Annotated in this window: 49 protein-coding genes and 1 pseudogene (2 of these 50 cut by a window edge); 30 read left to right on the top strand and 20 right to left on the bottom strand. The window is 73.2% G+C overall.

The genetic code is table 11. The features are described 5' to 3' along the window. Window positions 1-431: the beginning of a hydrolase gene (locus ACFZAX_RS03230; RefSeq protein WP_390958592.1), read on the bottom strand. The gene continues 1,000 nt to the left of window position 1, outside the view; the window shows 431 of its 1,431 coding nt (coding positions 1-431); the start codon lies at window positions 429-431; its stop codon lies beyond the left edge, outside the window. A gap of 289 nt (window positions 432-720) precedes the next feature. Continuing rightward, window positions 721-2,280 (bottom strand): LamG-like jellyroll fold domain-containing protein, encoded by a 1,560-nt coding sequence (locus ACFZAX_RS03225; RefSeq protein ID WP_390958591.1) that lies wholly within the window; start codon window positions 2,278-2,280, stop codon window positions 721-723. A gap of 450 nt (window positions 2,281-2,730) precedes the next feature. Between ACFZAX_RS03225 and ACFZAX_RS03220 the strand changes: the two genes are divergently transcribed. The 4 genes from ACFZAX_RS03220 to ACFZAX_RS03205 all read left to right on the top strand — a co-directional run bounded on the left by ACFZAX_RS03220 (window position 2,731) and on the right by ACFZAX_RS03205 (window position 5,603). Then, the gene (locus ACFZAX_RS03220) at window positions 2,731-4,332 is read left to right on the top strand and encodes a phage tail sheath subtilisin-like domain-containing protein (protein ID WP_390958589.1); all 1,602 of its coding nucleotides are present in this window, start codon (window positions 2,731-2,733) and stop codon (window positions 4,330-4,332) included. Window positions 4,333-4,471: 139 nt separating this feature from the next. Then, on the top strand, window positions 4,472-4,915 hold the full coding sequence (locus ACFZAX_RS03215; protein ID WP_327177127.1) for a phage tail protein: 444 nt from the start codon (window positions 4,472-4,474) through the stop codon (window positions 4,913-4,915). Beyond that, window positions 4,915-5,448, top strand: coding sequence for a hypothetical protein (locus ACFZAX_RS03210; protein WP_390958587.1), 534 nt, complete (start codon window positions 4,915-4,917; stop codon window positions 5,446-5,448). The genes ACFZAX_RS03215 and ACFZAX_RS03210 overlap by 1 nt, the downstream gene beginning before the upstream one ends. Further along, window positions 5,445-5,603, top strand: a complete 159-nt coding sequence (locus tag ACFZAX_RS03205; protein WP_266707268.1) for a DUF6760 family protein — start codon at window positions 5,445-5,447, stop codon at window positions 5,601-5,603. Before ACFZAX_RS03210 ends, ACFZAX_RS03205 begins: the two co-directional genes overlap by 4 nt. A gap of 2,306 nt (window positions 5,604-7,909) precedes the next feature. Here the strand turns inward: ACFZAX_RS03205 and ACFZAX_RS03200 are convergent. Continuing rightward, complete coding sequence (locus ACFZAX_RS03200) at window positions 7,910-8,308, bottom strand: hypothetical protein (protein ID WP_390958585.1); 399 nt, start codon at window positions 8,306-8,308, stop codon at window positions 7,910-7,912. Window positions 8,309-8,855: 547 nt separating this feature from the next. Between ACFZAX_RS03200 and ACFZAX_RS03195 the strand changes: the two genes are divergently transcribed. From ACFZAX_RS03195 to ACFZAX_RS03160, 8 genes are all read left to right on the top strand, one after another. After that, on the top strand, window positions 8,856-9,422 hold the full coding sequence (locus tag ACFZAX_RS03195; RefSeq protein WP_390958583.1) for a hypothetical protein: 567 nt from the start codon (window positions 8,856-8,858) through the stop codon (window positions 9,420-9,422). Between the two features lie 92 nt (window positions 9,423-9,514). Continuing rightward, window positions 9,515-9,940 (top strand): phage tail protein, encoded by a 426-nt coding sequence (locus tag ACFZAX_RS03190; protein WP_390958581.1) that lies wholly within the window; start codon window positions 9,515-9,517, stop codon window positions 9,938-9,940. 15 nt (window positions 9,941-9,955) lie between these two features. Continuing rightward, a complete protein-coding gene (locus tag ACFZAX_RS03185; RefSeq protein WP_390958579.1) occupies window positions 9,956-10,678 on the top strand; it encodes a LysM peptidoglycan-binding domain-containing protein in 723 nt (240 codons plus the stop codon). Then, window positions 10,678-12,573: a VgrG-related protein gene (locus ACFZAX_RS03180; RefSeq protein WP_390958577.1), complete on the top strand. Its 1,896-nt coding sequence runs from the start codon at window positions 10,678-10,680 to the stop codon at window positions 12,571-12,573. Before ACFZAX_RS03185 ends, ACFZAX_RS03180 begins: the two co-directional genes overlap by 1 nt. Before the next feature lie 34 nt (window positions 12,574-12,607). After that, window positions 12,608-13,051: a GPW/gp25 family protein gene (locus tag ACFZAX_RS03175; RefSeq protein ID WP_390958576.1), complete on the top strand. Its 444-nt coding sequence runs from the start codon at window positions 12,608-12,610 to the stop codon at window positions 13,049-13,051. Further along, window positions 13,051-15,042: a putative baseplate assembly protein gene (locus tag ACFZAX_RS03170; protein ID WP_390958574.1), complete on the top strand. Its 1,992-nt coding sequence runs from the start codon at window positions 13,051-13,053 to the stop codon at window positions 15,040-15,042. The genes ACFZAX_RS03175 and ACFZAX_RS03170 overlap by 1 nt, the downstream gene beginning before the upstream one ends. Then, complete coding sequence (locus tag ACFZAX_RS03165; protein WP_390958572.1) at window positions 15,039-15,605, top strand: phage tail protein; 567 nt, start codon at window positions 15,039-15,041, stop codon at window positions 15,603-15,605. Before ACFZAX_RS03170 ends, ACFZAX_RS03165 begins: the two co-directional genes overlap by 4 nt. Next, window positions 15,602-17,176 (top strand): NADase-type glycan-binding domain-containing protein, encoded by a 1,575-nt coding sequence (locus ACFZAX_RS03160; RefSeq protein WP_390958570.1) that lies wholly within the window; start codon window positions 15,602-15,604, stop codon window positions 17,174-17,176. Before ACFZAX_RS03165 ends, ACFZAX_RS03160 begins: the two co-directional genes overlap by 4 nt. A 231-nt stretch (window positions 17,177-17,407) precedes the next feature. Here the strand turns inward: ACFZAX_RS03160 and menC are convergent, their stop codons facing one another. Both menC and ACFZAX_RS03150 read right to left on the bottom strand, forming a co-directional pair. Then, window positions 17,408-18,529, bottom strand: coding sequence for an o-succinylbenzoate synthase (gene menC, locus ACFZAX_RS03155; RefSeq protein ID WP_390958568.1), 1,122 nt, complete (start codon window positions 18,527-18,529; stop codon window positions 17,408-17,410). After that, a complete protein-coding gene (locus ACFZAX_RS03150) occupies window positions 18,526-19,389 on the bottom strand; it encodes a chorismate synthase (RefSeq protein WP_390958566.1) in 864 nt (287 codons plus the stop codon). The genes menC and ACFZAX_RS03150 overlap by 4 nt, the downstream gene beginning before the upstream one ends. A 183-nt stretch (window positions 19,390-19,572) precedes the next feature. On the opposite strand from ACFZAX_RS03150, the gene ACFZAX_RS03145 reads away from it, so the two are divergent. Continuing rightward, window positions 19,573-21,120 (top strand): helix-turn-helix domain-containing protein, encoded by a 1,548-nt coding sequence (locus ACFZAX_RS03145; protein ID WP_390958564.1) that lies wholly within the window; start codon window positions 19,573-19,575, stop codon window positions 21,118-21,120. Here ACFZAX_RS03145 and dapE read toward each other — a convergent pair. The 4 genes from dapE to ACFZAX_RS03125 form a co-directional block, all read right to left on the bottom strand. After that, window positions 21,117-22,217 carry a succinyl-diaminopimelate desuccinylase gene (gene dapE / locus ACFZAX_RS03140; protein WP_390958562.1) on the bottom strand — a complete coding sequence of 367 codons (1,101 nt, stop codon included), beginning with the start codon at window positions 22,215-22,217 and terminating at the stop codon, window positions 21,117-21,119. The two genes, ACFZAX_RS03145 and dapE, sit on opposite strands and share 4 nt — an antisense overlap. Further along, window positions 22,214-23,680: an amino acid permease gene (locus ACFZAX_RS03135; RefSeq protein ID WP_390958560.1), complete on the bottom strand. Its 1,467-nt coding sequence runs from the start codon at window positions 23,678-23,680 to the stop codon at window positions 22,214-22,216. The genes dapE and ACFZAX_RS03135 overlap by 4 nt, the downstream gene beginning before the upstream one ends. A 463-nt stretch (window positions 23,681-24,143) precedes the next feature. Continuing rightward, window positions 24,144-24,908 carry an alpha/beta fold hydrolase gene (locus ACFZAX_RS03130; protein WP_390958558.1) on the bottom strand — a complete coding sequence of 255 codons (765 nt, stop codon included), beginning with the start codon at window positions 24,906-24,908 and terminating at the stop codon, window positions 24,144-24,146. Window positions 24,909-25,033: 125 nt separating this feature from the next. After that, entirely contained in the window at window positions 25,034-26,029 is a 996-nt protein-coding gene (locus tag ACFZAX_RS03125; protein WP_390958557.1) for an AsnC family transcriptional regulator, read from the bottom strand. 146 nt (window positions 26,030-26,175) lie between these two features. On the opposite strand from ACFZAX_RS03125, the gene ACFZAX_RS03120 reads away from it, so the two are divergent. Further along, a complete protein-coding gene (locus ACFZAX_RS03120; RefSeq protein ID WP_390958555.1) occupies window positions 26,176-27,684 on the top strand; it encodes an MFS transporter in 1,509 nt (502 codons plus the stop codon). Here the strand turns inward: ACFZAX_RS03120 and ACFZAX_RS03115 are convergent. Further along, window positions 27,669-27,914: pseudogene (locus tag ACFZAX_RS03115) on the bottom strand (helix-turn-helix transcriptional regulator); the annotation flags it as partial. The gene ACFZAX_RS03120 and the pseudogene ACFZAX_RS03115 sit on opposite strands and share 16 nt — an antisense overlap. Window positions 27,915-27,936: 22 nt before the next feature. After that, window positions 27,937-28,617, bottom strand: coding sequence for a phosphotransferase (locus ACFZAX_RS03110; RefSeq protein WP_390958553.1), 681 nt, complete (start codon window positions 28,615-28,617; stop codon window positions 27,937-27,939). Between the two features lie 188 nt (window positions 28,618-28,805). On the opposite strand from ACFZAX_RS03110, the gene ACFZAX_RS03105 reads away from it, so the two are divergent. After that, on the top strand, window positions 28,806-29,318 hold the full coding sequence (locus tag ACFZAX_RS03105; RefSeq protein ID WP_390958551.1) for a SigE family RNA polymerase sigma factor: 513 nt from the start codon (window positions 28,806-28,808) through the stop codon (window positions 29,316-29,318). Window positions 29,319-29,456: 138 nt separating this feature from the next. Next, window positions 29,457-30,857: a hypothetical protein gene (locus ACFZAX_RS03100; protein WP_390958549.1), complete on the top strand. Its 1,401-nt coding sequence runs from the start codon at window positions 29,457-29,459 to the stop codon at window positions 30,855-30,857. Window positions 30,858-30,937: 80 nt separating this feature from the next. Here ACFZAX_RS03100 and ACFZAX_RS03095 read toward each other — a convergent pair whose 3' ends face one another. Beyond that, window positions 30,938-32,653, bottom strand: coding sequence for a bifunctional 3'-5' exonuclease/DNA polymerase (locus ACFZAX_RS03095; RefSeq protein ID WP_390958547.1), 1,716 nt, complete (start codon window positions 32,651-32,653; stop codon window positions 30,938-30,940). A 159-nt stretch (window positions 32,654-32,812) separates the two neighbouring features. On the opposite strand from ACFZAX_RS03095, the gene ACFZAX_RS03090 reads away from it, so the two are divergent. Both ACFZAX_RS03090 and ACFZAX_RS03085 read left to right on the top strand, forming a co-directional pair. Then, a complete protein-coding gene (locus tag ACFZAX_RS03090; RefSeq protein ID WP_390958546.1) occupies window positions 32,813-33,739 on the top strand; it encodes an alcohol dehydrogenase catalytic domain-containing protein in 927 nt (308 codons plus the stop codon). A 63-nt stretch (window positions 33,740-33,802) separates the two neighbouring features. Next, window positions 33,803-35,002 (top strand): DUF2786 domain-containing protein, encoded by a 1,200-nt coding sequence (locus tag ACFZAX_RS03085; RefSeq protein WP_390958545.1) that lies wholly within the window; start codon window positions 33,803-33,805, stop codon window positions 35,000-35,002. A gap of 53 nt (window positions 35,003-35,055) precedes the next feature. On the opposite strand, the gene ACFZAX_RS03080 is transcribed toward ACFZAX_RS03085, so the two are convergent. Then, entirely contained in the window at window positions 35,056-35,481 is a 426-nt protein-coding gene (locus tag ACFZAX_RS03080; RefSeq protein WP_390958543.1) for a MarR family transcriptional regulator, read from the bottom strand. Window positions 35,482-35,576: 95 nt separating this feature from the next. Between ACFZAX_RS03080 and ACFZAX_RS03075 the strand changes: the two genes are divergently transcribed. From ACFZAX_RS03075 to ACFZAX_RS03065, 3 genes are all read left to right on the top strand, one after another. Continuing rightward, a complete protein-coding gene (locus ACFZAX_RS03075) occupies window positions 35,577-36,221 on the top strand; it encodes an MBL fold metallo-hydrolase (RefSeq protein WP_390958541.1) in 645 nt (214 codons plus the stop codon). A 177-nt stretch (window positions 36,222-36,398) separates the two neighbouring features. Then, the gene (locus ACFZAX_RS03070; protein WP_390958539.1) at window positions 36,399-38,612 is read left to right on the top strand and encodes an FUSC family protein; all 2,214 of its coding nucleotides are present in this window, start codon (window positions 36,399-36,401) and stop codon (window positions 38,610-38,612) included. A gap of 334 nt (window positions 38,613-38,946) precedes the next feature. Further along, the gene (locus tag ACFZAX_RS03065; protein WP_266707328.1) at window positions 38,947-39,189 is read left to right on the top strand and encodes a DUF397 domain-containing protein; all 243 of its coding nucleotides are present in this window, start codon (window positions 38,947-38,949) and stop codon (window positions 39,187-39,189) included. 257 nt (window positions 39,190-39,446) lie between these two features. On the opposite strand, the gene ACFZAX_RS03060 is transcribed toward ACFZAX_RS03065, so the two are convergent. After that, window positions 39,447-39,983 carry an ATP-binding protein gene (locus ACFZAX_RS03060; protein WP_390958537.1) on the bottom strand — a complete coding sequence of 179 codons (537 nt, stop codon included), beginning with the start codon at window positions 39,981-39,983 and terminating at the stop codon, window positions 39,447-39,449. Between the two features lie 337 nt (window positions 39,984-40,320). Between ACFZAX_RS03060 and ACFZAX_RS03055 the strand changes: the two genes are divergently transcribed. The 3 genes from ACFZAX_RS03055 (at window position 40,321) to ACFZAX_RS03045 (ending at window position 43,348) form a co-directional block, all read left to right on the top strand. After that, entirely contained in the window at window positions 40,321-41,184 is an 864-nt protein-coding gene (locus ACFZAX_RS03055; RefSeq protein WP_390958536.1) for a Scr1 family TA system antitoxin-like transcriptional regulator, read from the top strand. A 59-nt stretch (window positions 41,185-41,243) separates the two neighbouring features. Further along, complete coding sequence (locus ACFZAX_RS03050; protein WP_390958534.1) at window positions 41,244-42,701, top strand: aldehyde dehydrogenase family protein; 1,458 nt, start codon at window positions 41,244-41,246, stop codon at window positions 42,699-42,701. Window positions 42,702-42,814: 113 nt separating this feature from the next. Beyond that, window positions 42,815-43,348: a DinB family protein gene (locus ACFZAX_RS03045; protein WP_390958532.1), complete on the top strand. Its 534-nt coding sequence runs from the start codon at window positions 42,815-42,817 to the stop codon at window positions 43,346-43,348. A gap of 18 nt (window positions 43,349-43,366) precedes the next feature. On the opposite strand, the gene ACFZAX_RS03040 is transcribed toward ACFZAX_RS03045, so the two are convergent. From ACFZAX_RS03040 to ACFZAX_RS03025, 4 genes are all read right to left on the bottom strand, one after another. Beyond that, on the bottom strand, window positions 43,367-44,788 hold the full coding sequence (locus tag ACFZAX_RS03040; RefSeq protein ID WP_390958530.1) for a glutamate decarboxylase: 1,422 nt from the start codon (window positions 44,786-44,788) through the stop codon (window positions 43,367-43,369). Window positions 44,789-44,910: 122 nt separating this feature from the next. Then, complete coding sequence (wrbA, locus tag ACFZAX_RS03035; RefSeq protein WP_390958528.1) at window positions 44,911-45,531, bottom strand: NAD(P)H:quinone oxidoreductase; 621 nt, start codon at window positions 45,529-45,531, stop codon at window positions 44,911-44,913. A 156-nt stretch (window positions 45,532-45,687) separates the two neighbouring features. After that, on the bottom strand, window positions 45,688-46,902 hold the full coding sequence (locus tag ACFZAX_RS03030) for an ion channel protein (protein WP_390959218.1): 1,215 nt from the start codon (window positions 46,900-46,902) through the stop codon (window positions 45,688-45,690). 249 nt (window positions 46,903-47,151) lie between these two features. Beyond that, window positions 47,152-47,517, bottom strand: a complete 366-nt coding sequence (locus tag ACFZAX_RS03025; RefSeq protein WP_390958527.1) for a heavy metal-binding domain-containing protein — start codon at window positions 47,515-47,517, stop codon at window positions 47,152-47,154. Window positions 47,518-47,663: 146 nt separating this feature from the next. Here ACFZAX_RS03025 and ACFZAX_RS03020 point away from each other — a divergent pair, with 146 nt between their 5' ends. Further along, window positions 47,664-48,392 carry a VTT domain-containing protein gene (locus tag ACFZAX_RS03020; protein ID WP_390958525.1) on the top strand — a complete coding sequence of 243 codons (729 nt, stop codon included), beginning with the start codon at window positions 47,664-47,666 and terminating at the stop codon, window positions 48,390-48,392. A gap of 71 nt (window positions 48,393-48,463) precedes the next feature. On the opposite strand, the gene ACFZAX_RS03015 is transcribed toward ACFZAX_RS03020, so the two are convergent. Further along, complete coding sequence (locus ACFZAX_RS03015) at window positions 48,464-50,167, bottom strand: threonine/serine exporter family protein (protein ID WP_390958523.1); 1,704 nt, start codon at window positions 50,165-50,167, stop codon at window positions 48,464-48,466. A gap of 232 nt (window positions 50,168-50,399) precedes the next feature. Next, complete coding sequence (locus tag ACFZAX_RS03010; RefSeq protein WP_328723710.1) at window positions 50,400-50,894, bottom strand: inorganic diphosphatase; 495 nt, start codon at window positions 50,892-50,894, stop codon at window positions 50,400-50,402. A gap of 86 nt (window positions 50,895-50,980) precedes the next feature. Between ACFZAX_RS03010 and dacB the strand changes: the two genes are divergently transcribed. From dacB to ftsH, 5 genes are all read left to right on the top strand, one after another. Further along, window positions 50,981-52,459 (top strand): D-alanyl-D-alanine carboxypeptidase/D-alanyl-D-alanine-endopeptidase, encoded by a 1,479-nt coding sequence (gene dacB, locus ACFZAX_RS03005; RefSeq protein ID WP_390958521.1) that lies wholly within the window; start codon window positions 50,981-50,983, stop codon window positions 52,457-52,459. Window positions 52,460-52,542: 83 nt separating this feature from the next. After that, complete coding sequence (locus ACFZAX_RS03000) at window positions 52,543-53,685, top strand: zinc-dependent metalloprotease (RefSeq protein WP_390958520.1); 1,143 nt, start codon at window positions 52,543-52,545, stop codon at window positions 53,683-53,685. 196 nt (window positions 53,686-53,881) lie between these two features. After that, the gene (gene tilS / locus ACFZAX_RS02995) at window positions 53,882-54,979 is read left to right on the top strand and encodes a tRNA lysidine(34) synthetase TilS (RefSeq protein ID WP_390958518.1); all 1,098 of its coding nucleotides are present in this window, start codon (window positions 53,882-53,884) and stop codon (window positions 54,977-54,979) included. Between the two features lie 101 nt (window positions 54,980-55,080). Next, window positions 55,081-55,620: a hypoxanthine phosphoribosyltransferase gene (hpt, locus tag ACFZAX_RS02990; protein WP_275496049.1), complete on the top strand. Its 540-nt coding sequence runs from the start codon at window positions 55,081-55,083 to the stop codon at window positions 55,618-55,620. Between the two features lie 233 nt (window positions 55,621-55,853). Beyond that, window positions 55,854-57,003: the 5' portion of an ATP-dependent zinc metalloprotease FtsH gene (gene ftsH, locus ACFZAX_RS02985; protein ID WP_390958516.1), read on the top strand. 920 nt of this gene lie beyond the right edge of the window; the window shows 1,150 of its 2,070 coding nt (coding positions 1-1,150); the start codon lies at window positions 55,854-55,856; the stop codon falls past the right edge of the window.

Raw genomic sequence — 57,003 nt, 5'->3', positions numbered from 1 at the left:
GAGGCGGTGAGTTTGGTGTTGCCGAGGTTGTCGATGGCGAGTTTGGGGCGTCCGCGGAATCGGCCTTTGACGGTGGGGGGGACGAGTTCGGCGCGGAGTTCGGTGAAGGGGGTGATGGTGAGGTTGCCCTCGGGCGCGGTGGTTGCTTCGGGGTGTTCGGTGGGGGTGATGCGGATGGCGTAGGGGTTGGGGCCCGCGGTGGCGTCGGGTGTGCGTGGGGGTGCGAACCTCAGCTCGACCGTGCCGGTGGTTCCGGGGTAGAGGCGCAGGGTGGGTGGTTCGACGGTGGTCCAGGGGGCGATGTCGCCGACCGCGTCGAAGCGGTATTCGTCCACTACGTCACCGGTGTTGCGCAGACGGAGTCGTACGGTGGTGCTGCTGCCGGGATCGACCGTGGCCGACGCGGGTTCGAGAGAAGTCCATAGGCTCACCCGTTCACGTTAGATCAGCGAGTGGCCGCTCCCATGTGCCCTGCGGATCAACGGAGTTGTCACCGCCACCGAACGTGCCCGTCCAGGCGTCCCCGTGGTCACCCCGGGCACCCCGGCTGCCCCCGGGTGATGCCCCGCAGGGCATCCCGGGGGCATCACCCGGGCGTATCACCCGGGCGTATCACCCGGGCGTATCACCCGGGCGTATCAACCGGGCGTATCAACCGGGGGCGTCACCCGGGGGCGTCACCCGGGCGTATCCCGGGGCACCTCCACAGGCGGGCCGGGCTCAGGGAATCTCGTTGATCTGCTCGCGGGTGAGTGCCTGGTCCCACGCCGCGACCTCGTTGATCCGCCCGTCGAACTTGTCGGCGTCGGCGTCCGCGTACCTCGCCCGGCCGATGATGAAGGCGCCGGTGGTCGTGAACGGGTAGGCGTCCTGCACGGAGCCCTGGGGGGCGCCGTCGACGTAGAGCGTCTGGGTGCCGGTCGCTCCGTCGAAGACACCGACCAGGTGGGTCCAGGTGTGCAGGGCCGCCGGGGCCAGGGAGAGCGCGCGGTAGCCGATCGCGGCGTTGTCGCCGCCGTCCGAGCGTGTCCGGGAGAACGCCCAGCGCTTCTCGCCCGGGGAGAACTGGAGGTAGAAGGCGCTGTTGTGCGTCCCGCTCTGGCTGACCGCGGTGGAGAAGTGAGCGGTGGTGTCGAGGTACACCCATGCCGAGATCGTGAAACTGCTGCCCGGTCCGGTGGGCACCACCGGGCCGTTCGAGATCATCTGGCTGCTCGAACCGTTGAACGCGCCGGCGCCACCGTGCCCGTCGGCACCGGCCACGTCGGTCACGGTGAGCGGGTGGGTGCCGGTTTCGTCCTTGCCCAGGGCGCCGGGCCTGACCAGCCACTGCCCGATCGGCTCCGGTACCTCGGGGGGCTTCGGGTCCGAGGAATCTCCCCCGCCGCCTCCGCCCGATGCGGGCTGTGTGTCGTGGGTGGGTTGGGCGGGTTCGGTGGTGGGTGCGGTGGTTGGGGGTGGTGGGGCGAGGGTGGCTTGGGGGGTGGGGCTGGGTGCGAGGGTGGCGCCGGCTTCGACGAGTTTTTCGGTGGTGCCGCTGGCGATGGTGGGTTTGTGGCCGAACCAGAGGGCGAGGAAGGTGATGGTGAGGGCGATGAGGATGCCGAGGATGGTGGCGAGCCAGCGGGGGAGGAAGCCGCGTTGGACGAAGGTGCCGTCGACGGGGAGGGGTGTGGTTCCGGAGCGTTGGACGGTGAGGGTGTAGGGGCGTTGTTCTTTGGGGCCGAACCAGATGAGGGTGCGGGGTTTGAGGGTGGTGGTGATGAAGGCGGCGCGGCCGGGTTCTATCTGGATGTTGCTGGGGCGGAGTTCGTAGGTGAGTTGGTCGCCGTTGTCGGTGCCGCCGAGGGAGGCGGTGAGTTTGGTGTTGCCGAGGTTGTCGATGGCGAGTTTGGGGCGTCCGCGGAATCGGCCTTTGACGGTGGGGGGGACGAGTTCGGCGCGGAGTTCGGTGAAGGGGGTGATGGTGAGGTTGCCCTCGGGCGCGGTGGTTGCTTCGGGGTGTTCGGTGGGGGTGATGCGGATGGCGTAGGGGTTGGGGCCCGCGGTGGCGTCGGGTGTGCGTGGGGGTGCGAACCTCAGCTCGACCGTGCCGGTGGTTCCGGGGTAGAGGCGCAGGGTGGGTGGTTCGACGGTGGTCCAGGGGGCGATGTCGCCGACCGCGTCGAAGCGGTATTCGTCCACTACGTCACCGGTGTTGCGCAGACGGAGTCGTACGGTGGTGCTGCTGCCGGGATCGACCGTGGCCGACGCGGGTTCGAGAGAAGTCCATAGGCTCACCCGTTCACGCTAGGCCAGCGTCCGGACGCCGGTCAGGTGATCGCGGGCAGAGGCGGTCGGCCGCAGGGGCCGACGGGCTGCCTCATCGGCCGTACGGCCTTCCCCGAAGAGCGACCGGCTGCCCCCCGGTGTGCCCGGGAGGCCCTTACGGGGGACGGGCGGGCCGTGGTAGGCAGAGAACCGGAGCTGTGGGAGCTTCCATCCGGCCCGCTCCGGCCGAAGACCTGCCACTCCCCGGCCGGTACGGAGGGAGTCCTCCGCCCGGAACGGAGGAGGCGGAAACCGGGGCGCGGCTGACGCGTCATCACTCCCGCGCCGGGCGGGGACCAGTAACTGCCCACAAGGGCAGCATCCGTGCCCCCGAACAGGTCCCGGAGGACGTTTCGGCGGCTCTCCCGCACGGGGGAGAGTGACAGTGGTTCCTGTCTCGTACCCCGAGGAGAGCAGAACATGCCGTCCTATCTGTCGCCCGGCGTCTACGTCGAGGAGGTGGCCAGCGGCTCGCGTCCCATCGAGGGAGTGGGCACATCGGTCGCCGCCTTCGTGGGGCTCGCGCCGAGCGGTCCGCTGAACGAGCCGACCCTGGTCACCAACTGGAGCCAGTACGTGGCGTCGTTCGGTGAATTCACCGACGGGTACTACCTCGCGCACTCCGTCTACGGCTTCTTCAACAACGGCGGCTCCGCGGCCTACGTGGTCCGCGTGGGCGGCTCCACCGAGGGGGCGTCCTCCGACGGCCCGGCCGGCTCCGGCCGCGCCGCCGTGAAGGCTTCCACCGCCCCGGCGGCGCTGGAGGCCGGAGAGTTCCGGCCGCTCGGCGGGTTCTCGGTCGCGGCCATCGCGCCCGGCGCGAGCGGCGCGCTCAGCGTCGAGGTGACGCTCCCGGAGGACGACAGCCCGGCCGACCGGTTCAAGCTGACGGTCAAGGACGGGGACAAGGCCGTCGAGACCTTCGACGTGTCCGCCAAGAAGGGCGGCCGTACCTACGTCGTCACGCAGGTGAAGGAGCGCTCCAAGCTCATCACCGTGGCCGAGGCCGCGCCCGCCGGGCAGCTGGTCCGGCCGGACGCGCAGACGGTGGCCCTCGTGGCCCCGCCGGCCGCCGCCCCCGCCGTGCCCGCCGCCTCGGCCACCGAGTCGTACCCCGGAGCGGCCCGCTACCTGGGCGACTCCGCGGACCGCACGGGCTTCGGCGGCCTGGAGGCCATCGACGAGATCTCCATGGTCGCGGTGCCCGACCTGATGGCCGCCTACCAGCGCGGCGCGATCGACCTGGAGGCCGTCAAGGCGGTCCAGTTGGGGCTGATCGCGCACTGCGAGCTCATGGGCGACCGGGTCGCGGTCATCGACCCGCCGCCCAGCCTGAACGCGCGTCAGATCCGGGTGTGGCGCCAGGAGACGGCCGGTTACGACTCCAAGTACGCGGCTCTGTACTACCCGTGGATCAAGTCCTTCGACCCGTCCGCCGGGCAGTCGGTACTGATCCCGCCGAGCGGCCACGTCGCCGGCATCTGGGCCCGCAACGACTCCGAGCGCGGTGTGCACAAGGCTCCCGCCAACGAGGTCGTGCGCGGCGCGGTGGACCTGGAGACCCAGATCACCCGCGGTGAGCAGGACCTGCTCAACCCGATCGGCGTCAACTGCATCCGGGCCTTCCCCGGCCGCGGTATCCGCATCTGGGGTGCCCGTACCGTCTCCTCGGACCCGGCCTGGCGCTACCTGAACATCCGCCGCTACTTCAACTACCTGGAGGAGTCGATCCTCCTCGGTACCCAGTGGGTGGTGTTCGAGCCGAACGACCACGCCCTGTGGGCGCGTATCCGGCGCAACATCTCGGCGTTCCTGACCAACGAGTGGCGCAGCGGCGCCCTCTTCGGCCAGCGCCCCGAGGAGGCCTTCTACGTCAAGTGCGACGAGGAGACCAACCCGCCGGAGTCGGTCGACGTCGGCCGCGTGGTGTGCGAGATCGGCATCGCGCCGGTCAAGCCCGCCGAGTTCGTGATCTTCCGACTGGCCCAGTTCTCCAGCGGCAACGGAGAGCTGGAGGAATAGCAGCCGATCCTGGTGGTGACCGGCCGCTCCCGGCAGGTCACCACCCGGGCCTCGGGCTTCGACCCGGTCGCGGTCCCGGGCCCGGTCGGCTTCACCGCCGTAGCGCCATCCCACAGACCTTCACAAGGACAGCGAACACATGAGTCTCCAGCCGGGTGACGCCCTCACCTCGCACAATTTCGGCCTGCAGATCGACGGTGTCATGGTCGAGTACCTCGCCGAGGTCAGTGGCATGAGCATCGAGCAGGACGTCATCACCTACCAGCAGAACACCCCCAACGGCCAGAACGTGGTCAAGAACATGCCGGGTGTGAAGAAGAACGGCACCTGCACGGTCATCCGCGGTATGACGCAGTCGGCTTCGTTCACCCAGTGGATCAACCAGTCGATCTCCGGCCAGATGACCACGGCCCGCAAGAACGCCTCCATCATCATGATGGACTTCCAGAACAACCCGGTGAAGCGCTACCACCTGCGCAACGCCTGGTGCAGCAAGATCGACGCGAGCACGGTGAAGGCCGGCGAGGCGTCCGCGCTCACCGAGACGGTCACCATCGTGTTCGAAGAACTGGTCATCGAGTAATGCGCCGTTCGGCCGCCAGGGCCGGCGGGTTCGCCCCGGAGCCCGGTGCGGAGGAGGCGCTGCCCGCGCCCACCGCCGTACCCGACGCGCAGCCCGCCGCGCGGCTCCCGCAACCGCCGCAGCAGGAGCAGGTGCCGCAGCCGCAGCAGCAGCAACGCTACGAGCTGCGCACCGAGTTCGCGTTCCAGCTGCCGCGTGGTTACGTGGACGAGTCGGGCACCGTCCACCGGGACGGGGTCATGCGGCTCTCGACGGCGCGCGACGAACTCGTCCCGCTGCGCGACGTGCGCGTCCAGGAGAACCCGGCGTTCCTGTCGGTGGTGCTGCTGGGCCGGGTGATCACCCGGCTCGGCACGTTGCCGATGATCCACGACGGCATCGTGGAGAACATGTTCGCCTCCGACCTGGCCTTCCTGCAGGACTTCTACCGTCAGATCAACGCGGAGGGCCACACCCGCGCGTCGGTGGAATGCCCGCACTGCTCCGAACCCTTCGAGGTCGAACTCGGCGGGAGCCGCCTGGGGGAATCGTGACGTACGCGAACGACCGGCTGCACGAGGAGATCGCGTACGTCGCCTACCACTTCCACTGGAGCCTGGAGCAGATCCTGGACCTCGAACACCAGGACCGCCGCCGCTACACCGACCAGATCGCGTCCTTCGTGACGCGCGCAGGCGCGGAGGGCTGAGCCGTGGGGTTCCTGGACCGGTTCACGTCCGGGCGGGCGGGCGGTGCGCGTACGGGCGCGGATGCCGCGTCGAGTACGGGCACGGGCATGGCGGCCGTGCCGTCCGAAGGCGCGGCGGAGTCCGCGCACGGCGGCGCCGACGCGGGCCGGACGGCCGCGGCCGGGCCGGCGGGCGGCCGTGCACCGGTCGCCGCGTCCTGGACCGGCCTGCCGCCGATCCGGCGTGCCGTGGCCACCGGCCCGGCAGGAGTCGCGGACCCCGGGTTCGGCGGCCGGCTGCCGACCTGGCAGAACCCGTCGTTCATGGGTACCGCGTCCCACGCGGTCCTGGACGGCCGGTCGGCCTCGGTGCTCGGCGGCGGTACGGTCCCGGCGTCGGCCCGGCCCGTACCCGGTCTCGAACGCCGTGCGGGCACACTGCCGTTGGCGGGCAACGACGCCATGGTGCAGCGCGCCCCGGCGGTCCCGCTGCGGGCCCTCCCCGCGAGCCTCCCGGGTGCGCCCGGACAGCCCGCGCCCGCCCTTGGCCCCGCCGGCTCCGGCCCCGCCGTCCCGGGCCCTGCCGTCCAGCGGACGGGCACCGGGCGCCCGGTGACGGCCCCGGTCCCGGCCGTGCAGCGGAGCGCCCCGCCGGTCCCCGGCCCGGGTGCGGAGGCGGTACGGGCGGGACGCGGCAGCGCCGCGACGACCGGTCCGGGCCCCGTGGCCGGACCCGCCCAGGCCCCGGGGGCCGCCGTCCAACGCGCTTCCGCCCCGGTGCCGGTGCCGGTGCCGGTGCCGGTACGTCATGCCGGTGCGCCTCACCCCGGGGCCCCGGCTCCGTCCGTCCCGCCGCACGCGGGTCTGCGGGTGACACCGGTCCCGGCGAGCGCCTCGCCCCGGCCGGCGCCCCTGACGCGGGCGCAGCCCGGGGCGGCGGTACAGCGGCGGTCCCTGCCGGTCGCCCGCCGGAGCGTGGCTCCCACGGGTGCGGTCGCCGCGGGCGGCGCCCCGGCGAGCGGCGCCGCGCGGACGTCCGGCGGGGCTCCCGGGCCCCAGGCCCACCCCGCCGGTGCGGCCTCCGGCACCGAACCGCCCGCCGTCCCGGCGCGGCGAGAGGCCGCACCGCGTGAAGGCGGTACGGCGGGGGCGTCCTCGGGCGGAGGTTCCGGCCCGGCGGGCCCTGGTCCGGCGGGTGCCAGTCCCGGTCCGGCGGGGCCCGGTCCGGCGAGCGCGGGGCCCGGTCCGGCGCTTTCCAGCCGCGCGGGTTCCGGTCCGGCCGTGCAGCGGTCAGCCGCGCAGCCGCCGACGGTGCGGCCTTCGGTGACGCAGCCTTCGGTGGTGCGGGCTTCGGCCGTGCAGCCTTCGGTGGCGCAGCGTTCGGCCGTGCAGCCGACCCGGCATCCGACGGGCCCGGTGCCCGCGGCGCCGGCCGTCTCCGCAGCACCCGCAGTGCCGGTCGGGGACCCCGCGCCGGGGGCCGTCGGGCCTGTCGGCAGCCCCTCCCCGGACGGCGGCTCGGGGCGGCGTGGCCGTGGCGATGACGCCGGGGCCCCGGCCGGTACGGCCTCCGGTCCCGCCCGGCCTCCGGTCGCGCCGGGCCCTTCCGCCGGTGGCGACGCGGGGGCGGCGCGTCAGGGTGCTGCGGGCCGTCGTGCGGTGGCCGACGACGTTCCGGTGCAGCGTGCGGCGACGGCCGACGTTCCGGTGCGGCACGCGACGACCGGCGATGTCCCGGTGCGGCACACCGTCGCCGGTGACGTTCCCGGCGGGCGTGCTGCCGCCGTGCGGAGCGACGCCGGGGGCGAGCAGCCCCCGCACGGCACGCCTTCACCGAGGTCGGACGGGGCCGCTTCCGGTGCGGCCCTGCCCTCGGCAGCCCCGGTCGCGCCCGTCGCGCGTACGGCAGGGCCGCTGCCCGTCGTCCAGCGAGCGCCCGACAGCGCGCGGCCGCGGTCCGCGTCGTCCGGCCGCACCCCCCAGCAGCCCCCGTCGGCCACGCCCGGCGGGCTGCCGGGAGGCCCCGCGACGTCGGCGCGGCGGCCCGGCGGCGATCCGACGGCCCCATCCCGTACCGCTGCTGCGGCGTCAGGCTCCATGCCGACGGCACCGGGCGGCCCCCGCTCCACGTCCGGGACGCCGTCCGGCACCCCCGCCGGGACGCCGTCCGGCCCGGTACCGGTGGCTCCGCCGGTCCCGGGGGCCGCCGTCCAACGCGCCTCCGCCCACCCGGGCACCCCGGCACCCGGCCCCGCCGCGCCCGCCCGGTCCGGTCGGCCCGCGCAGTCCGCTCAGTCCGGTCAGTCCGGTCAGTCCGGTCAGTCGGGTCAGTCCGCCCAGTCCGGTCGGCCGACGGGGCCCGCCCCGACGACCGGGCCCGCCCCGGCGGCCGGACCGGGGCCGGTGCGTGAGCCCACCGCCCCGGCGACGTCCCCCGCGCCCGCGTCCGGGGCGACAGCCCCGGCCGGTATCCCCGTGCGACCCGGCACCCCCGTCGTCCAGCGGGCGGCGGCCCCCTCCGGCGTTCCGGGCCGGGCCGCCGCCCCCGTACCGGGGAGCGCCGCCCGTCCGCCGTCGCGCGCGGGCCTGGGGGCTCCGATCACCTCGGCACCGGCGGCGCGCGCGTCCTTGCCTGGCCCGGCGGGTGCCGCGCCCTCCGTCCGGCCTGCCGCCGCGCCCGTCGCCCCGGACGCGACGGCGGAGCCGGTCGCTCCTCCGGTACGCACTTCCGCTCCGGCCTCCGTCGTGCAGCGGGCCGTTGCCGCCCCGGCCCCGTCCGCGAGCGGCACCCCGGCCCCGGCCCCGGTCCCGTCTCCGGTGACCGTGCGGCGCTCGCCCCTCGGCGCCCCGATGCGGGCCGTGCCCACGGATGCCGCGCCGATGTCCGCCCGGCTCCCGCGTACGGCTCCGCGTACGGCCGGGGCACCTGTCGCCCACGCCCTTCCGCCGGTCCCGCCGCTTCCCTTCGTGCAGCGGTCCCCGGCGGAGTCGCGGCCCCCGCTGCCCTCACTGCCCCCGCTGCCGCAGGCAGGGACACCGCGGTCTCCGGCGGCGCGGCCCCCGGTCCAGCAGGCCCAACTCCCCGTACTCCAGGAGCCGTCGGCTCCACCGGCCCCGGCTTCACCGGCCCCGGCTTCACCGGCCCCGGCTTCACCGGCCCCGGCTTCACCGGCCCCGGCTTCACCGGCCCCGGCTTCACCGTCCTCGCCGCCTCTGCCCGCAGCCGCGCCCGGCTCCGTACGGTCGCCGCTGCCGGCCGGGCCGCTCCCGGCCGTGCTCCAGCGCGCTGTCGCGGCGGCTCCCGCGAAGGTGGTGCCGCTGCGTCGTCCGGCGGCCCAGGCCCGGTCCGCGGCCGGCCACTCCGCCGCCGTCGTGGCGCCGCTCCCGGCCCCTGCGGCGCACCCGTCTCCGGCGGCCCCGATGCCGGTCGTCCAGCGGCTCTTCGGCAAACACTCCAAGGGGGGAACCCGAACGACCCCGCCCCGGTCCGGCTCGTCCGCGATCGGCAGCCTCGCCGCCGCCGCGGCGGCCACGGTCGCCGGGCCCTTCATGCACACCGCGCCGCCCGTGCGCCCGCCCTCGCCGCCGCCGTACACGCCGGCCGGACCGCCGCCCCCCTACGCCCCCGCCGCCGCCTCGGGGTCGTACGCGCCGCCTCCGTACGACCCGCCGCCGGAGTACAGGACGGTCCCCGACAACACGTTCGATCCCAAGGAGCTCACCGAGTTCCAGCTCGACGCGCTCGCGCACCAGCTCATCGGCCGGATCACCAGGCTGATCCGCACCGAACTCCGGCTGGACCGCGAGCGGATCGGAAAGCTCCGCGACCCGCGCCGCTGACCCCGCCGGCCACGGCCGGACACCGCCGGCACAGCCGCCCCGAACCGCCCCGAACCGCCCCGCACGCACGACAGAGAGAAAGGTCCGCCGCGATGCCCTCCAGCCTGGATCCGGGCTCCACCATCTGGTTCTCCCTCAGCATCGACGGCGAGAGCCTCGGCTACTTCAACGGGTGCGAGGGACTGTCCTCCGAGGTGGAGATCGAGCACCACCAGGAGGGCGGCAACAACGGTTTCGTGTGGGCGCTGCCGACCCGGGTCACCTTCTCCACGATCCGGCTGACCCGTCCCCTCACCCCGGACACGGCGAAGGTCGCCAAGTGGATCTCGTCCGTGCAGACCGGGATCACCCGGCCCACCGCGCAGATCGCGGCGCTGCGGGCGGACGGGTCGGAGGTGGCCAGCTGGGGGCTGATCGACGTGCTTCCGGTGCGGTGGACCGGGCCGACCCTCGACCCCGGGAGCCCGGCCGTGGCGACCGAGGTCCTGGAGATCGTCCACCACGGATTCACGAACTGAGAGGCGGCCGACACCATGGCCAAGGGCAGCAAGGGCGCCGGCAAGAGCCTCGTACGCGCCAACCTGGCGATCCACGAACCTCCGGTGGGCGACAGCATGACGCCCGGCGGGATCATCGAGACCTTCGCCTTCGACTTCAACCCGGCGCAACTCTCGCTGAGTCGGCGGGCGTTGTGGACGGCCACTCCGGCGCAGATCGAACGGACGGGTGCGAAGCCGGAGTTCATGGGTGTCGAGGCGATGCAGATGGGTCTGGAGATCTTCCTCGACTCCTCCGACAAGCCGACCGGCAACACCGTGCTGAAGAAGGTGGAGTCGCTGCTCGACTGCTGCGAGGTGACCCTGCGCAGCATCGGCGCCAAGAAGCCCTCGCCGCCGTGGGTCGTCTTCCAGTGGGGGGCGTTCTCGACGGTCCGGTTCACCGCCTACATCAGCTCCGTCGACGTCTCGTACACGGTCTTCGGCACGACGGGCGTCCCCATCCGGGCCACCGCCCGGTTGCAGCTGACCGAGATCCCCAGCAAGACCAGGGGCCAGAACCCGACGTCCGGCGCGCTCACCGCGCAGCGCGTCCACCGGGTCGTGGCCGGCGACTCGCTGCAGTCGCTGGCCTGGCGGGAGTACGGGAGCGCCGCCGCCTGGCGGTCGATCGCGCGGGCCAACGGGATCGACGATCCCCGGGTCCTGCCCCCCGGTACCGAATTGATCATGCCGTCCGCAGAGGAGGTGCGTGGCTGATGGTGCGCGCCGCGTACTCGAGTGTCGTCGACGTCCTGATCGGCGGCGCCAAGGTGCCGCCCGATCTCACCGACTCCCTGGTCGAGAGCCATGTGGACCAGGGGATGGGTGTTCCCGCCGCCTTCCGGCTCACCTTCCGGGACCCGTACCGGACGATCCTCGGCAAGCTCGGGGTCACCTTCGGTACCCCAGTGGTCATCACACCGATCGCCGACGGGCACGGAGCCGGCGATCCCCTGCTGACCGGTGAGGTCACCGGCCTGGAGGTCGACTACGACGGCACCGGCACCTTCGCCGTGGTCCGGGGGTACGACCTCGGGCACCGCCTGCTGCGCCGGCGCCGGGTGACCGCTTTCCGCAACCAGACCGCGTCCGACATCGCCCGGAAGCTGGCCGCCCAGGACGGGGTGCCCATCGGGCGGATCCAGTCGACGAAGACGGTGTACGAGTTCATCAGCCAGTCCAACGTCACCGACTGGGACTTCCTCGCGCGGCTCGCCGACGAGAACGAGATGGTGATGTCCGTCGACGCGAAGGGCAAGTTCCAGTTCGTGTCGCCCGAGCCGTCCTCCGGCGCGCCCTCGCCGAGCACCGACGGCGACAAGAGCCCCTTCGTGCTCCAGGCCGGTCACGACATCCTGCGGCTGCGGGCCGCCGTGACCGCCGCCGACCAGGTCGGCAAGGTCGAGGCGCGCGGCTGGGACGTCACGACGAAGAAGGAGCTCACCGCGGTCTCGCCCGCGCTCTCCAACCCGGCCATCGGGATCGGGACCACCCCGGGTGCCGCCGCCGGGAAGTTCGGTACGGCCCCGCTGGTCGACACGGGGACCCCGTACGACAAGCAGGCCGAGGTGAAGTTCGCCGCCGACGCGCTCGCCGACGACATCACCTCCTCCTTCGCCGAGGTGGAGGTCGTCACGCGCGGCAACCCCAGGCTGCGGCCGGGCATTCCGGTGGCCCTGGCCGACGTGGGCAAGCCCTTCGAAGGCAAGTACACCGCCACCTCGGTGCGCCATCTGTTCGGCGACGGCAAGCACTACGAGACCTGGGTGACGGTCAGCGGACGCCAGTGGCGCTCGCTCTACGGCCTCACCTCCGGCGGCTCGGAGACCGCGCCCCGGCTGCCCGGCGTGGCCAACGCGCTGGTCACGGACGTGAACGACCCGTTGAAGCAGGGGCGGGTCAGGCTGCGTTTCCCGTGGCTGGACGACACCTACGTCAGCGACTGGACGCGCACCGTGCAGATGGGCGGCCTCGCCGGTGGGGGGATCTTCCCGCTGGACGTCAACGACGAGGTGCTCGTCGGGTTCGACCGGGGCGCCCTGGACCACCCGTTCGTGATCGGCGGGCTCTACAACGGCAAGGACGTGCCCACCCCCGTGAAGGACGTGCCGCTGCACGACGCCACCCGGCGGAAGGCGGCCCGGCACACCGTCTCCGACCGGGACGGCAACCGCATGGACCTGCTCAGCCAGAAGACCGGAGGCCGCAAACAGGGCGTCCGGCTGGCGTCCGGCGACCAACAGCTGACCATCCACCTGGACCGGACCAACACCGAGATCGTCGTGGACAGCAAGGGCACGGTGAAGATCAAGGGCAGCCGGTCGGTCTCGGTGGAGGCCGGCACCGACCTGACCCTCAGCGCCCGGCGCGCCCTGACCATCAAGAGCGGCGGGCCGCTCAGCATCAGCGGCGGCGGCGTGGTCAACGTCAGGGCCGCGGGCGAGCTGGGGCTGAACTCGGTCGGTGCCCTGAACATGAGCGCCGTGGGCGCCGCGATGCTCACCGGCGGCGGAACCGTGCAGGTCACCTCGGCCGTCAACACCACCATCAAGGCCCCGACGGTCCTGGTCACGTCCCCCGCCTTCCTGGCCAACGGAATCCCGGTGATATGAGCGAGAACCCCAACGGAAGCCAGGAGCACGCCTGATGGCCGAGCAGTTCGTCGGGTCCGGCTGGTCCTTCCCCCTGCGCATCGGTCCCACCGGCGGGATCGCCCTGGTCAGCGGGGAACGGGAGGTCGAGGAGGCGATCCGGCTGGTCCTGTCGACGGCGCCCGGGGAACGGCCGATGCGGCCGGACTTCGGATGCGCCATCCAGGACCTGGTGTTCGCCCCGGTCAACGAGCAGACCGCGGGCCGGATCCAGCACGAGGTGTACGCCAGCCTCGACCGCTGGGAACCGCGCATCGAGGTCGACGACGTCGAGGTCACCGTGGGCTCCGACCAGTCCGTCCTCTACATCGACGTCCGCTACTCGATCCGCGGCACCAACAACCCCCGCAGCCTCGTCTTCCCGTTCTACGTCATCCCGTCCCACGACGAGCCCGACACCGGCCCCCGCCCGGACGACTCCCCCGAAAGCGACCGTTGATGGCCCTCCCCTCCCCGAACCTCGACGACCGCCGTTTCCAGCAGTTCGTCGACGACGCCAAGCGCTACATCCAGCAGCGCGCCCCGGAGTGGACCGACCACAACGTCTCCGACCCGGGCATCACCCTCGTCGAGACGGTCGCCCACATGGCCGACGAGGTCGTCTACCGGCTCAACCGGGTGCCGGAGAAGAACCACCTGGCCTTCCTGGACCTGGTCGGCATCACGTTGTTCCCGCCCTCCGCCGCCCGTACGGACGTGACGTTCTGGCTCTCCGCGCCGCAGGAGGAGCCGGTGACGGTACCGCTCGGTACCGAGGTGGCGACCCCGCGCACCGGCGACGAGGAGGCGGTCGTCTTCGCGACCGAGCGTGAACTCACCGTATGGAGCAGCTCGTTGAGCCACCTCCTGGTGCAACGGCAGGGCGGGGCGGCCCTGGACCGCACGCACGACCTCGCCGACGACGGGAAGGACGTGCTCTGCTTCTCCGAGTCGCCCTCCCCGGGCGACTGCATGCTGCTGGGCCTGACCAGCGCCGTGCCGCACTGCGCGGTCGCCCTGGAACTGGACAGCAGGGTCGACGGTGTCGGCGTGGACCCGCGGCAGCCGCCCCTGGTGTGGGAGGCGTGGACCGAGGACGGCTGGCAACTCTGCGAGGTCGACCGGGACGGCACCGGTGGCCTCAACCGGCCCGGAGAGGTGGTCCTGCACGTCCCCGGCGGGCACGTGCTCTCCCGCAACGCGGGCCAGGAGGCCGGCTGGCTGCGGTGCCGGGTCACCGAACCCCAGCCCGGCCAGCCCTTCTACACCACCTCGCCCACCGTCCGTTCCGCCGAGGGTTTCACCATCGGCGGGACCGCCCCGGTCGTCCACGCCGAGACGGTCTACGACGAAGCCCTCGGCGAGTCCACCGGGCTGCCCGGCCAGCGGCTGCGGCTCACGCACGCGCCCGTGGTCGGCGACACCCCGCCGGTGCTGCTCCAGACCGCCGAGCACGAGGGCTGGACGGACTGGGAGGTCGTCCCGCACTTCGCGGCCTCCGGCCCGGACGACCGCCACGTCACCGTGGATGCCGCCACCGGCGAGATCGCCTTCGGGCCCGCGGTGCGCGAACCCGACGGCACCCTGCGCCGGTACGGGATGGCCGCCCCCAAGGGCTCACCCGTCCGCGCCCACCGCTACCGCACCGGCGGCGGCCGGGCCGGCAACGTGGCGCGCGGCGCCGTGCAGGTCCTGCGCACCTCCATCCCGTACGTCTCCGAGGTCGTCAACCGTGAGGCCGCACGCGGCGGTGTGGACGGCGAGACGGTCGAGGAGGCGAAGGTCCGCGCCCCGATCACCCTGCGCGCCCAGGAGCGTGCGGTGACCCTGCGCGACTACGAGGAGCTGGCCCGCCGGGCCGCGCCCGAGACCGCGCGCATCACCTGCCTGGAGGGCGAGGAGAGCGAGTACGGCGCCTACGCGGTACGGGTGTTGGTGGTCCCGCAGGCCGTACCGGACCCGGGCGGACGCCTCCGGTTCGAGCAACTGGTGCCCGGTGACGCGCTGTTGGAACGCATCACCCGTCACCTGGACGAACGGCGCCTGATCGGGACCAGGTTGGCGGTCGGCCCGCCCTTCTACCAGGGCGTCACCGTCGTCGCCACCGTGCACGCCTTCCGGGGCGTCGACACCGACCTGGTACGCCGACGGGTCCACGACGCCCTCTACCAGCACCTCGACCCGCTGACCGGCGGCGCCGACGGCAGGGGCTGGCCGTTCGGACGGCCCGTCCAGGCAGGTGAGGCCTTCGCCGTGCTCCAGCGGATTCCCGGTGTCGAGCTGGTGGACGAGGTCGTGCTGTATCCCGCCGATCCGCTGACCGGGAAGCGCGGCGAGGCGACCAACCGCATCGACCTGTCGCCGCCGTCCCTGGTGTTCTCGTACGACCACCGCGTCCGCGTGATCGGGGACTCGGCGGACGGCGACCGCACCGGGGGGAGCCGCGGATGAGAGGCTCCATCGACGGACTCGGTTCGTCGGCGCCGATCGGCGCGATGCTGCCCGCCGTCTTCGCCGACGACGACCTCGCCCTGCGCTTCGTCGCCGGACTCGACGAGGTCGTCGCACCCATCCACACCGCGCTGGACTGCGTCGACTCCTACTTCCGGCCCTCGCTGGCACCCGTGGACTTCGTCCGGTGGCTCACCGCCTGGGTCGGCGCGGAGACCGACGGCACCGAACCCGAGGCGCTGCTGCGCACCGCCGTGGCGACCGCCGCGTACCTCCACCGCATCCGCGGCACCCGGCGCGGCCTGGCCGAGACGGTCCGGCTCGCCTTCGGCGTCGCACCGGAGATCAGCGAGAGCGGGGCGGCCGACTGGACCGCCCGCCCGCTCGGCCCGATCCCCGGCAGCCCGCGCCCCCATCTGCACGTACACCTGACGCTGCCCGATCCGACCACGGCGGACCACCACCGCCTGGACGGCATCGTGGCCGCCGCCCGGCCCGCCCACATGCCGTACACGGTCCAGGTGACCGCCGGCGATCCGTCCGAAAGGACCTCGGAGAGATGACCACGCAGAACTGCGCCGAATGCGGCACCCGCGCGGAACCGGGCCAGTCGTTCTGCGACGCGTGCGGGGCCGTACTGAGCTGGGCCGACCGCGGGGCGCCGGCCGCCGCCGCGAGCACCGCCCGCGCCCAGGGAGCGGCAGCCGGAGCGCCGTCGCAGGAGGCGGCGTCCGCCGGCCCGGCGACCCCGCCCCCGTCCGCCGGGCACGCGACGCCGCCCCCGTCCGCCGGCCGGGCCGCCGCATCCCCGTCCGCCGAACCCGGGTGGGACGCCTTCGCCCGCTCCGGCGGCGGCGCGGGGCTGCCCCGGCAGTCGCGGCAGCGACGGGACGCCGAGGGGAACGGTGCGCGCGATGAGGCGCACGACGGCGGACACGCCGCCCCGGCGGAGCGCACCCGGCCCTCCGCGCAGGGCGCGTACGACGACCGCGACGAGCCCGACACCCAGGAGGTCCCGGGGGTGACGGACGACTGGGCGGCCCGCATGGCGGCCAGGCGCGCCGACGGCGGAGCGGCCGGAGCGGCGGCGGACGACTGGCCGGCCGGAGCAGCCGGAGCGGCGGCGGACGACTGGCCCGTCGGAGCAGCCGGAGCGGTGGCGGACGACTGGCCCGTCGGAGCGGCGGCGGACGAAGGGCCCGCAGGAGCGGCCGACGGAGGAGCGGACGCGCGGGACATGTCGGACCGCGCCCGCCGGCTCATCGTCCCGGTCGCCGACCCCGGCCCCGTGGTGGCCCCGTCCGTCGCCCCGGTCCTGCCCGGCCGGCCGGCCCCCCAGCGCCCGCAGTCCGTACAGGCCCCGGGCGAGCAGCTCGGCTTCAACGGGGGCCTGCCCTGCCCCTGGTGCAGCACCCGGAACAGGCCCGACCGGCACTACTGCACCCGGTGCGCGATGCCCATGGCGGGGGACGAGCACGCGCCGGGCCGCCGACTGCCGTGGTGGCGCCGGCTGTTCGACTCCAGCAGCCGGGAGACCCCGTGGGCCGGCGACCGGCCCCGGGTGCGCCGTACCTTCGACCGCGTGCTGAGCTGGATCGGCGCGGCGATCGTGCTGACCCTGGTGATCGTGGCGGCCGTCCACATCCCCGACGGCATCCGGGCGACCCGCGACCACTTCGCCAAGCGCGCCCCCCTCTCCCCGGACCACGTCTCCGCTTCCCGCTCCTACTCGGGGCACAAGCCGGACTCCTCCTTCGACAAGATCGAGAACACCTGGTGGGGGCCGGGGGTCTCCGAGTCGGGCCAGGGCCAGTGGATCGAGGCATCCTTCGACTCCCCGACCCGGCTGCTGAACGTGCTGGTCACCCCGGGCGTCTCCAAGCGCGCCGACAAGAACACCGAGCAGGCCCTCCCGCACCGCATCGACGTCACCGTCACGCGGTCCAGCGGCGAGATCACGCACAGCCTGCTCACCCTGGACGACGGGGCGGGCAGCCAGGCACGCAACTTCCGTTACGACGACGTCACCAAGGTCCGCTTCACCATCGAGTCCGCGTACCACACCTCCCCGAAGAAGCAGGTCGCCGTCGCGGAGATCGAGTTCTTCGGGCCGTCGCACTCCGGCGACAACTGAGCACAAAAGCTTGGCCGGTGGCGGAGAATGCGCCTCTCCGATGCCAACGCGGAAGCCCGGACCGGGAGTTCTCCGGTCCGGGCTTCGGCATGCATGAGCGGCACCGCACGGGGCGGAGCCATCCGCCCCCGACGGCCGACCGTTTCCAGCTGGGACGGTAACCGGCGGAGAGGCGCGAGCTCGCCGGCCTGTGCCTGGCCGTCCGCCTCGGCGTGCGAAGCGGCCGGAGGCTCACCGCCCCGCGGAACCCCCGTACAGATCCCGCCGTGCCGTCGTGAAGCGACGCAGGGCGTCGGGGAGCGGGGTGACGCCGATGCCGGGGGAGGTGGGGACCGGCAGGTGGCCGTCCTGGAGGACGAACGGCTCGGTGATGTCCTCGGCGAAGTAACGGCTGGAGGCGGAGGTGTCGCCGGGCAGGGTGAAGCCGGGGAGCGCGGCGAGGGCCAGGTTGGGGGCGCGGCCGATGCCGGTCTCCAGCATGCCGCCGCACCAGGCGGGCACGCCGTGCGCGGCGGCGACGTCGTGCAGGCGGCGGGCCTCCAGGTAGCCGCCGACCCGGGCGGGCTTGACGTTGACGACCCGGCAGGCGTCCATGGCGATGGCCGAGGCGGTGTCGCGGGCGTTGTGCAGCGACTCGTCGAGGCAGACGGGGGTGGCGATGCGGCGCTGGAGGAGGGCGTGGGCGTGGAGGTTGTTCTCCTCCAGCGGCTCCTCGATGAGCAGCAGGCCGAACTCGTCCAGCCGGCGCAGGTGTTCGGCGTCGGCCAGGGTGTAGGCGGTGTTGGCGTCCACCTGGAGCGGCAGCGCGTCGCCGAACCGTGTCCGGACCGCGCGGACGGGCTCGACGTCCCAGCCGGGTTCGATCTTCAGCTTGATCCGGACGTATCCCTCGGCGAGGTAGCCCGCCACGTCGTCCAGGAGCTCGGGGACGGAGTCCTTGATGCCGACGGACACACCGGCGGGCACCCGGTCGCGGACGGCGCCGAGGTAGGTGGCGAGGGACATCTCGTGGGCCCGCAGCTCGGCGTCGAGCACGGCCGTCTCCAGGGCGGCCTTCGCCAACTCGTGGCCCTTGACCTTCGCCATGGCGGGGGCGAGGGCGGCCGTCGTCAGCCCGGGCCGGGCGGTGACCCGGGGGAGCAGGAAGTCGCGGATCACGGTCTCGGCGCCGGAGACGTACTCGGAGCAGTACAGCGGCTCGGGGTCGGCGGCGAACTCCGACCAGCCCTCCGCCTCGTCGGTGACGACGTGCAGCAGGAAGGTGTCCTTGGTGGTCATCGTTCCGAAGGAGGTACGGAACGGGGTGACCAGGGGAATGGCGACGTGGAGGAGTTCGACGCGGTCCAGCTTCATGCCGGGGAGCCTTCCTGGGCGGGCGCGGCGGCCGGGGTGTGCGGTGCGGCTGGGGTGAGGGTGTACCAGCCGTCGCGGGACATCGAGGTGGCGGTGTACCCGTCGGCGAACGCCCGGGTGAAGACCTCGCGGACGGCGTGGCGCCAGCGCAGCGCGAGCGCGGGGTCGGCGGCGCGCAGCCCCACGACGTCGTCGGGGACCCGGCAGCGGACGGTCTCCCCGGCGCGGACGGCGAGCGGGGCGCCGTCGGGCGCGGTGGCGAGGACGACGGGGGTACCGGCGGCGGGCTCCGCCGTCTGCGAGGGGGTACGTTCCCCGGCGGTCAGGTCCCAGGTGACGGTGAGGCGGTCGCTCTCGTCGCCGTCGTTCAGCCCGTCGGTCATCGGGCCGTAGAAGTCCACCAGGTACTCGGTGCCCGCACCGCCCAGCTTCACCAGGTTGAACCGGGCGTTGCGGCCCACCAGCGGGTCGAACGTCCAGCGCATGGTGCGGGCGCCCCGTTCGAGGGCCCAGACCCGCTGCGCCTCCTTCACGGCGAGCCCCACACCCCGGTCGCTGGTGCGGGCGGCGGCCACGAAGGAGTACACGTCCAGTGCCGACGGTTCCCCGAACACGGCGACGGCCGCGCCGCACAGCTCGCCCTGCTCCGTGTACGCGGCGTGCACCGCGCCGCCCGCGTGCACGAGGCTGTGCAGCACCTCGGCCGGGTAGGGCGGGGTGCTGCGCGGGGTCTGCCACACGTCGCTGAAGAAGTCGGCGACGGCCGCGATGCCGGGCACGTCGTGGACGGTGCGGGTGGTGACTCCGGCCGCGCGCGCGATGGTCGCGGCCCGGTCGCGTACTGAGGGTGTCGCTGTCATGTCTCGAGTCTCCGCGCGCCCTGCCCCCGACTGGTTGTCCGTAGGGACAACGGGCCCCTAGAGTCGTGTTGCGATCGGCCAAAGGCGGGTGGGCCGCCGAACCGCCGAACCGCCGAACCGCCGAACCGGCGGACCGGCGGACCGGCGAGCCACGTACCGAGCCCTGTGAATCGAGAGGCCCCCATGGACGCCCCCACCCTCAGCGATCTGCTCGACGTCCTCGGCGGGTCCTCCGTCCGGGCCGTCGCCTCCCCCGGCGGGCTCGGGGTGCGGGTCGGCGAGATCCTGCTGTACGACGCCGACGCGGCGCTCCCGCCCGCCCCGGGCGCCGTGCTCCTCGCGCTCGGGGTGCGCCCCCAGGCGGCGGGTCCCCTGCTGCACGCCGCGGCGGCGGCCGGCATGGCGGCCGTGGTCGTACGGGGTGCGGACGGACCCGCCGAGGCGGCCGAGGAGGCCGGGATCGCGCTGCTCGCCGTCGACGAGGACGCGGCCTGGCACCGGGTCCACCTGCTGCTGTCCTCGGCCGTCGGCGCACGGTCCGGGGGCACGCCCTCCGCCGCCGGGGACCTGTTCGCCCTGGCGGACGCCATCGCCGCAGCGACCGGCGGGGCCACCGCCGTCGAGGACCGGCGCCAGCGCATCCTCGCCTACTCCACTGTGTCCGGGCAGGTCGTGGACGAGGACCGGCGGCAGGGCATCCTCGGGCTGCAGGTCCCCGACAGTCCGGAGAACGCCGAGCAGTACCGGGCCGTGTTCGCCGCCCCGGCGCCCCTGCGGCTGCCCGCGCTCGACGCCGGCAGCCTGCCCCGGATCGCCGTCGCCGTGCGGGCGGGCGGCGAGACGCTCGGCTCCGTCTGGGTGGTCGACGACGGCGCTCTCGCCCCCGACGCGGAGGAGGCCCTCGCGCAGGGCGCCTCCACGGCGGCCCTGTTGCTGCTGCGGGCCCGCGCCGCCCAGGAGCTCGCCCGCCACCTCGGCGGTGACCTGCTGCGCCGGGTCCTGGACGGCACGGTCGACCCGGCCGGCGCCGCGCACCGCCTCGGGCTCGGCGCGGGCACCGATCCGGTGCGGGTGGCGGCGTTCGTCCCGGCGGGCGCCGGCACCGCGCCGGACGTCGAGCAGACGGCGTCGCGCCTGCTCGACCTCGTACGGCTCCAGTGCGAGGCGCGGTACGGGCGGCACGCCTGCGCCCTCCTCGACGGGGTGGTGTACGCACTGTTCCCGGCGGCCGGCGAGCGGGGCGCGGCCCGGCACCGGCAGCTCGCGCAGGACATCGTGGACCGGGCCGGACAGGCCCTGCGGATGCCCGTACGCGGCGGGCTGGGAGCCCTGGTCGCGGGGATGGCGCGGGTGGCGGACTCCCGGGCCGACGCCGACCTGGTCCTGCGCTGCGTCGACGAGAGGCGCCCGGTCGCACTGGTGGAGGACGTGGAGGCCCGGGTGGCCCTGCTGCGTCTCGCTGAACTGACGGCCGGAAAAAGGGAGTTCGAGGACGGTGCCTGGGCCCGGACGGTGGCGCACGACGCGGCGCACGGCACGGAGTACGCCCGCACGGTGCTGGCCTGGCTCGACGCGGGGTGCGACATGGCGGGCGCGGCCGAGCGGCTCGCCGTGCACCCCAACACCTGCCGCTACCGCCTCCGGCAGGCCAGGGAGCACGTCGGCCTGGACCTCGGCGACCCCGACGAGCGGCTGGTGCTCTGGCTGAGCGCCCGGCTGGCCTCCGACTAGGCGGAGGCCAGCCAGCCCGCGAGCCGCTCCTCGCACCGGGTGAGCTGGGCCACCGGGACGAACTCCCCGGGCGTGTGCGCCAAGGAGGGGTCGCCGGGGCCGAAGTTCAGTGCGGGAACGCCCAGTTCGGTGAACCGGGCCACGTCGGTCCAGCCCAGCTTGGGGCGCGGTTCGGCCCCGAGCACACCGACCAGCGAGGCGACCGCCGGGTGGTCGAGGCCCGGCAGCGCCCCCGCCACGGCCTCCGTCACCACGAACGCGTACTCCTCCGGCGGGAACCGGTCCGCCGGGAAGAGCGCCCGTACGTACTGTTCCGCCTCCTTCGGCGAACGGCTCGGCGCGAAGCGGGCGTTGAGGGAGACGACACAGCTGTCGGGGACGACGTTGCCGGCCACCCCGGCGCGGACCGAGACGGCGCTCAGCCCTTCCCGGTACTCCAGCCCGTCGATGAGGACCCGCTCCGGCGTGTGGTCGGCCAGGCGCTGGAGCACCGGCGCGGCGTGGTGTGCGGCGTTGACTCCCATCCAGGCGCGCGCGGTGTGGGCGCGGGCGCCCCGCACGGTGATGTCGGCGCTCAGCACACCCTGGCAGCCGGCCTCGACCCCCGCGTCGGACGGCTCCATCAGGATCGCGAGATCGGCGTCGAGCAGCAGCCCGGGGCGTTCGGCGGCGATGCGGTGCAGCCCGTTGCGGTCGCCCTCGACCTCCTCGCACTCGTAGAAGACGTAGGTGAGGTCCCGGACCGGTGCGGTGAGCGCTGCCGCCAGCCGCAGGGCGACCGCGACGCCGCCCTTCATGTCGCAGGCGCCGAGTCCGTACAGCCGCTCGCCGTCGAGCCGGGCGGGCAGGTTGTCCGCGGCGGGCACGGTGTCGAGGTGGCCGGCGAGGATCACCCGCTCGGGGCGGCCGAGCGACGTGCGGGCGACGACGGAGTGGCCGATCCGCTCCACGCTCAGGTGGGGGAGGGCGCGCAGGGCGGCTTCGACGGCATCCGCCAGGGGACCCTCCTCGCCGCTCTCGGAGGGGAGGTCGACGAGGGAGCGGGTCAGCGCGACGACGTCGGAGGTGAGGTCGAGGGGTGCGGGGGCCGGGGTCACGACCGGTCCTCCTTCGACCGCTCGCCGGCCTTCGTGCCGTTCAGCGCGGAGTGCTTCATCCCGTACAGGGCGTAGACGGCCAGTCCGACGGCCATCCACACCGCGAAGGTGATCCAGGTGTCCGAGCCGAGGCTGAAGAGCATGTACACGCAGCAGATCACGCCGAGTACCGGCACCACCGGCGAGAACGGCACCCGGAAGCTGCGGGGCGCGTCGGGGTTGCGGCGGCGCAGCAGGATGACGGCGACGTTGACCAGGCCGAACGCGAAGAGGGTGCCGATGCTGGTGGCGTCGGCGAGGCTGCCCAGCGGGACGAGCGCCGCGAGTACGGCGATGAACGAGGAGACGATCACCGTGTTGGCGCGCGGCACCCCGCTCTTCGCGTGGACCCGGGAGAAGACCGGCGGCATCAGTCCGTCGCGGGACATGGAGAACAGGATGCGGATCTGCCCGTACTGCACGGTGAGCACGACGCTGGTGGTCGCCACGACCGCGCCGATCGACAGCAGGATCGGCCAGAGGCTGCCGCCGCCGACGGCCCGCACTAGGACCTCGCTGAGCGTGGCCTCGGTGCCCTCGAAGAGGCCCCACGGCATCGCGCCGAGCGCGGCCACCGCGACCACGACGTAGAGGAAGGTGACCAGGGCCAGCGAGAGGATGATCGCCCGCGGCAGGTCGCGCTGCGGGTTCTTCGCCTCCTCGCCGGCGGTCGAGGCGGCGTCGAAGCCGATGTACGAGAAGAAGAGCGAGGCGGCACCCGCGCTCATCCCGGCGGCGCCGAGCGGGAAGAGCGGCGTGAAGTTGCCCGCGCGGAACGCGGTGAACGCGACGGCGCAGAACATCACCAGGGCGGCCACCTTCACGCCCACCATGATCACGTTGGCGACCGCGCTCTCCTTGGCACCGCGCAGCAGCACCACCATGGAGAGGACGACGATGACGGCGGCCGGCACGTTGACGACCCCGCCCGCACCGGGCGGGGCGGCGAGGGCGTCGGGGAGGGTGACGCCGAAGACCAGGTCGAGCAGCTCGTTGACGTACTGGCCCCAGCCCACGGCGACCGCCGCGACCGACACCCCGTACTCCAGGATGAGACACCAGCCGCACACCCAGGCGACGAGCTCCCCGAGGGTGGCGTACGCGTAGCTGTACGAGGACCCCGAGCGCGGGATCATGCCCGCGAGCTCGGCGTACGACAGGGCCGAGAAGAGCGCGGTGACGCCCGCCAGGAGGAAGGAGACGATGATCGCGGGGCCCGCCTCGGGCACCGCCTCGCCGAGGACGACGAAGATGCCGGTGCCGAGGGTCGCGCCGACGGAGAGCAGGGTCAGCTGCCACATGCCCATGGTGCGCCGCAGCTCGCTGCCGGACGGCACGTCGGCGGACACGTCCTGCCGCCTGGTCAGCCTGTGCTTCAGGCCGCCACCGGGACCGTTGCCCGGCATCGTCCGGACCGTCTCCATGGCACCGCTCCTCTCGCCCCGCGCTGGTTGGTGCGTCCGGCGGATGACGGCCGGACGCCACTGGTCGTCGACCTGATCATGCTGAGTGCCGACCGTGCGGGGGGGAGAATATCCGCCAGAAAGTCACCGGGTGCTTTGGCCATTCGGCCAATGAGGACCGGGGCGGGTGATCGACAGGCGCCGCAGCCCACACCGGCGGAACGACTGCATCCGCTTCGGCGCCGACCGGCCGGAGTGGCCGCGGGAGTGGCGGCATCCTCGCGGGTCACCGCCAACTCGTCGGCAGCGCCCCGCCGCTGGGCAGACCGGGCGGCGCGGGGCTGAGCCGGGCCCGTGCCTGCGGTGTGCCGCCCGGTCGCCGGACGGGGCGGGCCGAGGAGCCGGGCCGGGCGGGCCTTTGGCGGTCATGCCCGCCCGGCGGGTGCGGGGGTGGACGTGACGCACTCCACGCCCCCGGGGGCTGTTACACGGCGATGCGCGCCAGGGTGCCGGTGATCGTCGCGAGGACGGCGGGGGACTCGGCCTCCAGGAAGAAGTGGCCGCCGGGGAAGGTGTGCACGGTGCAGGTGCCGGTGGTGTGGTGGCGCCAGGCGTCGGCCTCCTCGGCGGTGGTGAGCGGGTCCTCGGAACCGGTCAGCACGGTGAGGGGGGAACGCAGGACGGTGCCCGGCGGGCAGCGGTAGCTTTCGAGGGCGCGGTAGTCGCCACGGACGGCGGGCAGCACCAGGCCGACGATCTCGGGGTCCGCCAGCAGCTCGGTGTGCGTCCCGCCGAGCCGCCTGATCCGCGCGACGAGACCCGCGTCGTCCAGCGAGCCGACCGGCTGCCCCGGCGGGCGGTGGGTGTCCGGGGCGCTGCGGCCGGAGAGGAAGAGCATCAACGGCGGCTCGGCGCCGCTCAGTTCCCGCAACCTGGCCACCTCGAACGCCAGCGAGGCGCCCATGCTGTGGCCGAAGAAGGCCAACGGGCCCGGCAGGGCCAGAAGTTCGCGGCTGATCGTCTCGGCGATCTCGCCGAGGTCCTCGACGCACGGCTCGGAGAAGCGGTCCTGCCGCCCCGGGTACTGGACCGCCACCACCCCGACCGTGGGCGCGAGGGCTGCCGAGAACGGGTGGAACCAGCCGGCGGAGCCGCCGGCGTGCGGGAAGCACACCAGGGTCACGGCATCCGCCCCTGCGGCGTGGTAGCGGCGGAGCCAGGGGGTGTTCCCCGTGTGCGGTGCGGTCATCTTGCTGCCTCTTCCCGTCCGTTCCCTTGCCGGGACACGTTTCCCCGCATTCTCTCGCGGGCGGCCCGTACTGGATTCCGTACGTGATCAATGCCCATCGGCACGCGCGGGACACCGCCCACCGTTCACCCCCAGCCGCTGCGGAGCGTCGCCGCCGCCTTGTACGTACGCAGCACCGGGGCGGTCTCGATCCGGTGGATGGTGCTCCAGGCCACCTTCCGGGTCAGATAGCGGTGCAGCTCGTCGGTGTCCCGGCAGAGCGCCTGGGCGACCAGGTTGGTGGGGCCGGTGGTGGCCACCACCATCGCCAACTCCTCGTGCTGCGCCAGCGCGTGGGCGACCTCGTCCAGGTGCGCGGGGGCCACCTGCATCCAGAGCAGCGCCGAGACGGTCGCGCCCAGCAGCGCCGGGTCCACGTCCACGTCGAAGAAGAGCGCGCCGCGCGCCCGCAGTTCGGCGAGTCGCCGGGTCACCGTGGACGCGGTCGAGCCGGTGGCGGCGGCGAGGTCGGCGTAGCCGGCCCGGGCGTCGTCGCGCAACGCCTCCAGGAGCAGCCGGTCGGCGTCGGTCAACAGGTAGGCGGACGTGGCCGGCCCGGGGGCCGTACCGGCGCCCGGGACGCCCTCGGCGCCCAGCCGCGTCTGCTGTTCGGCGTCGAGCGCGTCGACCCTGCCCCGCCAGGCGGTCGGGCCTCCGAGGTAGGTGTGCAGCAGGTAGTGAGCGGAGACCGCGGTGATTCCGGCGGTGCGCGGAATGTCCCGGAGCAGCAGAGCGTGGGCGTCCGGGCCCGCCGGGGTGGTGCGGATGACGGCCACGATCTCGGTGCCGCCGGAGGCGAGCCGTACCCAGGAGGTGTCGGGGCGGCGGGCGAGCGCGAGGGCGATGTCGTGCGCGGTGCGGGTCGCGGCAGTGAGCCGCACGAGCCACTGGTGGGTGCCCGAGCTGCGCGGCGAGGGGAGCGCGACCACGCGCAGACCCGCCTGCGCGTGCAGCCGCCGGTAGCGGCGGACCACGGTCTGTGTGGAACAGCCGAGGACTTCGGCGACGAGCGTGAACGGCGCCCGCCCGTTCACGTGCAGGGCGTGGACCAGGCGGCGGTCCAGGTCATCCAGTACGAGCACATCCACCAAAGTAGCCGAGCCGGATGGAAGTAATCACGGTTTCCGGCTTCGGGATTGGAATCCGGTAAGGGCGTCGCGGAACCCTGGTCCCCTGCCACGGCTCGCCGGGCACCGGCCGCCGTCACCCGTTCCACGGAGGGAGCGCCATGTCCCGTACGTCGTGCCGCAGCACACCCACCGGTCCCGCCCCGGACCCGGTGCCGGACACCCCCTGTCCGCAGCGCTGGTCCGCCCTGGTCGCGGTGCTGGTCGCCGAGGCCATGAACCTGCTGGACGCCACGATCGTCCAGGTCGCGGCACCGGTGGTGCACGCCCGTCTCGGCGGAGCGGAGGCCACCATCCCGTGGTTCAGCGCCGCGTACACCCTCGCGTTCGCGCTGGCGCTGCTGACCGGTGCCCGCCTGGGAGACCGGGCCGGGCGGCGCCGGGTCTTCCGTATCGGCGTGGTGGCCTTCGCGGTCACCTCGGCGGCCTGCGCGTGCGCCCCCGGCCCGGAGGCGCTGATCGGACTGCGCGCGCTCCAGGGTGCCGCCGCCGCACTGATCGTCCCGCAGACCTTCGGGCTGATACGGGCGATGTTCGACGGTGAGGAGCTGCCCAGGGCGCTCGGTGCGATCGGCCCGGTCATGGGCCTGTCCGCCGTGCTCGGACCGGTGCTCGGCGGCGTACTGACCCATGCCGACGTGCTCGGCTCGTCCTGGCGCGCGGTCTTCCTCGTCAACCTCCCGCTCGCCGCCGTCGTGCTGTTCCTCGCGCCGCGTCTGCGCGAGGACCGGGCCCCGGTCCGCCCGCGCCTGGACCCGGCCGGGACCGTGCTGGCGGCGGCGGGCATCGCCCTGGTGGTGTGCCCGCTGACCGGCGGTACGGGCACCCCGGGACCCGCCGCCTGGGCGAGCGCGGGGACGGGAGTCCTCGTCCTCGCGGGGTTCGTCGTCCAGCAGCGCCGTACCGCCCGCCGGGGCCGGGCTCCGCTGGTCGAACCGGCTCTGCTGCGGGGTCGCGCGTTCCCGGCGGCGCTCGGCACCTCGACGCTCTTCTTCGCGGTGATGAACGCCGTCATGATCGTGGTGGTGCTCCACCTGGAACTGGGCCTGGGCCGCGGGCCGCTCGCCGCCGGGCTGACCCTGCTGCCCTGGTCGGTGGGGCTGGCCGCCGGTTCCTGGGTGGCCGGCGACCGGCTCGTCCCCCGGTACGGGAGCGCGTGCGTGCTGCACTCCGGCACCGCGGTCCTCGCGGCCGGTCTCCTGGCGGCCTTCCTCGCGTACGGGGCGAGCGGCCCCGACGCGTACCCGGTGTTTCTGCCGGCCGCGCTCGTCGTCGCCGGCGTGGGCACCGGACTGTTCACGACCCCGTTCTTCACCGTGGCGCTCAGCGGGGTCGGGCCGCAGGAGACCGGCACGGCCGCCGGACTCCTCAACGCCGTCCAGCAGCTCGGTGGCACCCTCGGTGTCGCGGTCGTCGGCGGTGTCTACCTCGCCGGTACGGCCGGCGGTACGGCGGAGGCGCTCGCCGGTACGGACGCTCCGCGCGCCGCCGTGCGGGCCGCCCTGCTCGTCGCCGGGGCGATCCTGGCGGCGACGGCCCTCGCGGCCGCCGCGATGACCTCCGGCCGGGGCTCGGCCGGCGCCTCCGTCCCCGGTCAGCCGCGCAAGTAGGCCAGTACGGCAAGCACCCGGCGGTTCGTCTCCTCGGACAGGGTGAGGCCGAGCTTGGTCAGGATCGAGCCGAAGTGCTTGCTGACCGTGCCCTCGTTGACGCTGAGGGCGTCGGCGATCGACGCGTTGGACCGGCCCTCCGCCATCAGCGCGAGGACCTCCTGTTCGCGCGGGGTGAGCCGGGCGAGCGGGTCGCGGCGGCGGCGGCGGATGAGCCGGCGGACCACCGCGGCCCCGCCCGCCGCCGTCCCGTCACTTCCCGTGCGCGGCCACCAGCGCCGCCGCCTCGCCCAGAACGGCCTGTTCGGCGACGGAGAGGTACGGGTCCGACGAGCGGCGGGCGACGGCCCCGGCGAGGTCCTCCCCGGCGATCCCCCCGTCACCGGCCATGGCGTCGAGCAGCGCGGTGAGCACGAGGCCCACCCCCTCCGCCCCCGGGAAGCCGGGGGTGAGGGAGACCTGCGCCAGGATCAGTGCCGACATGGCGCGGTCCGTCCCGGGCGAGCCCTCGGTGGTGTTGCTCCAGTCGATCACCACCGGACCGTGGCCGGTCAGCATCACGTTCTCGGGGTGCAGGTCGAGATGGAGGATGCGGACCTCCGGATCGGGGGAGAGGCGCGGCGGCAGCGCGTGCAGCTCCCGCAGCAGTCCGGCGATCATCTCGCCGCCCTGCCGGGCGTCCAGGGAACCGGTCCGGAGCGCCTCGGCCATGGTGGGACCGGTCAGCCGCTGCATCACGAGATCGCCGGGGCCCGCCCCCTCGGCCGGCGGCCCGATGCGCGGGACCGGGAAGCCGAACGCGGAGAGGTAGGACATCACCGCCAGCTCGGGGGTGGTGTCGGCGTCGTCGCGGTAGCGGCGCAGGACCCAGGAGTCGTCGAGTGCGTACACGTCGGCGCTGCGTCCCGAGCCCAGTGGCTGACCAGTGTCCATGGCGCCGAACCTACCCGCGCGCACGGGGGTTGGGGAGCCGTGCGGGGAACCGGGTCCCGCCCGTCCGTCCCGGCGCCGGACAACCGCCGGGAAATCGCTCGGCGTTCGCATGAAACATTTCCCCGGCCCATCGCGTCGAAGGAGTGCGGGGCGCACGGCTGGACCGGCCGTGGGAGACGGGGGAACGCATGAGGAAGTCGCGGGTCGAGGACTTCAGGGAGTTCGCGGCGAGCTGCGCGGGCCAACTGTACCGATCGGCCGTGCTGTTGACCGGCGGTGATGTGCACCTGGCGGAGGATCTCGTCCAAGAGGCCCTCGGCCGGATGTACATGCTGTGGGGCCGCGTCCACCGGATCGACAATCCGGCGGCGTACGCCCAGACGGTGCTCGCCCGCGCCTTCCTCACGCACCGCAGACGCCGCTCCACCGGCGAGCGTCCGCTCGCGGAGCTGCCGGACACCGCACCCACCCCCGCCGGGGCGGATCCAGCGCTGCGCATGACGCTGCTCGACGCCCTCGACCGGCTCGCCCCCAAGGACCGGGCGGTGGTGGTGCTGAGGTACTGGGAGGACCGCAGTGTCGAACAGACCGCCGAGGCACTCCGAATGAGTCCGGCAGCCGTGCGGACCCGGTGCGTACGGGCGCTGGCCCGGTTGCGCACTCTGCTCGGCGGCAGCCTCGCCGAGTTCGCCACGCGCTGAGGCGGCGGCCCTTCCCTTCCGCTGCAAGCCCGAGTCGGCCTCGCCACGTTCGCGACGTACCCGAGCCGGCCCTTCCGTTCCGCTGCAAGCCCGACCCGACCCACGCTGTCTCCACCGAACGAGAACGGTGACTTTGCCATGCCCTTTGAAGACGATCTGAGCGGAGAACTCCGCCGCGCCGGCAACTCCTTCGAGATCCCCGACCGGACCGCGCTGCTCGACGGCGCGGTCGGGATCGGACGGCGCGGGGTACGACGGCGCAGGTTCGCCGCCGTCACCGGGGGCGCGTTCGCCCTCGCGCTCGTCGCCCTCGGCGGCGGTCTGGCCACCGGGCTGGTCGGAGGGGCCGGGGCCGGGACCGAACTGGCCTCCGGTACGAAGACGGTGACCCCGGGCGCCGGGGGCGAGGACTCCGGCAGGAAGACCGGCCACGGCGTCTCCGGCACGGAGATGGTGAAGACGCTGACCGCGCTGCTGCCCGGAGGGAAGGTCTCCCAGGGAGCCGGGGTCGGCACCGAAGCGGGCTGGGCGCCGATGAAGGTCCATGTCGCGAACGCCCTCGGCGGCACGGCCGGAGTCACCCTCACCGGGGCGAAGGCCTCCGTCGTGTACGACGACGGCGACGGGCCCGTCACCGTCACCGCCTCCCTCTACCCGACGAAGTGGCTGGTGCCGGGCACGGGCGGAAACACCACGGACCACCTCTGCCTGTCGGGGTCGGACGGTGCGGGAGACGCGCCCGCGGGCGTGGTCTGGGCTTTCGACGAGATCGACGCGCCCCCGGCCCACGCCCCGGACGGGACGACGGGGACGCAGTCGGACGAAGGCTGCCCGAGCACCCCGAGCTCGTCCGAGCCGCGGGCCGACGGCCTTGCCGGCAACCGCTTCCGCGTCACGAAGGATGAGGTGACCCTCGATGTCCGCGTCTACAGCGGGGTGCTCGGCGGCAGTGCCGTGCCCGCCCGCACCACGCCCCCGGTCGACGGTGCCGAGCTGACCGCCCTGGCCCGGTCCGACCGGTGGGAGACCCTGATCCCGCGGCTGCGTGCCGAGGCGGACGTGGCCGCCGGGCCCTCCCCCTCCTCCACCCCGAGCCGTGCCCCCGAGCTCGACTACTCCGCGCTGATGCCCACGCTCCTGAAGCTCCTCCCGCACGACGTCACGGTGGTCCGCAAGCAGCACGACGAGGGCAGCGAGTACGCCGAACTGGTCGTGGACGACGGCAAGGGCCAGTCCCTCGTCGGGATCAACGTCCAGCGCGACATGCGGGACGTGGCGGGCGACCTGTACGGCAGCGCCGAGACACTGCCGGGCGGGGCACTGCTCACGGTCCGCCAGGCACCGGGCGAGAAGGGCGGCCAGGGCATCGTCCAGTGGACGGCCGACCTCATGTACCCCGACGGCATGCGGGTCGTGGTCATGGCCTTCAACGCCGACCGGCAGGACGGGACGGCCACCCGGACCGAACCCGCGCTCTCCGTCGCCGAGCTCAAGGCCCTGGTCACCTCGCCCAAGTGGCGCAAGCTCCAGATGAAGTAGCTGCACCCGTACGGCAGAAGTGCCCGCGCCCCGCGAACAGCGGGCGCGGGCACGTCACTTCGTGTCGGTGGCCCGGCCCCTCACTTCGCGTCCGCATACCGCTCCACCACCGCCGTGGTGAACGGGAACCGCACCGGGGTCACTCCGAAGGCGATCCGCCCGGCCAGCTCACCGGCCTCGCGGATCGCCCGCACCACGCGCTCGGCCTCGTCGGCCGGGCAGTGCACGATCACCTCGTCGTGCTGGAAGAACACCAGCTCCGCCCGGAGCCCCTCCTCGGCGAGCGTGCGGCGCAGCCCGGCGAGGAGCAGCAGCGCCCAGTCGGCGGCGCTGCCCTGCACCACGAAGTTGCGGGTGAAGCGGCCCCGGGCCCGCGCGTCGGAGGAGGCGTACCCGGGGGTGAAGCCGTACCCCCGGCGGCCCTCCCCGGCGCCGTCCTCCTCGGCCGTGCCGCCCTCCTGCGGCAGCCCCGCCTCGCCGTCGTCCCCGGCCCCGGCGGCGGGCGGGCTGGTCCGCCCGAGCCAGGTCCGTACGAGGCGGCCCTCCTCGCCCGCCTTCGCCGCGTCGTCGACGTAGCCGACGGCCCGCGGGAAGCGGCGGCGGAGCGCGGCGAGGTTCTTCAGGCCGTCGCCGGAGGTCTGGCCGTAGACCGCGCCGAGCAGGGCGACCTTCGCCTGGTCGCGGTCGCCCCGGAAGGCGCGGTCGGAGAGCGCGGCGTAGAGGTCGCCCTCGTGTCCCGCGACCTCCATCAGTCCGGGGTCGCGGGAGATCGCGGCGAGCACCCTCGGTTCCATCTGGTCGGCGTCGGCGACGACGAGACGCCAGCCCTCGTCCGCGACGACGGCCCGCCGGATCACCTTCGGGATCTGGAGCGCCCCGCCGCCGTTGGTCGTCCACCGCCCGCTGACCGAGCCGCCGGGCGTGTACTCGGGGCGGAAGCGGCCGTCGCGCACCCAGTCCTGGAGCCAGCCCCAGCCGTGCGCGGTCCAGATGCGGTAGAGCTTCTTGTACGCGAGCAGGGGCTCCACCGCCGGGTGGTCGATCTCCTCCAGCTGCCAGCGCCGGGTCGAGGTCACCTTGATCCCGGCCCCGGCGAACGCCTTGATCACATCGGCCGGCAGATCGGGCCGCACCCGCCGCCCGAACGCCGCCGACACCTGGTCCGCCAGCTCGGCGAGCCGCCGGGGCTCGCCACCGCCCGCGTACCGCTCGCCGAGCAACTCGTTCAGCAGAGCCCGGTGCACATCGGCACGCCAGGGCATCCCGGCCCGGTTCATCTCGGCGGCGACCAGCATCCCGGCCGACTCCGTGCCGGTGAGCAGCAGCATCCGGTCCGGGTGCTCCGCCGCGGCGTGGCGGCGCAGCTGGTCGGCGTAGACGTCGAGCAGCCCCTCGAACGGAACCTCCGCCCCGGCCGTCGGCTCGAAGAGCGGGGACTGCGCCCCGGGGTCGGCGCCGCGGGGTGGCGGGTCGGCGGGCACGGGGGTGCCGCGGAGGCGGGCCAGGGCCGCCGCGGCGGAACGGGGTTCGCCGAGCCGCCCCGCGTGGCCGAGGAGGAGCAGTTCCGCGCACTCGATGTCGTAGCACCGCTCGACGCGGACCCCGGAGGCGAGCAGCCGGGGATAGATCCCGGCGGTGGACCGCCACACCCAGCGCACCACCCCGGGGCGGGCCCGGACCGCTTCGGCGAGATCGGGTTCGCGGAGCACCGGACCGGCCGGGCGCCCGTCCCGCTCCAGCGGAACGAGCAGCGCGCCGCCGCCCTCCGCCTCGGCCAGGGCCCACCGTTCCGTCATGGACCCGAGTCTGGCACCGGGCACCGACATCGACGGGGAGCGGCCCCGGGCGGCGCCTCCCGGGAGGCAGCCCCGGGGACCGGCCGCGAGGATCGGCAGGGGGGATCGGCACGGGGGCGACGACGAGCGGACCGCGGCGCGCGGGGAGCAGGAGCAGGGATGAAGGCGATCGTGTTCGAGGAGTTCGGCGGCCCCGAGGTGCTGCGGCTGAAGGAGGTGGACGCCCCCCGGGTGGCTCCGAACCGGCTCCGGGTGCGGGTGCGGGCCGCCGGGGTCAACCCGCTCGACCACAAGATCCGTAAGGGCTGGATGGAACAGGTCCACCCCACACCGCTCCCCGCGACGCCGGGCAGCGAGTTCGCGGGGATCGTCGAGGAGGTCGGCGAGGGCGTCACGGACTTCGCCCCCGGCGACGAGGTGCTCGGCTACAGCGAGACGGGCGCGTACGCCACCGAGGTGCTGGCCGCCCCGGAGAAGATCACCCGGAAACCGGCCGGCCTGGAGTGGGAGACGGCCGCCGCGCTGCCGGTGGCCACCGAGACCGCCTCCCGGGTGCTCGACGAACTGGCGCTCGACGCCGGGGAGACGCTGCTGCTGCACGGCGCGGCCGGAGCGGTCGGCTCGGCCGCCGTGCAGCTCGCGACGGCCCGGGGCGCGACCGTCATCGGCACGGCGTCCGCCGCCAACCACGACTATCTGCGGGTGCTGGGAGCGACCCCGGTGGAGTACGGACCCGGGCTGGTCGAGCGGGTCCGCGGGGTCGCTCCCCAGGGTGTGGACGCGGTCTTCGACGCGGCCGGCCGGGGCGCGCTGCCGGACTCCATCGAGCTGCGCGGCGGCACGACGGACCGGGTGATCACCATCGCCGACGCGGACGCTCCTTCGCTCGGCGTCGCCTTCTCGGCCGGCGGCGGCGGCCCCTCCGCCGGACGCCTCGCCGCCAACGCCCGGCGGGCCGTCCTCGGCGAGCTGCGCATCCCGGTCGACCACACCTACCCGCTGGCGGAGGCAGCCGAGGCGCACCGGGTCAGCGAGGCCGGGCACGTACGCGGAAAGCTGGTGCTGCTCCCGCCTCAGGAAGGGTGAGCGCAGGGGCGGGGGGAGGAGCGGGCGGAAGGGTGACCGGGGGCCCGCCTCTACCCTGAACCCATGGATTCGGTGATCGACCAGGCGTGCGCGGCGGCTCTCTACTCGGAGGACGACGCCGGTCTGGACGCCGGTGCGTCGCTGCTCGCCGCCGCCCCGGACGCGGACGACGACGCGCACCGGCGCGGCGAGGAGTTCCTCCGCCGCGCCTGGGCCCGGGGCTGGCAGCCCGCCGACGTCGTCCGGTTCGTGCGCAGGGAGCTGGACGAGGAGCGGGCGGCCCTCGCCGCGACCCTGATCGCCGCCGAGACCGCCGCCTACGCGACGCTTCCGCCGCGCTGGTCCGGCCAGCTCGCCGAACTGCCGCCGCCGGTGCCGCGCAACCGCCCCGACCGGTTCGGCTACGCCTCCGCGCTGCTGGAGCTGTACCGGCTGCTGCTGCGGCTCCCCGCCGTGGAGGCGGTCGGACCGCCGCCCGGGGAGACCCCCGCCGCGGGCGGCAACCGGCTCCCGCCGCCCGCCCACGACGAACCGCGCATGCTCACCCGCATCCGCGCCCTGCTGGCGAAGGCGGAGGCCACCGACTATCCGGAGGAGGCCGAGGCGCTCACCACCAAGGCCCAGGAGCTGATGGCCCGGCACAGCATCGACGAGGCGCTGCTCGCCGCCCGTACCCACAGCGGGGACCGGCCCGGCGCCTGCCGGATCGGGGTCGACGCCCCGTACGAGACGGCCAAGGCGATCCTGCTCGACGCGGTCGCCTCGGCGAACCGCTGCCGGGCCGTGTGGAACAGCGACCTCGGCTTCACCACGGTCGTCGGGTTCGAACCCGACCTGGAGGCGGTGGAGCTCCTTTTCACCTCGCTGCTGGTGCAGGGCACCTCCGCGATGGCGCGGGCCGAGGCGGGGCAGCGGGCCGGCGGCCGGAAGCGGACCAAGACGTTCCGGCAGTCCTTCCTGATGGCGTACGCCCAGCGCCTCGGCAGCAGGCTCGCCGCCGACACCGCCCGGGTCACCGCCGAGGCGGACGCGGAAGCCGCAGGCGCGGACGGCGGCGGCACGGACGGGCCCGGGGCCGACGCGCTGCTGCCCGTGCTGGCCGCCCGCGACGTGGCGGTCTCCGGCGCGGCGGACCGGATGTTCCCGAAGACCACCACCACCCGGGTGCGCGGGGCCACCGACCTGGACGGCTGGACCCATGGCACCGAGGCCGCCGACCGCGCCCGGGTGGGCGGACGCGAGGGCCGGGGCATCGCCCCGTAGAGGACGGTGTCCGGTCCGTACGCGGACGGGGCCCGGTCCCTGGGCGGCCGGTCCTACGCGGCCCGCAGGCGCTCGTTCAGCCGCGCCAGCAGGGGCAGCGCCGCCACGAGCACCTCGCGCTCCTCGGGACCGAGCGCGTCGTCGATCGCGGCGCCCAGCCACTCCGCACGCCTGCCGCGCTCCTCCGCGAGCCGGCTGCTGCCGGCCGGCGTGAGGTGGAGCAGGAGTTTGCGCCGGTCGAGGGGGTGCGCCTCGGTCCGTACGAGCCCCCGGCCGAGCAGTTCCCCGACGGCCTTGGTGGCCGACTGGTGCGTGACGCCCCGCCGCTCCGCGATGTCGGCCGCGGTCATCGCGCCGTCACGGTCCAGGTAGCCGAGGACGGCGGCCTCGCCGGGGGGCATCGTGTCGGCGGTGCGCACCGTGCGGACCAGCTGTCCGATGGTCAGGCGGAGTTCCTCGGCCAGTCGAGCGTCGTCCATGGCCGCAGTCTATCCCCGAACCATGCAGCCAGGTTGTACAACTTATGTGTACAGTTTAGTTGTAGATATCCATCCTCGGCCGGAAGGACACCACCGTGGAGCTCACCAAGTACGCCCACGCCTGCGTCGCACTGGAGAAGGACGGCACACGCGTCGTCATCGACCCCGGCACCCTCACCCCGGCCGCGGCGGAAGCGGTCGGCCGGGCCGACGCCGTCCTGATCACCCACGACCACTTCGACCACTTCGACGAGAAGCTCGTCGCCGCCGCCCTGGAGACCCGGCCCGGCTTGCGGGTCTACGGCACCGCCGCCGTCGCGGCGGCCCTCGGCAGCCACGGAGGCCGCGTCCGCGCCGTGGCGGCGGGCGACTCCTTCACGGTCGGCTCCTTCGCCTTCACCGTCCACGGCCGGTCGCACGCGGTGATCCACGCCGACCTCCCGTGCCCCGACAACGTCGGCTACCTCGTCGACGGCGGCGCCGTCTACCACCCGGGGGACGCCTACTCCCGGCCCGGCGTCCCGGTGCGCACCCTCCTGCTGCCGACCAGCGGCCCGTGGACCAAGCTCGGTGAGGCCGCCGACCACGTGCGGGCCGTCCGGCCCGGGCGCGTCATCCAGATCCACGAACTCATGCTCAGTGAACTCGGCCAGGTCTCCACCGCCCGCTTCCTCGGCGAGGAGGGCCTGACCGGCGTCCCGGTCGAGCGGCTGGAGCCGGGAACCGCCGTCGAGGTGTGACCGGGCGCGAGCCCCCGCCGGGGAGCCTTCGGGCCGGCCGCCCGCGGGCACCCGCCCGGCTCGTCTCCGGGGCGGCCGGCAGTCGTCCGCCCGGTCCGTCTCCGGGGCGGCCGGCAGTCGTCCCGGACGGGTGAACCCAAGGTCCGGCTTGCCCCGTATCGCGGCTACGCTCGCCCCATGAGTTGGCTCCGGGCGCTGAAGGAGACCGCCCGCTCGGGGTTCACGGTCGAGCGGACCCGGCTGGAGCCACTCGTCGCGTTGCGCGGCGCCATCGGACTGGCGCTGGTGGTCGAGACCGCGCTCGCGCTCTCCGGGCCGGTCCTCGCGGCCAGCTCCGCGTTCGGCGCGTTCCAGGCGGCCATCGCCACCTTCCAGCGCAGCTGGCGCCCCCGCCCGGTGCTCGCACTGGTCTCCGGCGTCAGCCTGAGCATCTCGACGTTCGTCGGCTACCTCGCCGGCCCTTACCGCGTGGTGTTCCTCGCCGTCCTGGTCCTCTGGACCTTCGTGGCCGGACTCGCCTGGGCCGCGGGCCCCACCGGCGGCATCATCGCCTCCTCCAACGTGGCGATCATGCTCGTCACCATCACCCTGCCCACCTCCGTCCTGGACGCCGCCGCGCACGCCGGAGTGATCATCATCGGCGGCCTGGTGCAGGCCACCCTGATCGTGCTCTTCCCGGTGCGCAGATGGGGGGCCCAACGCGACGCGCTCGCCGACGCTCTCGCCGCCGAGGCCGACTACGCCCGCCGGCTGCGCCACGACCCGATCGCGCCCTTCGACCCGCAGGCACTGATGACCGCCCGCGACGCGGCGGCCGTCTCCGCCCGCGAGGCCCGCCACCGCCCGGCCGAACTGCACGGCGCCCGGAGCGTCGCCGAACGCATCCGCCCGGTCCTCGCCTCACTGGCCGACCCCGCCATGGGGGTGCCCGAGGAGGGCCCGCAGCGCGACCGCGCCCGTGAGCTCCTCAAGGCGGCCGGCTCGGTGCTCGACGCGGCGGCCCGCGCGATCCGGCACGGCGATCCGGTCCGGCTCGGCGGACCGGCGCTGGCGGCGCTGGAGGCACCCGAGACCGGCGGGCTCACCAGCGGACCGCCCCGGCGGGCGGCCGACCGGCTGATCGCCCTCCTCCACGACGTCGTGGAGATCGCCGAGGGCGCCGGCACCCGGCACGGCTCGGAAGCCGACCCCGAGACCCCGCACCGCCGCCGCCCCGGTCTGGTCAGGCTCGTCCCGGTGGTGATCGGCCGGATGCGGGGCGAGTTCCACCGCGGATCGGCGATCCTGCGGCACGCGATCCGGGTCACCGCGGTCGCCACCGTCGGCTACTTCATCGGGGAAGCGCTGCCCTTCGGCCACGGCTACTGGGCGCCGATGGCCGCGGTCATGGTGATGCGGCCGGACTTCTCCCAGACCTACGCCCGCTCGGTGGCGCGCTTCGGCGGCACCATCGTCGGGGTCACGTTCGCCACCGTCGTCGTGCAGGTCGCCCACCCCGGCCCGGAACTCTCCGCCGCGCTCGCCGTCTGCTGCGCCTGGCTGATGTATCTGCTGATGCGCACCGGGTACGCGGTCGGCCAGGTCTGCATCTCGGCGTACGTCGTCTTCCTGCTCGGCATGGCGGGCAACGACTGGTCGCAGACGGTTCCCGAACGCATCGTGCTGACCCTGGTCGGCGGGCTGCTGGCCATGATCTCGTACGCCGTCTACCCGGCCTGGGAGACCCCGCGGCTGCGCAACCGGCTCGCCGGCTGGCTGACCTCGGTCGGCCGGTACGCGGCCAGGGTCATCGACCAGTACGCGGACCCGGCGGCCCGCAGCAACGACGACGTACGGACCGCGCTCATCGCCTCCCGCGAGGCCCGCGTCGAGTGGACGGAGACCCTGAAGAAGGCCCAGTACGAACCGGTACGGCACCGGGGCCTCTCCCGGGCGGCCGCCACCGACGCCCAGCACGCGCTGTCGCAGCTCGGCCGGGCCGCCATGCTGCTGGAGGCCCACCTGCCCGACCGCGCGGCGACCCCCGTGCGCGGCGCGGCGGAACTCGCCGACGCCCTGCGCGGCTCCACCGAGAAGGGGGCGAAGGCGGTACGCGAACGGCGGGTCCCGGAATGGGGGCCGGTGGCCGAGTCGGTGGCGTACTGGGACTTTCTCGAAGCGCCCTACGACGAGGAACCCGAACCGGGGGAGCCCGTTCCCGACCCCGTCGTACGCCGGGGAGCCGCGCTGCTGCTCGACGCACTGATGGAATTGTCGTTCGCGCTGGACGACCGGGGCGCCGTGCCCAGCAGCCGGAGAGCGAGGCCGGGCGATGAAGACGGAGAGGCAGAAGAAGCCGGAGAAGCCGGAGAAGCCGGAGTGGAGGACCGGGCGGAACCGGAATCCCGCTGAAAAGCATGGATACGGGGGAGGCCACTCGGGCGGTTCCCCCGCGGTTCTCGCCGCGACGTCAGCGCGGTGAGGGGCGCGGGGCCGGCACCGGCCGTGGCCCGCGGATATGGCCCGGAAGACGCCGGGCTGCGGCGGCGGAGACCGCCGGTCAGGGTTGCCCGGGAGGCCCTCCGGCGGTGCACGTGCCATTTGCAGGTGACAGGAATCCCTGTAATCAAAGGACCACCGCGCGTGCACGTGCATTTGCCCATGCATTGGCATGTGAATTACCGCTATGATCCAGGTTGGTTGACGCTTGGTTGACACTTGCACCTTGCAACTCGGGGAGCTTTCTGTGCACGACGTGTACAACGGCATGGCGGCCACAGGGCTTCACGGGGTCGTCTGGCAGAAGAGCAGACACAGCAACTCCCAAGGATCTTGCGTGGAGTTCGCGAAACTTCCCGGGGGGAATGTGGCCATGCGCAACTCCCGTCACCCGGACGGCCCGGCACTCGTCTACACGCCGGCGGAGATCGAAGCGCTTCTGCTGGGCGTCAAGGACGGCGAGTTCGACCACCTGGCGACCGGAGCCTGAGCGTTCGCGACGCGGTGCGGCCCGGTTTCGCTGCCGTCGGGAGTGCGCGGGACGCTGCGCGCGGCGCCGAAGTGGCCTCGGTGCGGGCGCGGGCGGCCTGGGGCGTGCGGGCGCCGGCACGCGGTCGGGCCGGACGTGATGAGGGCCGGAGCGCGACTCCCCCTCGCGCTCCGGCCCCCGGTCTTCTCGGGTCCGGCCTCGGCGCGGTTCCCGTGCTGTCGTGCACTCGGTCGTGCGGGGCACGGACAGCCCTCTCCTCAGCGGGAGTTGTCGGCCACCTCGCCGTCGCACGTCAACAGGAAGACCGCCCAGACGATCTTCCCGCGCGGGGCCGTCGGTGCTGCCGGGCTCCCGGGAGCCGGGACCGGGTGCCAGCCCCAGCTGTCGCTGAAGGACTCGACCAGGAACAGCCCCCGGCCGGACTCGGCGGAGTCCTCCGCCTCCCCCGCCATCGGGCTCTCCCGGCTCGGGTCGCGGACCGCGCACATCAGACGGGTGGAACAGCGGGCCAACTGGAGCCGTACCGGCGGCGAGTTCGGGTCGCGGGCGACATCGGCGGGCAGCGCGTGGCGCAAGGCGTTGGTGACCAGCTCCGAGACGACCAGGGCGACATCGTCGAAGCGGTCGTCGAGTTGCCACTGGTGGAGTGTGCCGCGGGTGAAGTGCCGTGCGGAGCCGACCGCTTCGTACCGTGCCGGGAGCGTGATCGATGCCGACGCCGTGATCGCCGCGGGATCGGTGGGGGGCAGGCCACGCCGTAACGGTTCGAGCGTCGTCGATCCATCAGTCCTCATACGAGGTGCTCCCGGGATTCGCGGCTGCGAGCGGCACTGCCTGTGAGCGGTACTGCGGGGACACAGCGGCACAACACGAACGATCACGCAGGTGCGCAAGGGCCATGCTTCCGAATGCTTGAAGCAGATGCAAGGGCAGATGCACGTGCACGCGCCGGACGTGCCCGGTACCGTGGTGGTTACGGAGTATTTCTTCCGTGCGGCATTTTCCATGGCTCCGGCAAGTCTTCCCCTCTCTGTAACCGAATGAGTACGGCCCGGAGCGTTTTGGTGGCAGAATCCGGTGCTCGGGGTTCGGGGGCCCCGTTGCCCGGAAAGTTATGGGGAGGGTTGTCCAGTGTCGGCAGGCGAGTCGAGTGGATCCGTGGTGCGCCGCATCCTGCTGGGCTCTCAGCTCAGAAGGCTGCGCGAGTCGCGCGGAATCACGCGTGAGGCGGCCGGCTACTCCATCCGGGCCTCCGAATCGAAGATCAGCCGCATGGAGTTGGGACGGGTGAGCTTCAAGGCCAGGGACATCGAGGATCTGCTCACGCTCTACGGGGTCACGGACGAGGCGGAGCGCGAGTCGCTCCTCGGCCTGGCACGCGAGGCCAACGTGGCGGGCTGGTGGCACAGTTACGGTGACGTGCTGCCCGGCTGGTTCCAGACGTACATCGGTCTGGAGGGGGCGGCATCCCTCATCCGTATCTACGAAGTCCAGTTCGTGCACGGCCTGTTGCAGACCGAGGCGTACGCCCACGCGGTCGTCGCGCGGGGCATGCGCGGGGCGCCCGAGGCGGAGATCGACCGCCGGGTGGCGCTACGACTCGAGCGGCAGAAGGTGCTCGTCTCCGAGCGCGCACCGGCCTTCCACGCGGTGCTCGACGAAGCGGCCCTGCACCGGCCCTACGGATCGCGCGACGTCATGCGCTCCCAGCTGCGGCATCTGCTGGAGATGTCGGAGCACCCCAACGTCTCCCTCCAGGTGATGCCGTTCAGTTTCGGCGGGCACGCGGGCGAGAGCGGCGCGTTCACCATGCTGCGCTTTCCCGAATCCGACCTCTCGGACATCGTCTTTCTGGAGCAGCTCACCAGCGCGCTCTATCTCGACAAGGCCGAGGACGTCCAGAGTTACGAAAAGGCCATGGTCCGGCTGCGCGCCGACAGCCCCGGGGAGGACAAGACCCGGGATCTCCTTCACGGACTGCTTCAACAGGCCTGATCTCCCGCGTACGATGACGGTCGATCAGGAGAGTGCGAAAGCCTGCAGTAAGGGATTGCATGTCCTTCTTCCATGAACTGGCCCATCAGTACATCGATGGCGAATGGCTGACCGGCAGCGGTTCGTGGGACATCATCGACGTCAATCCCTACAACGGCGAGAAGCTCTGCGCCATCACGGTCGCGACCACCACCGAGGTGGACCGCGCGTACCGGGCCGCCGAGCGCGCGCAGACGGCATGGGCCGATGCCCGTCCGCACGAGCGACAGGTCGTCCTCGTCCGGGCGTTGGCCGTCGTCGAGGAGCGCGCCGACGAGATCGCCGAGGCCATCGTCGACGAGCTGGGCGGGACGCTGCCCCGGGCTCGGTACGAGATCGATCTGGGCCGTGAGCTCCTCCGCGAGGCGATACGCCAGGCCGTCCGCCCGGTCGGCGGGCTGCTGCCCGCGGCGGTGGACGGCAAGGAGAACCGGCTGTACCGGCGGCCCGTCGGGGTCGTTTCCGTCATCAACGCCTTCAACTTCCCCTTCGTCGTGGCGATGAAGTCCGTCGCACCGGCCCTGGCGCTCGGCAACGCGGTGGTGATGAAGCCGCACCAGAACGCGCCCGTCGTCGGCGGCGGTCTCGTGGCCCGCGTCTTCGAGGAGGCCGGGCTGCCGCCGGGGCTGCTCAACGTGGTGGTCACGGACAGCGCCGAGATAGGGGACGCGTTCATCGAGCACCCGGTGCCCGCGGTGATCTCGTTCACCGGCTCGGACCGGGTCGGCCGCCGGATAGCGGCCAGGGCGGCCCGTCGCTTCAAGCGGTGCGTACTCGAACTCAGCGGCAACAGCGCCCTGGTCGTACTCGAGGACGCGGACATCGGAGCGGCCGTGGACGCCGCCGTCTTCAGCCGGTTCTTCTTCCAGGGCCAGGTCGGCATGGCGGCCAACCGCATCCTGGTCGACCGCCGGGTGGAGGCGGAGTTCGCCACTCGGTTCGTCGCCGAGGCGTCCCGGATCACCGCCGGTGACCCGCGCGACCCGGCCACCCGTATCGGGCCGGTCATCAACGCCTTCCAGGCCGACGCGCTCTCCGGGCTGGTCGACGAGGCGCTCGCCGCCGGGGCCACCGCGCTGCTGCGCGGCCGTACCCGGGGCAATGTCGTGGAACCGACCGTGCTGACCGGCGTGCCCGAGGGCTCGCCCCTGCTGACGCAGGAGGTCTTCGGCCCGGTGGCCGTACTGATCCCCTTCGACGGGGAGGACGAGGCGGTACGGATCGCCGACGACACCCCGTACGGGCTGAGCGGGGCCGTGCACACCGCCGACGTGGACCGCGGGGTGCGGTTCGCGCGGCGCGTCCGCACCGGGATGTTCCACGTCAACGGCCCCACCGTGCAGGACGATCCGCTGGCCGCCTTCGGGGGCGAGAAGATGTCCGGACTCGGCAGGCGGAACGGCGACGCGGCCGTGGACGCCTTCACGACGACCCACTGGATCTCGGTCCAGTACGGCCGCACGGTCTTTCCTTTCTGAACGGAACCGCGTGTCCCGGGGCTTGAGGACCGGAGCTGTCCGCAAGGGCTCGTAGCGTGCAGGTGTCGGTCGGGGCCACGGGGGCGCCGGCCCGAGACCCCGGGACGGTCAGCATGGTCACCCACGTGTCCGAATCGCACGGCGACGAGCGCGGCACCCTCCTCGCCTTCGTCGAGGCCCAGCGCGGCGCGATCCGTCGCACCCTCCTCGGGCTGACCGAGGAGCAGGCGGCGAGCCGGCCGAGCGTCAGCGGGCTCTCCCTCTCCGGGCTGGCCAAGCACGTCGCCGAGACCGAGCTGAACTGGCTGCGGATGGCCCAGCGGCAGCCCAACGAGAAGGCGCGCACCCAGGAGACCTGGGGGGACAGCTTCCGGCTCGTGGGCGACGAGACCGTCCCCCAGGTGCTGGCGTTCTGGGACGGCGTCGCCGCCGAGACCGAGGAGTACATCCGGTCCGCGCCGGACCTCGACGCCACCTTCCCACTGCCGGAGGCTCCCTGGTTCCCGAAGGACGAGGAGGTCTCCCTGCGGTGGTTCCTGGTCCACCTGGTCGAGGAGATCGCCCGGCACGCCGGTCACGCCGACGTCATCAGGGAGTCCCTGGACGGCAGGACCGCCTTCGAGCTGATCGCGGAGAGCCGCACGTAGGCTGCGGCCGACGGCTGTTCAGTGGTGGAACGAGGTGGCGGCGCCCTTGTCGCGGCTCAGCGGGCGCGGCTGTTCGCGCAGTTCGGGCAGCAGTGCCCGCAGGTCCTCCAGCAGGAGTTCGGCGAGGTCGGAGGAGAAGCCGTTGCGGCAGACGATCCGCAGCACCGACAGGTCCTGCCGGTTGGCCGGGAAGGTGTAGGCGGGCACCAGCCAGCCGTGCTCGCGCAGCCGCCGGGACACGTCGAAGACGTCGTACGCCGTCACGTCCGGCGCGGTCGTCACGGCGAAGACCGGCAACTCGTCGCCACGGGTGAGGAGATGGAAGTCGCCGAGGGCCTCGATCCGCTCGGCGAGGCCCCGGGCCACGTCCCGGGAGGTCTGCTGGACGGCGCGGTAGCCCTCCCGGCCCAGCCGCAGGAAGGTGTAGTACTGCGCGACGACCTGGGCGCCCGGCCGGGAGAAGTTCAGCGCGAAGGTGGGCATGTCGCCGCCGAGGTAGTTGACCCGGAAGACGAGCTCCTCGGGGAGGTCCTCGGGGGTGCGCCAGAGCGCCCAGCCGACCCCCGGGTAGACCAGGCCGTACTTGTGGCCCGAGGTGTTGATGGAGGACACCCGGGGGAGCCGGAAGTCCCACACCAGGTCCTCGTCGACGAAGGGCGCGACCATGGCGCCCGAGGCGCCGTCGACATGGACCGGGATGTCGAGACCGGTCCGCTCCTGGAGGGCGTCCAGCGCCTCGCAGAGGCCGGCGATCGGCTCGTAGGACCCGTCGAAGGTGGAGCCGAGGATGCCGACGACCCCGATGGTGTTCTCGTCGCAGAGGTCGGCGGCGCCCTGCGGGTCGATGTGGAAGCGGTCGCCCTCCATGGGGACGAGCCGGGCCTCGACCTCCCAGAAGTTGCAGAACTTCTCCCAGCACACCTGCACGTTGATGCCCATCACCAGATTGGGCCGCGCGGTGGCCGGGTAGCGGTCCGGGTTCTTCGCCGCCCAGCGCCGCTTCAGCGCCAGCCCGGCGAGCATGCATGCCTCGCTGGAGCCGGTCGTGGAGCACCCCACGGCGGTGGCCGGGTCGGGGGCGTTCCACAGGTCGGCGAGCATCGCGACGCACCGGCGCTCCAGTTCGGCGGTGCGCGGGTACTCGTCCTTGTCGATCATGTTCTTGTCCCGGCACTCCGCCATCAGCACCCCCGCCTGGGGTTCCATCCAGGTGGTCACGAAAGTGGCGAGGTTGAGCCGGGAGTTGCCGTCGAGCATCAGCTCGTCGTGGACGAGCCCGTACGCGGTGGACGGCGGGAGCGGGCCGTCCGGCAGCCGGTGCGTCGGCGGGGCCGAGGTCATTCCGGCCGTCGGATCCGCCTCCCCGAAGAAGGGGTTGAGAGCCAGCTTCCGGCCCCTGCCGGAACCGTCCTTGCCGTGTGATCCCTTGTGGAGCGGCATGCGGCACGTCCTCTCGGTTCGCGGGCCCGTCGTCCCCTCACCGCCTGGTCGGCCCTCGGCGGCGGGGCCGTGCCTGACCGTTCCCGCCGGGTGGTCGGTCCCGGCTCATCCGACGCGCATGGTCAGGTACGGCCCAGACCGGCCTTGATGGCCCGGGTGAACTTCACGACGCGCTCCGCCTGGACGCGCGCAGCCGTCAGCGTCTCCTCGCCGACCGGGATGTCCCCCTGGCCGGCGACGTGCGACGTGCCGTACGGGTTGCCGTCGACGAACTTCGACGGGTCGGTGTACCCGGGGGCGACGAGGATGCCGCCGAAGTGGTGGATGGTGTTGTAGAGCGCGAGCAGCGTCGACTCCTGGCCGCCGTGCGCGGTGGCGCTGGAAGTGAAGCCGCTGTAGACCTTGTCGGCCAGCGCACCGGCCTGCCAGAGGCCGCCGAGGGTGTCGATGAACTGCTTGAGCTGGGCTGCGACGTTCCCGTACCGGGTCGGCGAGCCGAAGATCACCGCGTCGGCCCAGACGATGTCGTCGGCGACGACCTCCGCGATGTCGGCGGTCGCCCGTACGTTGGCGGCCCAGGCCGGGTTGGAGTCGATGGCGGCCTGCGGGGCGAGCTCGGCGGCCCTGCGCAGCCGTACGTCGGCGCCGGCTTTCTCCGCGTCCTCGGCGAGGGCCTTGGCGATCGTCGCGATGGTGCCGGTCGACGAGTAGTAGACGACGGCGACATTGACGGGCGTGGACATACGAGACCCTCCGGGCGTCGGGTGGGACGGGCCGTACGGCGGGAGTTCTCGTGCGGCTCCAAGAGGCCGTACACATGTGACGATACGGACAAACAGCCCATCAGGCACGTCCGGCGGGAGAGCGGGTGCGCTACGGCCCCGCGCCTCACCGGCCCCTCACCGCAGCGCCGTACCGTCCTCGTGCAGCTGCATCTGGGGCCGCCCGGTCACCAGCAGCCAGGCGGGCAGGGTCGCCACGCAGAGCACCGGCAGCACCGTCAGGTCGCTCACCAGCACCGCGGCCATGAAGAGGCTCAGCCAGCCCTGCCGGGTGACCGCGAGGACCAGCCCCAGAACCGCGCAGGAGACGGCGAGCGCGGGCGGCACCGCGTCGACCAGCGCGTGCGCGCAGAGTCCCAGGGCCGCCCCGGCGAAGACCGCCGGGAAGATCCGGCCGCCCCGGAAGCCGCAGGTGGCGGCCACCACCAGCGCCGCCATCTTCACCACCGCCATCGCGGCGAACTCCCCGGCCGACCAGCCGTCGGGCGACGCGGCCAGCTCCTCCACCTCCTCCAGCCCCTTGAACAGGGTCAGATGGCCGCCCAGCGCACCCAGCAGCCCGAGCGCGAGCCCGCCGGCGGTGATGGCGAGCACCGGGTACCGCAGTGCCTTGAACGCCCGGTGCGCCCACGGCGCCGCCAGCACCCCGGCCATGCCGAGCACCGCCCCCGCCGAGGCGATCACCAGCGCGGACAGGAGGTCGCCCCAGCCGGTGTGGGTGTAGGCGGGCAGCGACAGGTCGAAGCTGGGGTGGTCCGCGAGCGTCATGGTCAGCGCCCCCGCCGTACCCGCCGCGAGCGGGCCGAAGAGGCGGTCCCAGAGCGCTCCGGGGCCCGGCTGGGAGGCGAGGACCTCGGAGAGGATCAGGGCGGCGGCGACCGGGGTGCCGAAGAGGGCGCCGATGGTGCCCGCCGCCGCGAGCCCCACCCACAGCTCGCCCGGCGCGTCGGGGGCCAGCCGCCGGCCCAGCCAGAAGACGAGCGCGATGTTCGCCTCGGTGATCGGGTTCTCCGGCCCGAGGCTCACCCCGCCCGCCAGCGCCAGCACGGTGACCAGCAGCAGCCCCGGTACGACCCCGGGGGCGAGCGGGGCGCCGACCAGCCCGGTGGTGGCCGGGTCGGGGCCCGCGTGGCCGTGCACCAGATGGACGGTGATCCCGACCGCGACGCCGGTCGCGGTGAGCATGATGATCATCCAGAGCGAGGAGTAGCGGCCGATCCCCAGCGCGTCCGGGAGGGTCTCCCAGAGGACGTCCTGGAACTCCTCGGCCAGCAGGCTCACGCCGAGCAGGATCAGCGCCGAGCCGACGCCGACCACCAGCGCCGGCAGCACGACGGGCAGCAGCCGCCGGGCGGGCGTGGGGGCGGGCGCCGGGCCGTGACCGACGGGGGCGGAGGGGGGCAGGGAGCCCGGGGAAACAGGTGAGGGATGCGACGCGGAGGAGGGAGCCACCGGCTCACCCTATCCACGCAAATGCCGCACAAGCCGCTTATCCCGCACGCCTCGCAGCACGCCTCGCGCCATGCCCGGCACCACGCCCGGCAGCACCCTTCGCGCCCGCGCGAAGGGTGCTGCCGGGCGTCACAACTCGCTGATCACCGCGGCCGTCCCGTAGGCACAGACCTCGGTGCCCACGTCCGCCGCCTCGGAGACGTCGAAGCGCATCATCAGCACCGCGTTCGCGCCGCGCGCCCTCGCCTGCTCGACGAGGCGTTCCATCGCCTGGTTGCGGGTCTCGACGAGGGTCTTGGTCAGCCCCTTCAGCTCGCCGCCGATCATCGACTTCAGCCCGGCGCCGATCTGGCTGCCCAGGTGGCGGGAGCGCACGGTCAGACCGAACACCTCCCCGATCACCCGGGTCACCTGGTGCCCGGGAACGTCGTTCGTGGTGACGACGAGCACGTCCGCGTGTTCGCTCTGGCCGCCGCCGTAGTCCTCGATGCCCATGGGCGACACCTCCTGGGGACCAGCTTCGCCGCGGTCGGTGCGCTGCGCACGCCCACCGCGGCCACTGGAACCCGGAGCATCCCCGGGGCGTTGATAGCTTGGGGCGGCCACGCAGCCGCCATCGATCGATCCTGGAGCCCGGACCCTTGAATACGCTTGCGCTCGGCCCGAGCTGGCTGGACCCGGACTATCTGATCAACACCTTCGGACTTCCCGGCGTCCTCCTCATCGTGTTCGCCGAGTCCGGACTGCTGATCGGGTTCTTCCTGCCCGGCGACTCCATCCTGTTCACCACGGGCCTCCTGGTGACCACGGGCCAGTTGCGCTACCCGCTCTGGCTGGTCTGCCTCCTGATCGGCATCGCCGCGATCGTCGGGGACCAGGTCGGCTACCTCTTCGGCCGGAAGGTGGGACCGTCCCTCTTCAACCGGCCGGACTCCAAGCTCTTCAAGCAGGAGAACGTCGAGAAGGCGCACGAGTTCTTCGAGAAGTACGGTCCGAAGTCGCTGATCCTGGCCCGGTTCGTGCCGGTGATCCGCACCTTCACGCCGATCATCGCCGGTGTCAGCCGGATGAACTACCGCTCGTTCCTCATCTTCAACATCATCGGCGGTGTCCTCTGGGGCGTCGGGGTGACCGTGCTCGGAGCGGTGCTCGGCAAGATCGAGTTCGTGCACAAGAACATCGAGGCGATTCTCGTTCTGATCGTGCTGATCTCCGTGGTGCCGATCGCGATCGAGTTCCTCCGGGCCCGCTCCAAGTCGAAGAAGGCCGCCGCGAACCGCCAGGACGACGACCGCCCCGGCGGCAGCCCCTCCGACGGCCCCTCCGGCAGCTCGCCCGCCGGCCGCCGCGGCCGTCACGCCAAGCGCTGACGCCCGCCCGGCCCCGGTACGGCGCCCCTCCCGGTGCGCACGGGACGGGCGCCGTTCGCGTAGGCGGGGTCTCAGAAGCCGCGGGTGCGCTTGGCGGCCCGGCGGCCCGCGCCCGTCTCCGTACCCGGGACCCGCATGAAGAGCCGGGAGATCTCGCTCCCGAGGTTCACCCCGATCGCGATGGCCAGCGCCGTCGCCACCGCCGTGGAGAGGGAGGCGAGCCCCCGGTCCAGCTCGCCCTGGGCCACGCCGAGCAGCCCGAAGTACGTCGCGGAACCGGGCAGCAGCGGGCCGATGGCCGCCGTGATGAAGGGCAGCGAGGAGGTGTAGCGGTAGCGCGAGAAGAGCTGCCCGAACAGCCCCACGAGCCCGGCCGCCACGGCCGTCGCCGCGACCGGCGAGAGGTCGCCGGTGCGGGCCATCGCCCCGTAGATGATCCAGGCCACCCCGCCGTTCAGGGTCACCGCGAGCACGGTGGACCGCTCCTGCTGGAGCAGGATGGCGAAGGCCAGGCTCAGCGCCATCGACGCCAGGATCTGGAGCACCGGCCGGTCGTGGGCGACGAAACGTTCCTCCGGATTGAGCGTGGCGCCCAGCTGGAGCCCCAGATAGAGCACCACCAGCACCCCGACCACGATCCCGATGAAGAAGTACATCACCTCCAGCAGGCGCGCTGCGGCGGTGATGTAGTAGCCGGTCAGCCCGTCCTGCACGCCCGCGACCAGGGCCCGCCCCGGCAGCAGCGCGAAGAGCCCACCGGTGATCACGGCGGACGGCCGCACATCGCTCCAGTGGGTGAGCGTCAGCGCCACCCCCAGCGCGGCGGGCGGCATCGCCGCGGCGGTGAACTGGTAGAACTCCGGCAGCCCGCGCCCCGCGCAGAACCAGGCGAGCCGGTCGCCGAGCATGGCGCCGGCCGCCGCCACGAAGAACACCACCACGCCACCGCCGACCAGTACCGAAGCCGCCCCTGCGAGCAGCCCGGCCGCCGCCGTGAGCGCCCAGCCGGGGAAGGGGTGGCGGTTGCGCCGGATCTCCGCAAGCCGCCGGTACGCCTCCTCCAGCGAGACGTCCACGTCCTCGGTGGTGATGTCGTCGATCAGCCGGAAGACCGCCGCGAGCCGGTTGTAGTCGGTGCCCCGGCGGCGCACCGTGCGGCTCGCCGTCACCGGGTCGTCGACCAGCGAGGGCTGGTGCGAGATGGAGAGCAGCGTGAAGGTGACGGTCGGTTCGCACCGGTCCAGACCGTAACTACGCGTCACCGCGAACATCGCGGCCTCCACGTCCTCGGCGCCCTCGCCCCCGGCCAGCAGCAGCTCGCCGATACGGAGCGTCAGGTCGAGCACCCTCGGTACGGCGGGGCCCGAGTCGTCCGTCCGCTGGACGCTCTCCGCCGCGGGGCGCTCGGTGACCGGCATCCGGAGCATCGTGCGCATCCGGTCCTGCCAGGGTGCTTCCTTGGTCAGCCGGACCATCGGGATGCCCTGCGCCGGGGTGAACGCGGGCGTCTGGCTCGCGTCGTACGTCCGGGGCGGGGTGAAGGCCGAGGCGCCGGTGTCCGAGTCGGAGAGGTTCTTTCCCGCCCGGCCCGGACCGGAAGCGGAACCGGGCCCGGGGGGCTCCGGCTGCACCCCGGCCGGTACCGCGAACTCCGAGGTCGGCTGGTCGTCTTCGAGCGGCAGCACGGGCTGCTCCACTCCGGCGGGCGCGGTGAACGCACTGTGCGCCTCGTCGGACTGGGGCTTCTGGTCCTCCGGACCGCCCTGTTCCGCCACTGCTGGACCTCACTCTTCCTGGCCTGATGCGTCCTGGCCGCACTCCTGCCCAGTATGGGCACGGACAAGGGACCCGCACGCGAAACGGGCGGCACACCGATGAGGTGTACCGCCCGTTCACGCTGTCCTCAGGCTGTCGACGAAGCCCCCGGGTGACCCCTGGGCCTCCGTCAGGACCGGCCCCGCCACCCGTACGGAAGCGGAACCGGAATGTCCGGCGAAGGGGACCGCGTCAGTGCGCGCCGCCCTGGTCCTGCAGACGCTTGTAGGAGGCCTCGATCTCGGCCTCGGCCGCGACACGGCCGACCCAGTCGGCGCCCTCGACGGACTTGCCCGGCTCCAGGTCCTTGTAGACCTCGAAGAAGTGCTGGATCTCCAGGCGGTCGAACTCCGACACGTGCTGGATGTCCTGCAGGTGCTCGACGCGCGGGTCCGACGCGGGGACGCACAGCAGCTTGTCGTCGCCGCCAGCCTCGTCCGTCATGCGGAACATGCCGATGGCGCGGCACTTGATGAGGCATCCGGGGAACGTGGGCTCGTCCAGGATGACCAGCGCGTCCAGCGGGTCGCCGTCCTCGCCGAGGGTGTTCTCGACGAAGCCGTAGTCGGCCGGGTAGCTGGTCGAGGTGAAGAGTCGACGGTCCAGGCGGATCCGACCGGTCTCGTGGTCCACCTCGTACTTGTTCCGCGAACCCTTCGGGATCTCGATGGTGACGTCGAACTCCACGGGTGGCTCCTCCATGATCAACACATACGACTGGTGGTTAAGTGTCCCCCACGCAGATGTGTGCTCGCGAAAGGGGCTGGTCAACGGTGGCCGAGCCGGTGGATGAACCGTCGAAGGAACCGTCGGACCCCTGGGGCAAGCTGAAGAGCCTGGCCGGAAAACCGGCCCTGCCGGACAGCTGGCGGCTCGTCGCAGGCTCCGCGGTTCTCGGCCTGGTGGTCGCCGCCGGCGCCGTGTTCGCCGCCGGGCCCTGGGACAACGGTCAGCGTACGGCCGAACGCGCCCTGGCCGCCGACCAGGGCCGTACAGGTGACGCAGCTCACCGGAGTTCCGCGGCGGGCCCCGCCGCGCCCGCACCCGCCCCCAGCGCCGCCGCGGTGCTCGCAGCACTCGGCACCGGCCGCGCCCCGGCCGGTGCGGCGGTGGCGCCGGCCAAGGAGCTGGACCGGCTGGTCAAGGCCTCCGCACTCGGCACCCGTACGACGGCCGTCGTCGTGGACACGGCCACCGGCAAGCAGATCTACGCACGCGCCGCCGGTACGCCGATGACCCCCGCCTCCACCATCAAGCTCGCCACCACGGTCGCCGCGCTCTCGGCGCTCGGCCCCGACCACCGCATCGACACCACCGTGCGCGCCTCGCCCGACCTGCGCACCGTCACCCTCGTCGGCGGCGGCGACCCCACCCTGGACGAGGCCGGACTGCGTGCGCTGGCCCGTTCCACCGCCAGGGCCCTCGACGACCGGAAGGTGCGCGAGGTCGCCCTCACGTACGACGCCTCCGCCTACTCCGGGCCCGCCCGTCACCCCATCGGCCCCAACGACAACATCGCGCCGGTGAGCGCCCTCATGGTGCGGGAGGGACGGCTCGACAAGAGCGACCACGGACCCGCCGCGCGCACCGGCGACCCCGCGGCCGACGCCGCACGCGTGTTCGCCGGGTACCTGAAGGACAACGGCGTGAACACGACGGGCGAACCCCGCTCCCACCGGCCGGCCGCCAGAGCGGCCACCCTCGCCACCCACCACTCCGCGCCGCTCGGCGCCCTGGTCGAACGGACCCTCACCAACAGCGACAACGACCTCGCCGAGGCCCTCGCCCGGCAGACCGCCATCGGCGCCGGCCGCCCGGCCGGCTTCGACGGGGCCCGCGCAGCGGTCACCGCGCAGCTCAAGGAGCTCGGCCTGCCGGTCACCGGCGCCCGGCTCGGCGACGGCAGCGGACTCGACCGGAACGACAAGGTCTCCGCCGCCCTCCTGGCCGGCCTCCTCGCCCGCGCGGCGGACCCCGCCCACCCCGAACTCCGCCCCGTCCTCACCGGGCTTCCGGTGGCCGGCTTCAGCGGCACGCTCGACGCCCGCTACGGCGAGAAGTCGGGCGGCGCCGGACTCGTACGGGCCAAGACGGGCACCCTCACCGGCGTCAACGCGCTGGCCGGCACGGTCGTGGACCCACGCGGCCGGCTGCTCGCCTTCGCCTTCCTCACCTCGGGCACCACCGCCCCCGGCGACGCCGAGAAGGCCCTCGACGACCTCGCCACGGCACTGGCCACCCGGACCGGCTGACGCCCCCGCGGCGCCGTCGCCCGATGCGGGCGACGGCCGTCAACGCCCCTCCACGGAAGCGCGCCCTCACGTACGGTTGACGCATGACGAGCATCGGTGGTGCCGAGATGGTCGACTGGAATCTCGCGGTGGCGACCGCGACCCGGCTCGTACGCCCGGGTCCCGAGATCGACCGCGAGGAGGCGCGCGCCGTCGTCGCGGAGCTGCGCCGCCACGCCAAGGCCTCGGAGGAACACGTCCGTTCCTTCACCCGGATGATCCCGGTGGGCCCAGGGGCCCCCGTCCCGGCCGACACGCCCGTCCTGGTCGTGGACCGGGCCGGCTGGATCAAGGCCAACGTCGCGGGGTTCCGCGAACTCCTGCGCCCGCTGCTCTCCAAGATGTCGGAGCGGCGCGGCAGCGGTCCCGGCCAGAGCGTCATCGGGGCCGTCGGCGGCAAGGTGACCGGCGTCGAACTCGGCATGCTGCTCTCCTTCCTCGCCTCCCGGGTGCTCGGCCAGTACGAGACCTTCGCCCCCGCGAGCCGGGAGCTGCCCGCCCTCGACCAGGGCGGCGGCCGACTGCTCCTGGTCGCCCCGAACATCGTCCACGTCGAGCGCGAACTCGACGTGGACCCGCACGACTTCCGGCTCTGGGTGGCCCTCCACGAGGAGACCCACCGCACCCAGTTCACCGGGGTGCCCTGGCTGCGCGACCACCTCCAGGGCGAGATCCAGTCCTTCCTGGACCAGACCGACGTGGACCCCGCCACCTTCGTCGAACAACTGCGTGAGGCCGTGCAGTCGCTCGTCGGCGGGCGGCCCGAGGGAGAGCGCGGCGAGGGCGGCGGACGCAGCCTCGTCGACCTCGTCCAGACGCCCGCCCAGCGCGAGATCCTCGGCCGGCTCACGGCCGTGATGTCCCTGCTGGAGGGGCACGCCGACTTCGTCATGGACGGGGTCGGGCCCGACGTGGTCCCCTCGGTCGCCGAGATCCGCGAGAAGTTCCAGCAGCGCCGGGCGCGCGGTGCGGGCCGACTCGACCTGGCCCTGCGCAAACTGCTCGGCATGGACGCGAAGCTCCGTCAGTACCGCGACGGCGAGCGGTTCGTGAGCGCCGTCGTCGCCGAGGTCGGCATGGACGGGTTCAACCGGGTGTGGACCTCGCCCAACACCCTGCCGACGAAGGCCGAGATCGCCGCCCCCGCGGAGTGGGTCGCGCGCGTGCACCGTAAGGCAGATTCGTGATCTTGACGCGGCCCACGGCCGGATAAAGGTCCTCCAATCACCCATCCGAGGGACCATGAGGGCATGGGAAGCCGTGCAATGCTCGGTGAACAGCTTGTCTCTGTCACCATCGACGCACTCTGAGTGACGTCAGGGACGGCACTTCGCCGTCCCGCCACTCGGAGGCACCCCCCAGAACTCCAGAAGGGCACCGGACATGGGTCCCCATCCTGCGGTCGCGGCGATACGCCTGGCGGTCCGCCGCGTACTCCACGACGTACTCACCGAACACACCCTCCGCGCCGGCCAGGGACTCCACCCCGACCGCGCCCACCACTCCCGCCTCGCCGAAGCCGGCGGGGCCGGCCGGACGGCCTTTCCCGAACGGCCCGCGGCCGCCGGCCGACCGCTCGTCCTGGTGGCCTGCTCCGGTGGCGCCGACTCCATGGCGCTCGCCTCCGCCCTCGCCTTCGAGGCCCGCAAGCTCGACGTCCGGGCCGGCGGCATCACCGTCGACCACAACCTCCAGACCGGCAGCGGACTGCGCGCGGCCGAGGTCGTCACCCGGCTGACCGCCATGGACCTCGACCCCGTCGAGGCCGTCGCCGTCCACGTCGGACGCGAAGGCGGCCCCGAAGCCGCCGCCCGCGACGCCCGCTACGCCGCGCTCGACGCCGCCGCCGAGCGCCACGGCGCCGCCACGATCCTGCTCGGCCACACCCGTGACGACCAGGCCGAGACGGTGCTGCTCGGGCTCGCCCGGGGCTCCGGCATCCGCTCGCTCTCCGGCATGGCCGCCGCCTCCGGGCCGGCCGGCCGCTACCGCCGCCCGTTCCTCCAGCTCGACCGGCAGACCGTCCGCAAGGCCTGCCTGGTCCAGTCCCTCCCCGTCTGGGACGACCCGCACAACGCCGATCCCGCCTACACCCGCTCCCGCCTCCGCCACGAAGGCCTGCCCGCCCTGGAGAAGGCCCTCGGCAAGGGCGTCGTCGAGGCACTCGCCCGTACGGCCCAGCTCTCCCGGGACGATGCCGACGCCCTGGACGGCTGGGCCGCCGAGGCGGAGCGCGCCGTGCGCGACGACGACGGCGAGCTGGACTGCGCCAAGCTCTGGGCGCTCCCGCCCGCCGTACGCCGCCGGGTTCTGCGCCGCGCCGTCATCGACGCGGGCGCCCCGGCCGGTTCGCTCTTCGCCCGGCACGTCGAGGAAGTGGACCGCCTGATCACCGGATGGCGGGGCCAGCGCGCCCTCAACCTGCCCGGCCGCGTCGAAGCCCGGCGGCAGGGTGGCAGACTGGTCATCCGGCAGAGCTGAAGAGCAAGCGGCTGACGTGCAGGCGAGACGGCCGGCCGGGCCCGGGTGACACACACCGGGCCGGGCGGGCGAAGAAAGAGACGCGGGTGAACGAGAAGGACATGGGCAGCGACCTCCAGTCGGTGCTCCTCACGAAGGAAGAGATCGACGCGAAGCTCGTCGAGCTCGCCGCCAAGATCGACGCGGAGTACGCGGGCAAGGATCTGCTCCTCGTCGGGGTCCTCAAGGGCGCGGTGATGGTCATGGCCGACCTGGCGCGCGCGCTGTCCACCCCCGCCACGATGGACTGGATGGCGGTCTCCTCGTACGGCGCGGGCACCCAGTCCTCCGGCGTCGTCCGCATCCTCAAGGACCTGGACACCGACATCAAGGGCAAGCACGTCCTGATCGTCGAGGACATCATCGACTCCGGGCTGACGCTCTCCTGGCTGCTCTCCAACCTGGGGTCGCGCGAGCCGGCGAGCCTGGAGGTCTGCACCCTGCTGCGCAAGCCGGACGCCGCCAAGGTCGCGATCGACGTGAAGTGGATCGGCTTCGACATCCCCAACGAGTTCGTCGTCGGCTACGGGCTGGACTACGCGGAGAAGTACCGCAACCTCCCGTTCGTCGGCACCCTCGCCCCGCACGTCTACGGCGGCTGAGAGCCTGTCGGGAGGAGGCCCCCGCCGCACGCCGGCCGGGGGCCTTCCCCGGAACACGGCGGCGTCGGGAACCCTTACCCCGCTCCCGCCGTTGAAGGTCTCGAATAAGGGTTTCCGGTACGTCCTCGGCGGTCGAAGGCCACAATGCTGGGGTACGGTCCGAAGAGCAGTCTCAATCTCACAGCAGCATTTACCTACGGGCAGGAGGGACGGGGCGACTTCGCTCCGTATGGATGGACGTGAAGCGATACTTCCGTGGGCCGGTCATGTGGATCGTGCTGGCCGTCCTCGCCGTGGTCGTGTTGATGCAGGTCGTCGGCTCGTCCGGCGGCTACAAGACGGTGGACACCGCCAAGGTGGTCCAGGCGATCAGCAAGAACCAGGTGGAGTCGGCCAAGCTGACCACCGGTGACGAACAAATCCTCAAGATCGAGCTGAAGGACGGCGAGAAGCTCAAGGGCGAGTCCGGCAGCAAGTTCCAGGCCAGCTACATCGGCAGCCAGGGCGTCGATCTCGCCGAGACGATGCAGCAGAAGTTCGAGAGCGGTGACATCGAGAAGGGTTACACCGTCTCGCCGTCGAAGCAGTCGCCGTTCCTCTCGATCCTGCTGTCGCTCCTGCCCTTCGTCCTCATCGTGGTCATCTTCCTGTTCCTGATGAACCAGATGCAGGGCGGCGGCTCCAAGGTCATGCAGTTCGGCAAGTCCAAGGCCAAGCTGATCACCAAGGACACGCCGAAGACGACGTTCGCCGACGTGGCGGGCTCGGACGAGGCCGTCGAGGAGCTCCACGAGATCAAGGAGTTCCTCCAGGAGCCGGCGAAGTTCCAGGCCGTCGGCGCCAAGATCCCGAAGGGCGTCCTGCTCTACGGGCCCCCCGGTACGGGCAAGACCCTGCTCGCGCGCGCCGTCGCCGGCGAGGCGGGCGTGCCGTTCTACTCGATCTCCGGCTCCGACTTCGTCGAGATGTTCGTCGGTGTCGGTGCCTCCCGGGTGCGTGACCTCTTCGAGCAGGCCAAGGCGAACGCCCCGGCGATCGTCTTCGTCGACGAGATCGACGCCGTCGGCCGCCACCGCGGCGCCGGCATGGGCGGCGGTCACGACGAGCGCGAGCAGACGCTCAACCAGCTGCTCGTCGAGATGGACGGCTTCGACGTCAAGGGCGGCGTGATCCTGATCGCGGCGACCAACCGGCCGGACATCCTCGACCCGGCGCTGCTGCGCCCGGGCCGGTTCGACCGTCAGATCGCCGTGGACCGCCCGGACATGCTGGGGCGCCTGGAGATCCTCAAGGTGCACAAGAAGGGCAAGCCGGTCACGGAGGACGTCGACCTCAACGCCGTCGCCCGCCGCACCCCCGGCTTCACCGGCGCCGACCTGGCGA

Origin of the sequence: Streptomyces sp. NPDC008125, assembly GCF_042957125.1 — a bacterium.
Taxonomy (GTDB): domain Bacteria; phylum Actinomycetota; class Actinomycetes; order Streptomycetales; family Streptomycetaceae; genus Streptomyces.
This window is presented reverse-complemented; position numbering and strand designations above follow the sequence as displayed.

Coding starts and splice junctions, on each gene's coding strand:
- ACFZAX_RS03220 (WP_390958589.1), top strand. CDS start 2,731: ATGCCGTCCTATCTGTCGCCCGGCGTCTACGTCGAGGAGGTGGCCAGC.
- ACFZAX_RS03215 (WP_327177127.1), top strand. CDS start 4,472: ATGAGTCTCCAGCCGGGTGACGCCCTCACCTCGCACAATTTCGGCCTG.
- ACFZAX_RS03210 (WP_390958587.1), top strand. CDS start 4,915: ATGCGCCGTTCGGCCGCCAGGGCCGGCGGGTTCGCCCCGGAGCCCGGT.
- ACFZAX_RS03190 (WP_390958581.1), top strand. CDS start 9,515: ATGCCCTCCAGCCTGGATCCGGGCTCCACCATCTGGTTCTCCCTCAGC.
- ACFZAX_RS03185 (WP_390958579.1), top strand. CDS start 9,956: ATGGCCAAGGGCAGCAAGGGCGCCGGCAAGAGCCTCGTACGCGCCAAC.
- ACFZAX_RS03180 (WP_390958577.1), top strand. CDS start 10,678: ATGGTGCGCGCCGCGTACTCGAGTGTCGTCGACGTCCTGATCGGCGGC.
- ACFZAX_RS03175 (WP_390958576.1), top strand. CDS start 12,608: ATGGCCGAGCAGTTCGTCGGGTCCGGCTGGTCCTTCCCCCTGCGCATC.
- ACFZAX_RS03170 (WP_390958574.1), top strand. CDS start 13,051: ATGGCCCTCCCCTCCCCGAACCTCGACGACCGCCGTTTCCAGCAGTTC.
- ACFZAX_RS03165 (WP_390958572.1), top strand. CDS start 15,039: ATGAGAGGCTCCATCGACGGACTCGGTTCGTCGGCGCCGATCGGCGCG.
- ACFZAX_RS03160 (WP_390958570.1), top strand. CDS start 15,602: ATGACCACGCAGAACTGCGCCGAATGCGGCACCCGCGCGGAACCGGGC.
- menC (WP_390958568.1), bottom strand. CDS start 18,529: ATGAAGCTGGACCGCGTCGAACTCCTCCACGTCGCCATTCCCCTGGTC.
- ACFZAX_RS03150 (WP_390958566.1), bottom strand. CDS start 19,389: ATGACAGCGACACCCTCAGTACGCGACCGGGCCGCGACCATCGCGCGC.
- ACFZAX_RS03145 (WP_390958564.1), top strand. CDS start 19,573: ATGGACGCCCCCACCCTCAGCGATCTGCTCGACGTCCTCGGCGGGTCC.
- ACFZAX_RS03135 (WP_390958560.1), bottom strand. CDS start 23,680: ATGGAGACGGTCCGGACGATGCCGGGCAACGGTCCCGGTGGCGGCCTG.
- ACFZAX_RS03130 (WP_390958558.1), bottom strand. CDS start 24,908: ATGACCGCACCGCACACGGGGAACACCCCCTGGCTCCGCCGCTACCAC.
- ACFZAX_RS03120 (WP_390958555.1), top strand. CDS start 26,176: ATGTCCCGTACGTCGTGCCGCAGCACACCCACCGGTCCCGCCCCGGAC.
- ACFZAX_RS03110 (WP_390958553.1), bottom strand. CDS start 28,617: ATGGACACTGGTCAGCCACTGGGCTCGGGACGCAGCGCCGACGTGTAC.
- ACFZAX_RS03105 (WP_390958551.1), top strand. CDS start 28,806: ATGAGGAAGTCGCGGGTCGAGGACTTCAGGGAGTTCGCGGCGAGCTGC.
- ACFZAX_RS03100 (WP_390958549.1), top strand. CDS start 29,457: ATGCCCTTTGAAGACGATCTGAGCGGAGAACTCCGCCGCGCCGGCAAC.
- ACFZAX_RS03095 (WP_390958547.1), bottom strand. CDS start 32,653: ATGACGGAACGGTGGGCCCTGGCCGAGGCGGAGGGCGGCGGCGCGCTG.
- ACFZAX_RS03090 (WP_390958546.1), top strand. CDS start 32,813: ATGAAGGCGATCGTGTTCGAGGAGTTCGGCGGCCCCGAGGTGCTGCGG.
- ACFZAX_RS03085 (WP_390958545.1), top strand. CDS start 33,803: ATGGATTCGGTGATCGACCAGGCGTGCGCGGCGGCTCTCTACTCGGAG.
- ACFZAX_RS03080 (WP_390958543.1), bottom strand. CDS start 35,481: ATGGACGACGCTCGACTGGCCGAGGAACTCCGCCTGACCATCGGACAG.
- ACFZAX_RS03070 (WP_390958539.1), top strand. CDS start 36,399: ATGAGTTGGCTCCGGGCGCTGAAGGAGACCGCCCGCTCGGGGTTCACG.
- ACFZAX_RS03060 (WP_390958537.1), bottom strand. CDS start 39,983: ATGAGGACTGATGGATCGACGACGCTCGAACCGTTACGGCGTGGCCTG.
- ACFZAX_RS03050 (WP_390958534.1), top strand. CDS start 41,244: ATGTCCTTCTTCCATGAACTGGCCCATCAGTACATCGATGGCGAATGG.
- ACFZAX_RS03045 (WP_390958532.1), top strand. CDS start 42,815: ATGGTCACCCACGTGTCCGAATCGCACGGCGACGAGCGCGGCACCCTC.
- ACFZAX_RS03040 (WP_390958530.1), bottom strand. CDS start 44,788: ATGCCGCTCCACAAGGGATCACACGGCAAGGACGGTTCCGGCAGGGGC.
- wrbA (WP_390958528.1), bottom strand. CDS start 45,531: ATGTCCACGCCCGTCAATGTCGCCGTCGTCTACTACTCGTCGACCGGC.
- ACFZAX_RS03025 (WP_390958527.1), bottom strand. CDS start 47,517: ATGGGCATCGAGGACTACGGCGGCGGCCAGAGCGAACACGCGGACGTG.
- ACFZAX_RS03000 (WP_390958520.1), top strand. CDS start 52,543: ATGACGAGCATCGGTGGTGCCGAGATGGTCGACTGGAATCTCGCGGTG.
- tilS (WP_390958518.1), top strand. CDS start 53,882: ATGGGTCCCCATCCTGCGGTCGCGGCGATACGCCTGGCGGTCCGCCGC.
- hpt (WP_275496049.1), top strand. CDS start 55,081: ATGGGCAGCGACCTCCAGTCGGTGCTCCTCACGAAGGAAGAGATCGAC.